General features: G+C 41.6%; 39 protein-coding genes and 2 pseudogenes. 18 read left to right on the forward strand and 23 right to left on the reverse strand.

The window, feature by feature from the left end; genetic code table 11:
• The 4 genes from L650_RS0118725 to queG form a co-directional block, all read left to right on the forward strand.
• Positions 1-167 (forward strand): EamA family transporter (locus tag L650_RS0118725; RefSeq protein ID WP_029774047.1); only part of this gene is annotated, 167 nt, incomplete at its 5' end.
• Positions 164-865 (forward strand): glycerophosphodiester phosphodiesterase, encoded by a 702-nt coding sequence (locus L650_RS0118730; protein WP_029774048.1) that lies wholly within the window; start codon positions 164-166, stop codon positions 863-865. The genes L650_RS0118725 and L650_RS0118730, both read left to right, overlap by 4 nt.
• A gap of 360 nt (positions 866-1,225) precedes the next feature.
• Entirely contained in the window at positions 1,226-2,443 is a 1,218-nt protein-coding gene (locus L650_RS0118735) for a methyl-accepting chemotaxis protein (RefSeq protein ID WP_029774049.1), read from the forward strand.
• A 117-nt stretch (positions 2,444-2,560) separates the two neighbouring features.
• Entirely contained in the window at positions 2,561-3,694 is a 1,134-nt protein-coding gene (queG, locus tag L650_RS0118745; protein WP_029774050.1) for a tRNA epoxyqueuosine(34) reductase QueG, read from the forward strand.
• Between the two features lie 30 nt (positions 3,695-3,724).
• Here queG and L650_RS0118750 read toward each other — a convergent pair whose 3' ends face one another.
• The 3 genes from L650_RS0118750 to L650_RS0118760 form a co-directional block, all read right to left on the reverse strand.
• A complete protein-coding gene (locus L650_RS0118750; protein ID WP_024033288.1) occupies positions 3,725-4,852 on the reverse strand; it encodes a PleD family two-component system response regulator in 1,128 nt (375 codons plus the stop codon).
• A gap of 49 nt (positions 4,853-4,901) precedes the next feature.
• Positions 4,902-6,893 carry an ATP-binding protein gene (locus tag L650_RS0118755; RefSeq protein ID WP_029774051.1) on the reverse strand — a complete coding sequence of 664 codons (1,992 nt, stop codon included), beginning with the start codon at positions 6,891-6,893 and terminating at the stop codon, positions 4,902-4,904.
• A 110-nt stretch (positions 6,894-7,003) separates the two neighbouring features.
• Complete coding sequence (locus L650_RS0118760; protein ID WP_029774052.1) at positions 7,004-7,495, reverse strand: GNAT family N-acetyltransferase; 492 nt, start codon at positions 7,493-7,495, stop codon at positions 7,004-7,006.
• A gap of 82 nt (positions 7,496-7,577) precedes the next feature.
• On the opposite strand from L650_RS0118760, the gene L650_RS0118765 reads away from it, so the two are divergent.
• The 6 genes and pseudogenes from L650_RS0118765 (at position 7,578) to L650_RS0118790 (ending at position 13,067) form a co-directional block, all read left to right on the forward strand.
• Complete coding sequence (locus L650_RS0118765; protein ID WP_029774053.1) at positions 7,578-8,153, forward strand: glutathione peroxidase; 576 nt, start codon at positions 7,578-7,580, stop codon at positions 8,151-8,153.
• 79 nt (positions 8,154-8,232) lie between these two features.
• Positions 8,233-8,514 carry a peptidylprolyl isomerase gene (locus L650_RS0118770; protein ID WP_004589432.1) on the forward strand — a complete coding sequence of 94 codons (282 nt, stop codon included), beginning with the start codon at positions 8,233-8,235 and terminating at the stop codon, positions 8,512-8,514.
• Between the two features lie 55 nt (positions 8,515-8,569).
• Complete coding sequence (locus tag L650_RS0118775) at positions 8,570-9,148, forward strand: glutathione S-transferase family protein (protein ID WP_029774054.1); 579 nt, start codon at positions 8,570-8,572, stop codon at positions 9,146-9,148.
• 17 nt (positions 9,149-9,165) lie between these two features.
• Complete coding sequence (locus L650_RS0118780; RefSeq protein ID WP_004589430.1) at positions 9,166-9,516, forward strand: DUF2750 domain-containing protein; 351 nt, start codon at positions 9,166-9,168, stop codon at positions 9,514-9,516.
• A gap of 153 nt (positions 9,517-9,669) precedes the next feature.
• On the forward strand, positions 9,670-10,350 hold the full coding sequence (locus L650_RS0118785) for a hypothetical protein (RefSeq protein ID WP_029774055.1): 681 nt from the start codon (positions 9,670-9,672) through the stop codon (positions 10,348-10,350).
• Between the two features lie 148 nt (positions 10,351-10,498).
• Positions 10,499-13,067, forward strand: a pseudogene (locus tag L650_RS0118790) (M1 family metallopeptidase).
• Between the two features lie 65 nt (positions 13,068-13,132).
• Here L650_RS0118790 and L650_RS0118795 read toward each other — a convergent pair.
• Together L650_RS0118795 and L650_RS0118800 are read right to left on the reverse strand one after the other, a co-directional pair.
• Positions 13,133-13,498, reverse strand: coding sequence for a hypothetical protein (locus L650_RS0118795; RefSeq protein ID WP_004589427.1), 366 nt, complete (start codon positions 13,496-13,498; stop codon positions 13,133-13,135).
• A 63-nt stretch (positions 13,499-13,561) separates the two neighbouring features.
• Positions 13,562-14,434, reverse strand: a complete 873-nt coding sequence (locus tag L650_RS0118800) for a hypothetical protein (protein ID WP_029774056.1) — start codon at positions 14,432-14,434, stop codon at positions 13,562-13,564.
• Positions 14,435-14,550: 116 nt separating this feature from the next.
• Here L650_RS0118800 and L650_RS0118805 point away from each other — a divergent pair, with 116 nt between their 5' ends.
• The 3 genes from L650_RS0118805 to yjjG all read left to right on the forward strand — a co-directional run bounded on the left by L650_RS0118805 (position 14,551) and on the right by yjjG (position 16,730).
• The gene (locus tag L650_RS0118805) at positions 14,551-15,450 is read left to right on the forward strand and encodes a phosphoribulokinase (protein WP_004589425.1); all 900 of its coding nucleotides are present in this window, start codon (positions 14,551-14,553) and stop codon (positions 15,448-15,450) included.
• A gap of 63 nt (positions 15,451-15,513) precedes the next feature.
• On the forward strand, positions 15,514-16,056 hold the full coding sequence (yjjX, locus tag L650_RS0118810) for an inosine/xanthosine triphosphatase (protein ID WP_029774057.1): 543 nt from the start codon (positions 15,514-15,516) through the stop codon (positions 16,054-16,056).
• A complete protein-coding gene (gene yjjG, locus L650_RS0118815) occupies positions 16,056-16,730 on the forward strand; it encodes a pyrimidine 5'-nucleotidase (protein WP_004589423.1) in 675 nt (224 codons plus the stop codon). Before yjjX ends, yjjG begins: the two co-directional genes overlap by 1 nt.
• Before the next feature lie 129 nt (positions 16,731-16,859).
• Here yjjG and lpxC read toward each other — a convergent pair whose 3' ends face one another.
• The 16 genes and pseudogenes from lpxC to mraZ all read right to left on the reverse strand — a co-directional run bounded on the left by lpxC (position 16,860) and on the right by mraZ (position 34,591).
• Entirely contained in the window at positions 16,860-17,771 is a 912-nt protein-coding gene (lpxC, locus tag L650_RS0118820) for a UDP-3-O-acyl-N-acetylglucosamine deacetylase (protein ID WP_004589422.1), read from the reverse strand.
• Between the two features lie 106 nt (positions 17,772-17,877).
• A pseudogene (gene ftsZ, locus L650_RS0118825) lies at positions 17,878-19,108 on the reverse strand (cell division protein FtsZ).
• Positions 19,109-19,131: 23 nt separating this feature from the next.
• Positions 19,132-20,364 (reverse strand): cell division protein FtsA, encoded by a 1,233-nt coding sequence (gene ftsA, locus L650_RS0118830; RefSeq protein ID WP_004589420.1) that lies wholly within the window; start codon positions 20,362-20,364, stop codon positions 19,132-19,134.
• Positions 20,361-21,146 carry a cell division protein FtsQ/DivIB gene (locus tag L650_RS0118835; protein ID WP_004589419.1) on the reverse strand — a complete coding sequence of 262 codons (786 nt, stop codon included), beginning with the start codon at positions 21,144-21,146 and terminating at the stop codon, positions 20,361-20,363. Before L650_RS0118835 ends, ftsA begins: the two co-directional genes overlap by 4 nt.
• 1 nt (position 21,147) lies before the next feature.
• Entirely contained in the window at positions 21,148-22,068 is a 921-nt protein-coding gene (locus L650_RS0118840) for a D-alanine--D-alanine ligase (protein ID WP_024033298.1), read from the reverse strand.
• Positions 22,065-23,474, reverse strand: a complete 1,410-nt coding sequence (murC, locus tag L650_RS0118845; protein WP_411157029.1) for a UDP-N-acetylmuramate--L-alanine ligase — start codon at positions 23,472-23,474, stop codon at positions 22,065-22,067. Before murC ends, L650_RS0118840 begins: the two co-directional genes overlap by 4 nt.
• Positions 23,475-23,516: 42 nt before the next feature.
• The gene (murG, locus tag L650_RS0118850; protein WP_029774059.1) at positions 23,517-24,593 is read right to left on the reverse strand and encodes an undecaprenyldiphospho-muramoylpentapeptide beta-N-acetylglucosaminyltransferase; all 1,077 of its coding nucleotides are present in this window, start codon (positions 24,591-24,593) and stop codon (positions 23,517-23,519) included.
• Complete coding sequence (gene ftsW, locus L650_RS0118855; RefSeq protein ID WP_029774060.1) at positions 24,590-25,765, reverse strand: cell division protein FtsW; 1,176 nt, start codon at positions 25,763-25,765, stop codon at positions 24,590-24,592. The genes murG and ftsW overlap by 4 nt, the downstream gene beginning before the upstream one ends.
• Entirely contained in the window at positions 25,762-27,096 is a 1,335-nt protein-coding gene (gene murD / locus L650_RS0118860; protein ID WP_029774061.1) for a UDP-N-acetylmuramoyl-L-alanine--D-glutamate ligase, read from the reverse strand. Before murD ends, ftsW begins: the two co-directional genes overlap by 4 nt.
• Positions 27,097-28,179 carry a phospho-N-acetylmuramoyl-pentapeptide-transferase gene (gene mraY, locus L650_RS0118865; protein WP_004589413.1) on the reverse strand — a complete coding sequence of 361 codons (1,083 nt, stop codon included), beginning with the start codon at positions 28,177-28,179 and terminating at the stop codon, positions 27,097-27,099.
• Positions 28,179-29,561, reverse strand: coding sequence for a UDP-N-acetylmuramoyl-tripeptide--D-alanyl-D-alanine ligase (locus tag L650_RS0118870; RefSeq protein WP_029774062.1), 1,383 nt, complete (start codon positions 29,559-29,561; stop codon positions 28,179-28,181). The genes mraY and L650_RS0118870 overlap by 1 nt, the downstream gene beginning before the upstream one ends.
• The gene (gene murE / locus L650_RS0118875) at positions 29,558-31,036 is read right to left on the reverse strand and encodes a UDP-N-acetylmuramoyl-L-alanyl-D-glutamate--2,6-diaminopimelate ligase (RefSeq protein WP_029774063.1); all 1,479 of its coding nucleotides are present in this window, start codon (positions 31,034-31,036) and stop codon (positions 29,558-29,560) included. The genes L650_RS0118870 and murE overlap by 4 nt, the downstream gene beginning before the upstream one ends.
• A complete protein-coding gene (locus tag L650_RS0118880; RefSeq protein WP_029774064.1) occupies positions 31,029-32,846 on the reverse strand; it encodes a penicillin-binding transpeptidase domain-containing protein in 1,818 nt (605 codons plus the stop codon). The genes murE and L650_RS0118880 overlap by 8 nt, the downstream gene beginning before the upstream one ends.
• Complete coding sequence (gene ftsL / locus L650_RS0118885) at positions 32,843-33,169, reverse strand: cell division protein FtsL (RefSeq protein ID WP_029774065.1); 327 nt, start codon at positions 33,167-33,169, stop codon at positions 32,843-32,845. Before ftsL ends, L650_RS0118880 begins: the two co-directional genes overlap by 4 nt.
• Positions 33,166-34,104 carry a 16S rRNA (cytosine(1402)-N(4))-methyltransferase RsmH gene (gene rsmH / locus L650_RS0118890; protein ID WP_004589408.1) on the reverse strand — a complete coding sequence of 313 codons (939 nt, stop codon included), beginning with the start codon at positions 34,102-34,104 and terminating at the stop codon, positions 33,166-33,168. Before rsmH ends, ftsL begins: the two co-directional genes overlap by 4 nt.
• Before the next feature lie 28 nt (positions 34,105-34,132).
• Entirely contained in the window at positions 34,133-34,591 is a 459-nt protein-coding gene (mraZ, locus tag L650_RS0118895) for a division/cell wall cluster transcriptional repressor MraZ (RefSeq protein WP_004589407.1), read from the reverse strand.
• Positions 34,592-35,360: 769 nt separating this feature from the next.
• Between mraZ and L650_RS0118900 the strand changes: the two genes are divergently transcribed.
• From L650_RS0118900 to L650_RS0118910, 3 genes are read left to right on the forward strand one after another with little or no spacing between them, the layout of a single operon-like run.
• On the forward strand, positions 35,361-35,699 hold the full coding sequence (locus tag L650_RS0118900) for a hypothetical protein (RefSeq protein WP_004589131.1): 339 nt from the start codon (positions 35,361-35,363) through the stop codon (positions 35,697-35,699).
• A gap of 6 nt (positions 35,700-35,705) precedes the next feature.
• The gene (locus L650_RS0118905) at positions 35,706-36,152 is read left to right on the forward strand and encodes a hypothetical protein (protein WP_004589130.1); all 447 of its coding nucleotides are present in this window, start codon (positions 35,706-35,708) and stop codon (positions 36,150-36,152) included.
• Between the two features lie 10 nt (positions 36,153-36,162).
• Positions 36,163-36,405, forward strand: a complete 243-nt coding sequence (locus L650_RS0118910; RefSeq protein ID WP_004589129.1) for a hypothetical protein — start codon at positions 36,163-36,165, stop codon at positions 36,403-36,405.
• A gap of 70 nt (positions 36,406-36,475) precedes the next feature.
• Here L650_RS0118910 and L650_RS0118915 read toward each other — a convergent pair whose 3' ends face one another.
• Together L650_RS0118915 and L650_RS0118920 are read right to left on the reverse strand one after the other, a co-directional pair.
• A complete protein-coding gene (locus L650_RS0118915) occupies positions 36,476-37,456 on the reverse strand; it encodes a glutathione S-transferase family protein (RefSeq protein WP_029774066.1) in 981 nt (326 codons plus the stop codon).
• 21 nt (positions 37,457-37,477) lie between these two features.
• Positions 37,478-38,320, reverse strand: coding sequence for a pirin family protein (locus tag L650_RS0118920; protein ID WP_029774067.1), 843 nt, complete (start codon positions 38,318-38,320; stop codon positions 37,478-37,480).
• 345 nt (positions 38,321-38,665) lie between these two features.
• Here L650_RS0118920 and L650_RS0118925 point away from each other — a divergent pair, with 345 nt between their 5' ends.
• Positions 38,666-41,686: an EAL domain-containing protein gene (locus L650_RS0118925; RefSeq protein WP_085065532.1), complete on the forward strand. Its 3,021-nt coding sequence runs from the start codon at positions 38,666-38,668 to the stop codon at positions 41,684-41,686.
• Between the two features lie 73 nt (positions 41,687-41,759).
• Positions 41,760-42,372: LysR family transcriptional regulator (locus tag L650_RS0118930; protein WP_029774069.1), on the forward strand; the 613-nt coding region annotated here is incomplete at its 3' end.

Below are 42,372 nucleotides of genomic sequence, written 5' to 3' on the forward strand. Positions count from 1 at the left end.
CAGCTACTGCGGGGTTAATTTCGTGCTTGCAGCCGCTTTACGGCACTTTGTTGGCTATTGTTATTATTCATGAGCGGCCAACGCTACTAACACTTATTGGCGGTGCACTCATAGTCAGTGCAGCCTGTTTTGAAACATGGTCTATTACTCAAAAGGCTAGAAAATGAAAATATTTGCGCACCGAGGGGCAAGCGGCAATTACCCTGAAAACACTAAACGCGCTATTTTAGAAGCGTTAAATGTAGGGGTAGATGGCATTGAAGTTGATATTCAAAGTGCGCTTGATGACTATATGCTCATACACGACTCGTGGCTAGATAGAACCACCAGCGGGCACGGTAAAGTAAGCGACTTTACGGCGCAGCAACTTAGTCTGTTGGATGCCGGTAACGGCGAGCAAATCCCCACTCTACAGCAATTACTTGATTGGAATAACAATAAAACATTACTCAATATAGAGCTTAAACATACCTTTGCGCTTGAAAAGTTTGCCACTATTTTAAACAACAATATTGCTAAAAGCGTTATTACTAAAGGTAATATTTTAGTGTCGTCGTTTGATCACCATCAAATTCACTGGCTTAAAAATAGGTTACCGTGGTTACACATTGGCGCGTTAACCTCATCAATTCCGTTAAATTATGCACAGTTTGCTCAACAGTTAAATGCGTATAGTGTTCATGTAGACAAAAGCTTTGTAAATAAAGCTTTTGTAGATGATGCCATAGCACGAGGCCTGCAAGTTTATGCCTACACCGTAGATAGGCCAGAAGACATGGATTTTATGATAAAAATTGGGGTGCATGGTATTTTTACTAATTACCCCGCTCGTTCTAAAAAATATTTAGCAAACATTATTACTTGAGTTAACGGTAACTTAGTCGATAATCTAGCTAGGGCGTGATGATCTTTGCGGATTGAAATTTGTTCAATCTAGGGGCGATTAAATCGCGGCGCGAGGCTTGTAACCTAGTGGGCTAAGTAAAAACCGAGCAAAGCTTCCGCGTCCTGCTCACGCCCCTTACCTACATCCATGTAGGCAACAAAGAGTTTATCGCCCTTAGGCAGAACCCAAAGGGCAGCGCATGTTTGGCATTTATGCAGCGTTATCGCCTATTTATGGGGAATAACCACACTTCATAGGCTCTGCCTTGCCTAAAAGCCAAACATACTGCTGCAAATTCAACCATCAAAGGTCAACACGCCCTAGATGGGTAAGCAAAAAATGAGTGGTGTAATGCAATTTTATAATTATATTGAGCAAACATTTTTTTATACGCTTACGCGTAAAATAGTGGGCAACTTAAGCTTTGTTTTTTTGTTTCAGGCCATTACCTTATTTTGGTTATATCAAAGCTTAAGCGAGCAGCACAGTACTAGCGCATTTTGGTTGTTAACCTTGGTTATTGTAGCGGGCTTTGCCTTTACTATTTTTTATATGCGCTATTTAATAGTGCGCCCTGTAAAAGCTATGTGCGACACTTTAGTAAACATAAACCAGCAAGAGGCTAATTTAGCCGCCAACTTACCGCAATTTTCTTTTGACGAATTTAAAGAACTAAGTACGCAATATAACTTATTTACTAACCACTTAAGTGATTTACTAAGTACAACTCACGCCAGCGCTAAAGCCAGTGAGCAAAGTAATGTTGATGTAAATACCGCTATGCAAAATACGCAGCAGTTAAGTGAGCAGCAAACTCAGCTAAGCCACAATATTATTAATGCGAGTAACCAAATAGTGCAAAGCTTAGAGGGCATAGTGAGCAATACCGACAGCGTGCATAGCGTTAACAGCGAGCACTTAGACTTTGTTAAGCTTTCGTCGCAAGAGCTTGCAAGCTTAGTCGATAAAGTGTCGCTTATTGGTACCTTGCTGCAAAGATTTTCTAAAACGGTGTCTGGCCTTAAAGAAAACAGCGAAAACATTCGCAGCATTTTAAAAATGGTTGAGGAGTTTTCGGATCAAACTAATTTACTGGCACTAAACGCTGCCATTGAAGCGGCACGCGCTGGTGAAGCTGGCAGAGGGTTTGCAGTTGTTGCTGATGAAGTACGTACCTTATCGGTAAAAGTAAGTGGCGCAACCCGACAAATAAGCGACTTTATTAACCAAATGAATGAACTGGTTAACGAAACCAACCAAGAAAGTGAGCAGTTAATTAGCCACTCAAGTACCGCACAAAGCGCCATTAGTAATACCTCTGAAGGGTTTAAAACAATGCTAGGTGAGTTTGAACAAAACCAACAACAGCTACAGCAAATAGCGGATGCGGTGCATACGCTAAAGCAAGCGCAGCAGCACACTCACCAATCCGTAGAGCAAATTGTTACCTTAGGCGAGCAAGCTAAAAGCGCTATTGATCATGCACTAAGTAATAGCCAGCAATCACATGCACTTAGCCAACAAACGCAACAGCAATTAAAGCGCTTTGTGCAATAAGCAATTACAAAACAAAAGCCGAGCGCTATATTGCCTTAATATTTTAACTGGCAACATTCAACAGCGCTTTATAAATATGGTAAATTACGCAGCTAATTATTTAAGTGTGTAATGTGTGTGAGTAACTCAACCCCCAACTATCAACAGCTAGCAAAAAATATTAAAGCCTGGGGCCAAGAACTCGGCTTTAGTGAGGTGGGTATTACCGATATAGACCTATCTAAACACGAAGCACAATTACAGCGCTGGTTAGATGCGGGCTACCATGGCTCTATGGATTATATGGCAGCCCACGGCATGAAACGCGCACGCCCTGCTGAACTAGTCCCTGGCACCCAGCGGGTTATTTCGGTAAAAATGAACTACCTGCCCCCTGATGCTAGTTTTGCCAAAACACTAAAAAACACCGAAAAAGCCTATATTAGCCGCTACGCATTAGGGCGTGACTATCACAAATTAATGCGCAACCGACTAAAAAAGCTGGGCCAAAAAATAGAGCAAGAAATTGGCGATTACGGTTTTAGGCCATTTGTAGACTCTGCGCCTGTGCTTGAGCGCCAACTGGCTGAAAAAGCGGGATTGGGCTGGCGAGGTAAACACTCTTTATTAATAAACCAAGAAGCTGGGTCGTGGTTTTTTTTAGGTGAGCTTTTTGTTGATTTACCCCTGCCAATAGATAATGAAAACACGTTTGAAGGCTGCGGAAAATGCGTTGCTTGCATTACGCTTTGCCCAACAGGCGCAATTGTTGAGCCGTATGTGGTAGATGCACGTAAATGTATTTCGTACTTAACCATTGAGCACCAAGGGCCTATACCTGAGCAATACCGTGCATTATTGGGGAACCGAGTTTATGGCTGCGACGATTGCCAATTGGTTTGCCCATGGAACCGTTATGGTCAAATTACCGATGAGCAAGACTTTCATCCCCGTACGCAATTAAAAAACAAAGACTTACTTGAGCTATTTACCTGGGACGAACCTACATTTTTAAAAAATACCGAAGGCAGCCCAATTCGCCGTATTGGACACGAACGTTGGTTGCGTAATTTAGCGGTGGGTTTAGGCAATGCCGATTTTAGCCCTAGCATTATTAACGCTTTAGAAAGCAAACATGAGTCTAGCTCGCAGCTAGTAAAAGAGCATATAGAGTGGGCGCTTGAGCAACAAAATAATAAACAACGAGAACAACTTCGTAAAACACAGCGCCTAATTAGAATTGTCGAAAAAGGCTTACCTCGTGATGCGTAAATCACTCAGGTGAGCCTTATTGTGAAAGGTTTATTTTTTAAGTAACAAAGATAAATCTTGTTCAATTTCAGCAAAGGCGGCTTTAACTTGTTTAACCGACTCTTCTCTGGCAATTGAATTTTGAATAGTTTCGTCCACTTTTTTATAAATAAATACCTCTTGGTCTTCATCTAATCCCATTGTGGGTATGCGCACTTCAAGGTCTTCTTGTAATTGCTTGAATACTTTTTCGTTACTTTCGCGGTTTTCGTTTAGTAACCCAATCAAGCCATGAAACTTACTATGCACTGTGCTGGCTACATCATTTAGCTTTTGCTGCTGCGACTCAAGCATTTGCTTGGTCATAATTGCACGTAACTGCTGTTCAGTCACACTGACAATAAAACAAACGTGGTCACGAATACGCCCGTGTTTATCTGGGTCGTGATCTGGCATGTTCAGAATTAACAAGCTAATCATCTCGTAGTTAACTAATATTCGGTGAGAAAACTCATGTAAGCGACCTTTGTTTTTAAGCATATCAAACAGCTCAATTACAATAGGTGAACACACTCCATTAAGGGCAAAGTGCTCTATTGTATCGCCATGTCTAAATTCAACATTACTTTGTAGGTCAAACGTTTGTAAGCAGTCTATTAAGGCTTTACCTAAATCTTGCGGATTATTAATAAAACCAATGTTTTCAATGTAGTTAACTATTTGCCCCATTTCGCTACTGTTTGCCATAGCGTTAAATGCCGTAGATGTTGCATCTTCTACTTGTTTTTCAAGGCTTTGCTTTTCTATTAATACTTGGTTTAAGTTTTTAAGTTTTGATTTAAGCTCATCATGCCCAAACGGTTTTACAATGTAATCCTCAGCACCTACTGAGTAACCTTCCATACGCTCTTCAACCGTTCCTCTAGCGGAAACAAACATAACAATTATATGCGCGGTATTCGGATTCGCCTTTAATGCTTTACACACTTCGTAGCCATTCATTTGCGGCATACTTACATCAAGTAAAATAACTTGGGGCATATAGCCTTCAACCATGGCTAAACACTCAGGGCCGCTTGTGGCAACTTGTAATTCGAAATCAAGATCTTCTAAAATTTCTTCAATAATTTCAAGGTTGAAAGGTTCATCATCTACAGCAAGAATTTTAGTTAAGGCCATATTTTCATCATCCAATTAAATATTATTTAAACATTAATTACACATATAATTAGCTATCTTGCACTGCTAGCTTATCATCGGCTAAATGCTCATCTAAATCTATTTCTAGGGGTACCTGAATCCTAATTGTTGCACCACCATCGCTATTATTACTTGCCGTAATTTCGCCTTGATGAAGCGCTACAAACTCTCTACAAAGCGCAAGCCCTAAACCAGTACCACCAGCACCACTGTTCGTTTTGCTGCTTTGTACAAATTTAGTAAACACGTGCTCTAATTCATCCTCAGGTATACCTATTCCATTGTCTACTACATCAATAATGGCGCTATCTTGATCAGCCATTAAGTTCACTTCAATACGACTTTTAGGTTCGCTAAATTTAAGTGCGTTACCTAAAACATTGCGCAATAGCTGATTAATTTGCTCTTCATCACACTGCACAACCACTGGCCCGGGTTTTGAAAAAACAATTTCAATTTCTTTTTCCATAGCCGTACCAGAGACATCATCAATACTGGTTTTTATAATGCTTTCTATATTGTATGGACGTGGGTTAAATGGAAATTTCCCTACATCCAATTTAGATAAATCAAGTAAGTTGTTTAATAACGACAGTAAACGCTCGCCGCTGCTTTCAATACGGGATAAATATTTTAAGAGTTTATCTTTAGCAAAATCGCCCGCTTCTAACTTACTCAAACCAAATCGAGAAAAGCTTAATATAGAGTGCATAGGGGTGCGTAACTCGTGCGACATGTTAGCCAAAAATTCTGATTTGCTTAAATTGGCAGCTTCGGCCACATTTTTAGCATGCTCTAGCTGCGAAGTACGAGCTCGCACTTGCTCCTCAAGTAGGTCTTTGGCTTCAAGGAGTAATTCTTCTTTTTGTTTTAAGTGAGTTACATTTTTAAATATAACCGCTAACGCAATTTCGCCATGGTGGTCTATTTCGTTAAACGAGCCAACCAGCGGAATATACCCGCCGTCTGTTTTTTGCAAACGTAGGTCGCTACTAAATTGGCGGTTACGATTGAGTGTGCTGATTTTATTTTTTATTTCAGCACTTGATTCCTCATCTAAAAATTCAAATACCGAAAAACCCGCGAGTTTGTCAAAGGGTAGCTTAAACAGCCTTAAGCAGGCATCGTTTGCTTCTATTACTTTGCCGCTGCGCTCAAATAACATAATGGCGTCAGGCGTATTTTTATAAATAACTTGTAGTAGGCTGTCTTTTTCGATTAATGCATCAACGGTATCTTGTAAACGCTCAACTAGCTCAGCGTTACGGCGTTTTAAAAGCTCTGTTTGCCACAATTTATGTACCGATTGCAGCAGTACGCTATCGGTTAGAGGCTTTATTAAAACATCTTCGACCCCTTTACGAATTGCCTCAATCATTGAAACTTGCTCAGGGCGTGCGGTAAACAATAAGCATCGGCAATCTGGCTGAGACATTTTAATAGCAGAAAAAATATTTAAACCGGTGCCATCTTCAAAGCTAAAATCGCTAATTAAAATATCTATACTGTTTTCATTAGCCACTGCCACCGCTTCGGTTGCGCTGGTTGCGGTTAGCGTTTTGATATGCGCCCCGACTAAATTACTTTTCATTTTTTCAAGGCGCTCAGGCATATGATCAACAAGTAAAATAGTGGGGAGTTTTAAAACGTGGCTAGAGCCAAGCTCTAAGAGGTTTTCGAGTAATGAGGTAATTTCTTTATTTGAAAAAAACGGATAAATAACCGTTGCATCTGGGACTAGCTTATTAAGCTCGCTAAATGCGCTAAGTTGCTCACCGCTTTCGGCTTTAGGGGCAAGTAATACACAGCGGTCTTGTGAGATTTTTTGAGCTAACGACTTTATTACTTCACACGGCACTCCGTAAGCACCAATTACCAAGTCATACTGGCTGGTGTTAGAGTATAAATCAATCATAGAGTAATGAACGAGCTCAGCCTCACAACCTATCAATTCTAGTAAAACTTTCACTCTCATTGCGATAACACTGCTGCTATCTACAATTAAAATTTTTCGACTCATTAAGCCACACTATCGTAAACACTTTATATGTTAATAGCGTAGCCTATAATTTCTTAGTTGGTATAGGTTGTTAGACTTAATTTTGATTTTTTTACCGATAAGCTCCACAACTATTTTGGTAGATGCTTACCGAATATTGTTAAACTGTAGCGCGTGTTATCCATTACCGCGATATGAGGCAACTCACCCCATACGCTAAAACCAAAGTGCTTGAATAACTTAATACTTGGTAAGTTGTGGCTAAATATAAAACCAAGCAATACATCAATTCCTAGCTGTTTAGCCTCTATTTGGGCAAACTCCATCAGCTTTTTGCCAAGTCCTTTACCTTGCGCCGCTTTGGTAATATAAATGCTCATTTCGACGGTGCCATCGTATGCGGGGCGCCCATAAAACGATTTATAACTTAGCCAGGCAAGTACTTGGTCATTTTCGCAATAAACATAAATAGGCCGTTTACCGGTGTGGCTATTAAACCACTCACGTTTGCTCTGTACCGATACTTCTTCGGTATCGGCGGTCACCATACGCGAGGCGACTGTTTCGTTGTATATTGCGACAATGGCAGGTAAATCTTCTATAGTGGCTAAACGTGTAGTCATAACAGCTTAATATTGTTGATCACTTTTGTGCATATTAGCGTAAGATAGACTAGTCAAACAATTATAAATTTAGGCGTTGAGTATGTTAAAAAAAACGATACTAGGGCTCAGTATTTTTATTACGAGCTTAGCTGCCCAAGCAAATGACACGTTACCCAGCAAACAACAGCAGCAACAACAATGTGAAGACTTTACAAATGTAGAGATACGTAAGCTGCGCTCAAAAGAATCCTTAAACTTATGCCAATTTAAAAACCGCCCTTTGCTCATTGTAAATACGGCTAGCAACTGTGGTTTTACATCTCAATTTGAAGGCCTTGAAAAAGTACACCAACAATACAAAGACAAAGGTTTAGTGGTATTGGGTTTTCCATCTGATGATTTTTTTCAAGAAGAAAACGATGAAAAAGACATAGCAAAAGTGTGTTTTATTAATTACGGCGTTACTTTTACTATGTTTACTACCAGCGAAGTTCGCGGCAGTGATGCAAATCCAATATTTAAACACTTAAACGCACAAACCAGCTCACCTAACTGGAACTTTTATAAATATTTAGTTTCAGCTGATCGCAAAACAATTAAACGCTTTAACAGTAAAGTAGCTCCTAATTCAAAAGAATTAATTGATGCAATTGAAAATACGCTACTCATCAATTAAGTTTATACTGGTACTGCGAGTTAAAACTAACTAGACTGGCTTTAATGGTTAAATACACCAACTTTAAACAGGAGATTTTATGGCAGTGGCAAGTGCAAGGCACATTTTAGTAGACAGCGAAGCAGAGTGCTTAGATTTAAAAGCTAAGATTGAACAAGGCGAAGACTTTGCAGAGCTTGCAAAAACATATTCAAACTGTCCTTCTGGTCAAGACGGCGGAGCACTTGGCGAGTTTGGCCCAGGTATGATGGTACCTGAGTTTGATAAAGTTGTATTTTCAGCGCCAATTAATCAAGTACAAGGCCCTGTACAAACACAGTTTGGCTATCACTTACTAGAAGTGACAAGCCGTTCAGAATAACGTTGACTTATCGCAACACAAAAAGCCGCTTATGCGGCTTTTTTTAGGAGCAATTATGAAACTTATAGGATCTAACCCTTCTCCATTTGCGCGCAGAGTAAGAATGTGGGCAGCACAAAACAATGTTGACTTAGCGCTAGTAAACCTAGATATTTTTTCTGAGCAAGACCGCCCTACCTTAGCCAGTAACAACCCAGGAAGAAAAATACCGGTTTTAATTGATGGTGATTTAACGCTAAGCGATTCAACCATTATTTTACGTTACCTTATCGCCAAGGCTGGTAAAACACCACTAAGCTGGTCGCAAGAGCACCTACTAAATATTATTAACGCCTGTAACGACTCGTTAGTAGAATTAGCACTTAGCAGACGCTCAGGGTTTGATACTAGCGACGATAAATTATTTTTTAATCTGCAAAACGAACGAATTGCACAAACATTAAGCTATTTAAATAGTCATTTAAACGATGATGAATTTAAAGGCTGTGAATGCCTTAACATCAGTTTATACTGCCTACTTGATTGGATTTGCTTTCGTGAATTAACAGACTTTAGCCAACACGCTGCTTTAGTCAGTTTTTATAACGACTATGGCACGCGTCAAGCTGCAGTAAGCACCGATCCCAGACTCTAAACAAATAAGGTAAACACATGAGCGATATTGAAATTGAATCACAACTAGTTAGCTTTGTAGAAAAAGTACGTTTAAGCGAGCAAGTGTGGGCGTTAGGTGGCGACGACGGCGGCTTTGTAGTGTGCGAATCTAACCAGTTTGCCGAAACGGATGTACTGCTTTTATGGGAAAGCGAAGACGCAGCAAAAGCCCAGTGTAAAGAAGAGTGGCAAGAATTTACGCCTGTAGAAATTAATTTAGATGAATTTTTAGATGAGTGGGTAGAAGATTTAAACGAAGACAGCGCATTAGTTGGTTTAAATTGGAATGACGACCAAGTGTGTGTAGAAATAGAGCCTGTTGGCTTAGCACGCGCACTTAGCGAATAACTGCCACTATAAATTAAATAGTGAATACAACACCTGCTTTTTAAGTGGGTGTTTTTGTTTTGTAGCTAAAAACATAAATACTAAAATCGATACTCGCATGTTTATCTGTTTTAAGTATAAAATATAACATGTCATTAATTTCAAGGGATTACGTTGAAAACCCATCTTGGCCGCCGCCCTTTTTCAGCAATGGAACTGCATACGCTTTATAACGGCTATATTTATGGCGACTTTAAAGTAGCAAGAGAGCAAGCAAAGCATTGGCATTTTTGGTTGCCTTTAATTGCCTATTACAGTGGCGCATATAGCGATGAAATTGGCTGCTTAACGCTTGACGATCTTGAGCTTAAAAATGGCATTTTATGTTTTAATTTTCATACTAATGGAAAAATAAAAGCACGCTTGGTTCCGGTGCATCAAGCCTTAGTTGATGCAGGGCTTAACGACTTTATTGCCTTTGTTAAAGCACATAATCACACACGTTTGTTGTTTGATTTACCGGCTAAGTCTGGCCGTTACAGCGAAAAAGTACGCATTTGGTTTACTGGTGAAGGTGAGCGTGCGGGTTATTTGCAAAAATGTGCCATTCCCACTGTTGATCAACTTGGTATGAAAACCGCCATAAGTAGCCTACGACTTAATTTTGAGCAACAAGTGCGTATTTACGCATTACAGGCTAATTCAAAAGACGCCTTTAATTATTTAATGGGGTTTAACGAATACCCCAATGATAAATTTGACGATACCGCCTTACTAAACAACGTAATACAGCAAATTCGCACCATTAACCCACAGCTGCATTGGCAGCGCTTTAAGCTGCGCCAGAGCCACTGACACTATTTGTTACTATTTTAAATCCAAGCAGCCACTTTATTAAATTACTCTCATAAAAAAAACTGCTAGGATATCTAAATCTCAATTTTTAAGGGCATAGAAATGCCTGTTTGAGTCAGTTTCTAACAACAACAATCTAGGGATCACTATGTTTTTAAAAAGCCTATTAACAGTAAGTGTTGCTTTAGCAATGACTACTGCCAACGCTAACGAGTTCGTTATCGAAAAGCTTGCTAAACCAAGTTCACAAAAGGTGTCGTTAACACTCGACCCAAGCCAAGACACCTTTACAGGGATGACAGAAATAGCCCTAGAAGTGTTAAAACCCACTCATTACATTGAACTTAACGGCGTGGCTTACGCTGTTAAAATGGCGCAGTTACTAGGCGATAAAAACTGCGACTTAAATAACGAAATGCTAAAAACAGAAAAAGTAAAATTTAGCTGTGATGAGCAAATTCAACCGGGTAAGTACACCCTAAAAATAGATTTTTCGGCGCCGTATAATCGCCAAAGTGTGGGCTTATACAAAACAATTGATCAGGGTACACCTTATTTATTTACTCAGTTTGAAATGAATGATGCACGCCGTGCATTTCCGGTATTTGATGAACCAAGTTATAAAATACCGTTTCAGTTGACGATTACAGCGCCAACGTCTCAAAAGGTTTATGCCAATACGCCAGAGCTTAAAACCACAGTTAACGGCGAGATGACAACGCATTACTTTGATAAAACGCCACCTATTCCTTCTTATTTAGTGGCTATGGCCGTGGGCCCTTTTGAAGAGCTTGAAATAAAAGACATGCCAATTCCAGGGCGTGTTATTACCCCGCAGGGTAAAATTCATTTAGCTGATTACGCAAAAGAGAACATGCCAAAAGTACTTGCTGCACTTGAGGCGTATTTTGGTATTCCTTATATTTATAAAAAGCTCGACTCGGTAGCAGTACCCGAGTTTCCTTTTGGCGCAATGGAAAACTCAGGCCTAGTAACCTACCGCGAAGATATATTACTGGTTGATTTAGCAGCTGCTACACGCAGTAAAAAACAGCGTAATGTGTCGATTATTGCTCACGAGCTTGCCCATCAATGGTACGGTAACTTAGTTACCATGAAGTGGTGGAACGACTTATGGTTAAACGAAGCATTTGCCAGCTGGATGGCGGCAAAGATTACTAAGCAGCTTAATCCAGAATTTGAATCTCACCTTGATTTACCACAAAACAACGTAATGGCATTAGATGCTCGCTTAAGCACTAAGCCGATTCGTAAACCGATTAAAACCGAAGCCGATATTATGGATGGNGCTTGCCTACAGTAAAGGCAGCGCTGTACTGGCTATGGTTGAAAACTGGATTGGTGAAGACGCATTCCAAAAAGGGATTCAAAGTTACTTAAAAAAATTCTCGTATAAAAACGCCGAAGCAGCCGATTTATGGGAAGCGCTAGGTAAAGCTTCTAATAAAGATGTTGCGAGTGTTTTAAAATCATTTATTGAACAGTCTTCCTTTCCGCTTGTAGATGTAAAACAAGACGGTAAAAAAATTACTATATCGCAAAGTCGCTTTGCTAATGCTGGTGTAGATGCACCCGCACAGCTTTGGAATGTCCCCGTTGGGATAAAATATGGCGCTGGCGATAAAGTAAAAACAGCCAGTATTTTACTCAATAAGCAAAGCCAAACCCTAACACTTGATTTTGAGCCACAGTGGATTTATCCCGATGAAGGGGCGCTAGGTTATTACCGTTGGGTAATGGACGATGCGCAGTTTGATTCACTAATAAAACATGCTCCGCAAGCACTTAATGATCGTGAGCGTTTAGCGCTGCTCTCTGCCACTGATGCACTACTTGATGCGGGTGTAATATCGGCGGCTAAGTTAATGCAAACCTTAGAAGTATTTGTGAGCGATGATCACCCTCGTGTTGCAAATACAGCGCTGGGCTACTTGGTATCGCAAAAAAATACCTTTAAAGATGAAAGCAACGAAGCGTTATGGCCTGAGTTTATTCGCAGTGCAGTAATGCCTGCAGCTAAAAAATACTCACTTGAAGCACAAGCTGGCGAAGACGGTGCAGTATCTCAACTACGTGCGGGTGTTGTGTCCTTACTAGGTTTTGATGGCGAAGATCAACGTGTGATCAGCAAAGCAAAAGAGCAAACGCAAGTGTACTTAAACGATCCGCAAAAAGTGGATCCGTATTTAGCAGCTACCTACTTAAAACTTGCCGCCTATAATGGGGATAAAGCCTTACTTGATCAATTTATGGCAACCTTTAAAACCACTAAAGATCCACAAGTACGCACAAACATGCTGGCTGCAATGGGCTTTATGGGTAAAGCGCAGTTACAAAAGCAAGTATTAGCGTACACCCTAACCGACGAAGTAACCGCATCTGATATGCGCACTATTTTAGCAGGTCAAAGTTATAGCGAGCCACGCCAAGCACTATTTATTGAGTGGATATACAACAATTACGACAAGGTAACACAAAGCTTACCGCCGTTTTTTGTGCCTAACTTACCGTACTTTACAACCGCGCGTTGTGATGAACAAAGTTTAGCAACCACGCAAGCATTCTTTAAAGATAAAATTGAAGAAACACCGGGCTACGCGCGTACGCTAAGCAAGCTCGAAGAAAGTACCCATGACTGTATTGCGCTTAAAGAGCGTGAACTGGCATCAGTTAATGACTTTTTAAAAAGCAAGTAAGCTTAATTAAAAGTAAATATGCATAATTAAAAAAGCCGCTGAGTTACTCACTCAGCGGCTTTTATTTACCCGTTAATAATCTGTGTTAGCTTGGCAATAAAGTCTTTTGCTGCTTGCTCTGAGTTAATTTTAAAGGCCACACCATAGTGAATCGGCTGCGCACTTTTGTGAATACGTGTAGGAAAGCGTGTCATCTCACTACTATGAAAATAACCTTGTACTCGTGTTACCTCATCAATTGTTGCAAAATCATCGCTAAACACCTCAAAGGCTGGGCGAATAATTATTTTGCCTTTACCCGCTTCGCTGTGGGTATAAATTGCTTCTTTAGAATTTGCTAACATGTACTCAGCAATGTTTTTAATTTTAAAGTTGCTTCTGCACTTTAACTGAATGAGCTGCTCTGTTAACTCATCTGCACTATAAGCCACGTGGTGATCCCTTTAATGTTTAATTGTGCATTACATTAGCCTATACGCGCTGCAAAGTCCGAATTATTTTACATCGCATACAAAGGCAAGTTTGTCGTTTTTATAACTCATTCGCGTTATGTTTGTCTCGCAATATGGGCTCAAGTTAAGCCATTGAGAAACCTCATCGCTGCCGCTTAAATTACGCATATATACACGGTTTTTAACCGCATAAGCCACTGTATTAGCATCTTTTAAAATAAAGTCTTGTACTTGCTCTGGCAATCTAAGTAAATCTTCTACCTGTTTAGATTGCGGGTTAAAGCTTGCTAAAATATGCTGATCATTTTTTGTGTAACTAAATAAAAATGTTGCGGTTTTACTGTTATAAATAAGCGTACGCCCTATGTTACTTGCTACCACCTCGCCTTTTGCCGCAGCAACCGAAGTATATTGCAATGTATGTGGCTCACCTAAAATAAACATCACTAAGTCGTTTTGAGCGCCCCATGCGTGGTAGCCAACAGGTTCAATCCAATCAAAAATACGGCTTGGTGCTTGCTCATTATCGAGTGGGTATTGCCACAACTTTTGTTTGCTATCTTGCTCTACCACAATGGCCGATAAACTTTGTTTTGAGGGCATAACAGTGGGCGAATATTCGCTCACTGGCGTATTAGTTAAGTTGCTTACTTGCTTGGTTGCTAAATCATAATAGGCAATATCGGTTTGACTTTGCTCGCTTGAAATAACTTCATGGGTGAAATAAATACCCTGGTTTGTTAAATAAGGTTGGTTGTTATAGCTGTTTTTGTCGCTCACTATACTCACTTGCATACCGTAGGGTGTATTTAAATCAGCAAGTAATATTTGGCTTTTAGGCATGCTAGCCTGCGCTGTAGCAAGGCTTAGCGCCGCTAAAGAGACTAGCCCAAGCCATGGTTTAATAAGTTTCATGCTTTCTCTCGTTTTATTTTTAAGCACCTCATGATAACGTTATTTGCCGATGGCGTCACTTGACCTAAGTCAGTCAACTCTTTATAACTAACTTGGTCCTAAAAAAGAGAAAATACATGTCAGCTAAACATCCTATCATTGCTATTACAGGTTCGTCGGGTGCGGGAACTACCACTACCACCAATGCAATTAAACATATTTTTCGTAGCCTCAACATTGATGCGGCTTTTATCGAAGGAGATAGCTTTCATCGTTACACGCGCCCAGAAATGGATAAAAAAGTACGCGAAGCACAACAAGAAGGTAAACACATAAGTTACTTTGGCCGTGAAGCCAATGACTTTGGCGCATTAGAAACCTTATTTGGTACCTACGGCGAAACAGGCCAAGGCAAATTGCGCCGATACTTACATACCTTTGACGAAGCAGTGCCATACAATCAATTACCGGGGACCTTTACACCTTGGCAAGATCTTGAAACAAACACTGATTTAATGTTTTACGAAGGCTTGCACGGTGGCGTGGTTGATCAAGATCATGATGTAGCTAAGCACGTGGATCTGCTTATAGGCATGGTGCCTATTATTAACCTTGAATGGATCCAAAAATTGATCCGCGATACGCAAGACCGCGGCCACTCTCGCGAAAAAGTAATGGACTCAATTGTACGCAGTATGGATGACTACATTAACCACATCACACCGCAGTTTTCGCGCACCCATATTAACTTTCAACGTGTGCCAACGGTTGATACGTCAAACCCATTTAGCGCAAAAGATATTCCTTCGCTAGATGAAAGCTTTGTGGTTATTCGCTTTAGAGGAATTGATGACGTTGATTTTCCGTATTATTTACAGATGATTGAAGGCAGCTTTATGTCGCGTATAAATACCCTTGTGGTGCCAGGCGGTAAAATGGGTTTAGCAATGGAGCTGGTGCTTACTCCGCTAATTAAAGACATTATTGTTAAAAAGCGTGCTCTTGAAAACCTAGCCCCTTTAGATATACCCATTTAGCCCCTCTTTTATGATTTACACTTCTGACGTACACTGCTGCTTTTGCTAACAGTGAGGGAAAACGTGTCGCACTCATTAAAAATTATTGTGGGCTCTAAAAACCCAGTAAAAATTAACGCTGCAAAACATATTTTTGCAATGTACTTTCCTAGTTATGAAATTGATTGCCAAGGCGTTGATGCTCCCTCAAATGTTCCCGATCAACCAATTGGCGAGGAACAAACCCGTATAGGCGCACAAAACCGAGTTACTTACTGTAAAAGCATGTACCAAGCAGATTACTACTGTGCAATGGAGGGCGGTGCAGAGCAATTTAGCTATGGAGCTGCAACCTTTGCCTATGTTGTTATTAATAATGGCTCTGAGCAAGCGATAGGACGCAGCAGTAACCTGCCGTTACCGCAAGTGTTATATAACGCGCTGCTAAGCGGAGAAGAGCTTGGCGATGTGATGGATAAAGCATTTAACACCCATAATGTTAAGCAAAAAGTCGGCGCGATAGGGCTTCTCACAAACAACCATGCCACTCGCCAAAGCACCTACACCCAAGCGCTTACCTTAGCTATGGCTCCTTTTTTACACCCTAGCCTTTATCAGGAAAATTAATGAAATACAGTTATGTACTGTTTGATGCAGACGAAACACTATTCAGGTTTGATATTTTAGCGGGAATGACCCGCATGTTTAAAGCGTACAACATTGAGTTTACCCAAGCCGATTACATCCATTACCAAAAAACTAATAAGCAGCTGTGGATAGATTATCAAGATGGAAAAATTAGTGCCGATTACTTACAAGTAACCCGCTTTAACGAGTGGGCTGTAAAATTAGGGGTACCCGCTAAGGAGCTAAACGATGCATTTTTAGATGCTATGGCACAAATTTGTGAACCACTCCCCGGCGCAATCGATTTACTAAATGCCTTAAAACCGCATGCACGATTGGGTATTATTACTAATGGCTTTGCACGTTTGCAAGCCCTGCGCCTAGCGCATACCGGCCTTGAAAATATGTTTGATTGGCTGGTTATATCAGAGCTGGTAGGCATTGCTAAGCCTAACAAGGCTATTTTTGAGCACACATTTGAGCTTATGGGTAACCCAGACAAAAGCAAAATATTAATGGTGGGCGACACTGCCTCTAGCGACATTTTAGGAGGCAATAATGCCGGTATTGATACCTGTTGGCTACAGCACCCAGGCGAGCAGTTACCAGCAGGCATAAGCCCAACCTACACCATAACTGAACTGGCACAGTTACCAACAATTTTAGCGCTTTAAGCTGCGCGTTAATTATTAAAAATTAATAGTAATTAGCTGCAACTCGCTAATTTAAGGCAAAAAAAATGACGCTATTAAGCGTCATTTTTTATAACTGTTTGTGAGCGTGTATTTTTAAAAAATACTAAATTAGGCCGTCGCTAATTCAAGGCCGGGTGCAGGCATCGTAACAGGCGTTTCAAATGTTGCCCACTCCCATGCTGACTCTGTTGCCATAATTTTGCGAAGTAACTTATTATTTAAATCGTGACCCGATTTATAAGCCGTTACTTTACCTAGTAGGTTATGACCTGTCATAAACATGTCGCCCACACAGTCTAATATTTTGTGTTTTACAAATTCATCGCTGTAGCGCAAACCATTTGGGTTTAGTACTTTAAAGTCATCAAGTACTACTGCGCTGTCCATGCTGCCACCAAGTGCTAGGTTATTAGCATGCATGTATTCAATGTCTTTCATAAAACCAAATGTACGTGCACGGCTAATTTCTTCAGTAAAGCTTTGCGCAGTAATATCTAAACCAATGCGCTGGCGGCTTTCATTAATGGCCGGGTGATCAAAGGCAATTTCAAAGTCGATGTGAAAACCATCATATGGTTCTACTTCGGCCCATTTATCACCTTCTTCAATACGTACTTTTTCTTTTATACGAATAAAGCGTTTCGCAACATTTTGCTCTTCAATGCCGCCTTTTTGTAACAAATAAATGAACGGTAATGCACTACCATCCATAATCGGCACTTCTGAGCTGTCTAATTCAACAATTAAATTATCGATACCCATTGCAGCAACCGCGGCAATTAGGTGCTCAGTCGTTGATAAGCGAACGCCATCTTTGTTAATTAAACAGGTACACAGCTGCGTATCACCAACGGCTTCAGGTGTTGTTTCAAAATCAACAACCGGATCAAGGTCGACGCGACGAAATACAATCCCGGTATTTGCGCTCGCAGGTCGGAGAGTTATTGTGACCTTCTCACCTTTATGAAGTCCAATTCCTATGGCTTTGACTACTTGTGCAATCGTACGCTGTTTAATCATAGGTTCGCTCACTTTTAAATCAGTTACAGTTAGACGGCGGAGTTTAACATAAATCCTTTTGCCTTTCAATATTTGTACATATTTCAAACAAAAGCATTAGTAAATGTTAATCAGCCTGCTTACGTAAAAAAGCCGGAATATCAAAATAATCTCCGCCTTCTGATTTATCCGCTTTTTTACTGTTTTGCGCTGATGAACTTGCCGTGTTGCTTGAGCTTGTAGATGGCGCTTGTTCTTTGCTTTCTACTTGCGTGCTTGGCGTCGTTTCTTCAGTGCTTGTGCCTTGGCTTGCAAAGCTTGGTACGTACATGCTGCTAGATTGGTTTGATGAACTTGCTACATCAGAACCTGATGCCTTTTTAAAGCCGTTATCAACAATACCAAACTGCGGACGACGATCGCCGCCTAACCCCGTAGCAACAACAGTTACACGTAACTCGTCGCTCATTTCTGGGTCAATAACTGCACCCACAACTACGGTTGCATTTTCAGACGCTAGCGCTTTAACGTGGTTACCCACAATTTCAAATTCTTCAATCGCAATGTCCATACCCGCGGTAATATTAACCAAAATACCTTTAGCACCGGTTAAATCAACGTCTTCTAGTAATGGGCTTGAGATAGCCGCTTCTGCAGCTTCTTGAGCACGATCTGGGCCTGATGCAGAGGCTGTGCCCATCATGGCAGTACCCATTGCTGACATTACGGTACGTACGTCGGCGAAATCCACGTTAATTAAACCAGAACGTGTAATTAACTCAGCAATACCTTGAACCGCACCAAAAAGTACGTCGTTTGCTTTAGCGAAGGCATCTAACAGTGTAGTCCCTTTACCTAAAACTTTAAGCAATTTATTGTTCGGAATTGTAATAAGTGAGTCTACAATTTCTGACAATTCGTTAATGCCTTGTTCAGCAGCTGCTGCGCGCTTTTTGCCTTCAAAGTCAAAAGGACGCGTTACTACAGCAACCGTTAAAATACCTAATTCTTTGGCAATTTTAGCAACCACTGGTGCAGCACCAGTACCTGTACCACCACCCATGCCGGCAGCAATAAATACCATATCTGCGCCTTCAAGGCTGGCACGAATTGTTTCTGCATCTTCTTCAGCCGATTCGCGGCCTACTTCTGGGTTTGCACCTGCACCTAACCCTGAGGTTATTTGCGTGCCTAGTTGTACGGTAATATCGGCAGCGGNCATCCGTATTTGCGGCTATAAAGCGCACGCCTTCTATTTGTTGTTTTACCATGTGCTCAACAGCGTTACCGCCGCCACCGCCCACGCCAATTACCTTAATTACAGCTTCTTCGCTGTGTTGTTCCATCATATCAAACATGTTTACTCTCCGACTTGAGTACTTTAAAACTCGCCTTGGAACCATTTAGTAATGCGGTTCCACCAATTATTATTATCCTCTGCTTTCGACTTTTGTGCATTCATCGATTGCATAGTGCGCCCGTATTGTAACAAACCTACAGCGGTTGCGTACGAAGGATCGTCTACGTAGTCTGTCAAACCAACTATCCCGATTGGTTTGCCTATTCTCACTGGCATTTGGAAAATGTCTTCAGCCACTTCCATTGCGCCAGTCATTTTAGCAGTCCCGCCTGTAATAACGAGGCCTGCCGCAATTTGGTCTTCTAAACCTGAGCGACGAATTTCTTCCATCGCTAATTCAAATAATTCTCTAAAACGAGGCTCTACCACTTCAGATAAAGTATGGCGCGACATTAATCGTGCTGGTCGCCCGCCTACACTTGGTACTTCTATGGTGTCTTCGTTACTGGCCATTTGGCTACTTGCACATGCATATTGTACTTTGAGTGACTCAGCATGTGATATAGGTGTACGAAATATTTTTGCAATATCACCGGTTACTTGATTACCCGCCACTGGGATAACCGAAGAATGACGTAATGCCCCGTTAATATAAATAGTGATATCCATTGTACCACCACCAATATCAAGTACCGCTACGCCAAGCTCTTTTTCATCATCGGTTAAAACCGAGTAACACGATGCAAGTGCGGTAAATATAAGCTGATCAACCTCTAAACCACAGCGCTCAACACATTTTTCAATGTTTTTAGCCATGTCGTTTGAGCAAGTAATAATGTGTGCACGTGCTTCCATACGTACACCGCTCATACCAAGGGGGTTTTTAATGCCCTCTTGCATATCAATGCTGTATTCTTGCGGTAATGCATGCAGCATTTTACGCTCGGCCGAAATGGGCACAGAGCGCGCTATATGAATTACATTTTCAATGTCTTCATCGGTTACTTCTGTATTATTGATAGCAACCACGCCGCTTTCGTTTTGACATTGTATGTGCTTGCCAGAAATCCCTAAGTACACTGAGCTAATACGACAATCAGCCATTAACTCGGCTTCATCTATTGCTCGGCGAATCGACTCAGACACTAAGTTTAAATCGTTAACGCCGCCTTTATCCATACCATGAGATACTTGGCTGCCCACACCAACAATGCTGAGCTTGTTATCTGCGGTGATTTCACCTACCGTGGCCACCACTTTTGAGGTACCAACGTCTAATCCAATCACTAGGTTTCTTTCTGCTGACTTAGTCATGCCTTACTCTTATTTTGTAATTGCTGTTCTTGCACAGGCTTATAGCTAACTGCAAGGCCGGTATCATAGCGTAAATCTATTGCATCTATTTGTGCATCTGCACGCTTTTCCATGCGCGGGTACACATCTATAAACCGCTGTACTCGCTTTGCTTTATCTTTGCGCCCTAAATTTAAGCGCACACCATTATCTAACCATAACTGCCACGAAAAACGCTCCGAAAGGGCTAAGCTTTTTAACGTTAATGCATTTACCTTTAGCATTTCGTCAAACTGCTTAAAGGCAATCCACGCTTCTTTTTCGCTGCCTTCTGGGCCGTAAAGTTGCGGTAAATCATTGGCGAGTTTATCGCTACTTGCTTCAAAGGCATCGCCACTTTGGTTTAGCAGTAAATCGCTATTCCAATGGGCTACGGCTTCGTGTTCAACTACGTACACTTGTATTGTATCGGGCCATTGCTTGCGTACCGATACGGTTGCAACCCAAGGTAAATCTTTTACCAGTTGCTGTACGCGTTTTACATCTAGCTCAAAAAAACTGCTTAAATCGGCCTTTTTTATTGCTTTTATTATGGCCTTTTCGTCAGTGTATTTGGGCTTTCCTAGCACTGTTAAGTGCTTTATTTGTGCATCTTTGTTCTCTACTAGCCAATCAGATACACCGGTAGTTATTTGCACGAGCCCAATCACTACCACCAGAAAAAAGCTCACACCAAAAATTAGCGACCAATTAAAGTTAAGTTGCTGTTTTAATTGTTGAGCTTTTTCTAAAAGGGGATGCATATTAAAGCGTTTGCCCCAAAATGCGAACAACTAATTGCTCAAATGTTGCCCCATTTGCTTTTGCCGCCATGGGTACCAGCGATTTTTCGGTCATGCCAGGGACTGTATTTACCTCTAATAAATAAAAATTCCCCTGCTCATCTTGCATGGCATCTACACGGCCCCAGCCGCTTGCACCCACTAAATCAAACGCCTCTAACGAGATAGCCTGTAAGTGCTGTGTATCTTGCGCCGATAAATCTGCAGGGCAATGATACTGTGTTGTATTTGATTGATACTTAGCTTGGTAATCGTAAAAACCATTTGGAGTCGTCATTTCAATCACAGGCTGTACTTCATCGCCTAATACCGTCACGGTAAATTCGCGCCCAGTTATCCACTGCTCTACTAATACTTGGCTATCAAACTTAAAAGCGTGTGTAAGGGCATCTTCAAGCTCTTGAGCGGTACTTGCTTGCGCCATACCTATGCTTGAGCCTTCGTGCGATGGCTTAACCATTACTTTTTTAAACTCATCCATAATGGCTTTTGCATCAAAGCCTTTTTTAGCATCAACAACTGCATAAGGCGCTGTGCTTAGCCCTGCAGATTTAAATAAATGCTTACAACGGACTTTATCCATTGCCAAGGCTGAGCCTAATACAGTGCTGCCCGTGTATGGCAAATTCATAAATTCAAGCGCGCCTTGCACTGTACCATCTTCGCCACCACGGCCATGCAAAGCAATAAAAACACGATCGACCTGTAATTCTTTTAGCTCCCACAAAGAGCGATTTTGCGGGTCAAAAGCAATGGCATCAACGCCGGCATTTTGTAGTGCATTAAGCACCGCTTGCCCTGAACGTAGTGACACTTCGCGCTCTGCTGAGTTACCCCCAAGCAGTACAGCTACTTTACCAAATTGCGCGTTTTCTTGCGTCATACTTCACCTTGCTTTAATTTTTCCACCGACATACCTGTTGCCGCTAATGTTTTAACCAATTGTCCTATATTACCAGCGCCTTGCGTTAAAACTAAGTCGTTATTTTGTAAGTTATCGGCCAGCACACCAGCAAGCTCTGCGCTCGTTGCTACATGTAGAGGCTCTTTTCCGCGCTGACGTAAGCTGCGGCACAGGCTTTTACTGTCTGCGCCAACAATAGGCTCTTCGCCGGCACTGTACACATCTAGTAATAAAAGTTGATCTACATCTGCTAATACTTTTACAAAGTCTTCGTATAAATCGCGTGTACGGGTAAACCTGTGTGGTTGATAAACCATAACTAAACGCTTTTCTGGCCAGCCTTCGCGTACCGCTGCAATGGTGGCAGCAACTTCTGATGGGTGATGTCCGTAATCATCCACCAGCATGACATTGCCGCGCTCATTTTCAAAATTGCCATAATGCTGGAAGCGTCGTCCTATGCCTTCAAATTTTTGCAGCGCCTCTAAAATTGCGTGGTTAGCAATGTTTTGATCTTTAGCCACTGCAATTGCCGCCGTGGCATTAAGTGCGTTGTGCTTACCTGGCATATTAAGCGTTGCACTTAAGCTTTCACCGCTTTTATGTGTCACTGTAAAAGTACAAGTACTTGCTGATTGGCTAAAATCGCTCATGCGGTAGTCGGCATCTTTTGACTCGCCATACGTGATCACAGGGCGACCAAAACGCGGGATCAGCTCACTTGCTACTTGCGAGTCTATGCACACTACGGCTAAGCCATAAAATGGCAGGTTATGAATAAAGTCCACATAAGTGTCTTTCATTTTCTCAAGGCTGCCGCTATAGGTTTCCATGTGATCTTCTTCAATATTGGTGATCACCGATACCATAGGCTGTAAATGCAAAAACGATGCATCGCTTTCATCTGCCTCAGCAATTAAAAAGTCGCTCTTGCCCACTTTTGCGTTACTGCCCGCGCTATTTAATAAGCCACCAATAATAAAAGTAGGATCAAGCCCTGCCTGAGCATAAATGCTGGCAATTAAACTGGTTGTTGTGGTTTTACCATGTGTGCCCGCAATGGCAATGCCATGGCGAAAACGCATTAATTCGGCAAGCATTTCTGCACGGCGAACTACCGGTATACGCGCTGCTTTTGCAGCAATAATCTCAGGGTTTGTTTCGTCAATAGCACTTGAAACAACAACTACATTGGCATCTTTTACGTTGTTTTCGTGATGGCCTATAAATACTTCTGCACCGGCTTTAATTAAGCGTTCGGTCATTGCGCTGTGCGCTATATCTGAGCCTGTAATGCGGTAGCCTTCAAAAGCCAGTACTTCAGCAATGCCGCCCATACCCGCACCACCAATACCAATAAAATGGATGGTTTCTATTCGACGCATAGCAGGTCGAGTTTGTTGTTCTTGTATTGACTTATCTTTCACTTATTTTCTCTTATTTGTTACTTGCTCACAGTGCGAAGCAACGCTTGCTGTGGCATCTAAAATGGCTTGCTGCTTAGCATTGCTGGCCATTTGTTTAATTAATATAGGCTTTGCCAAATACGGGTTTAATAGCTCAACTATTGAATCTTTATTAAACTGCGGCTGAGGCATTAAAAGCGCGCCATTTGCGGTTACTAAATATTTTGCGTTGGCGGTTTGATGATCATCTACCGCATGTGGAAACGGCACAAACACAGCCATTTTACCCGCGGCGGCAATTTCACTAACAGTCAGTGCACCAGCACGGCAAATAACAATATCGGCCCACGCGTAGGCGGCGTCCATATCATCTATAAATTCAGCAACTTTTAGGTCTTCATCTGCAATGTTGCTTTTCGCATACTCACTTTTCACGCCCTCAATATGGCCTTTACCTGTTTGGTGCCACATTTTAATTGGCGCTGTTTTAGCAAGTAAATTAAACGCCTCTGGCAGTGTTTGGTTAAGCACTTGTGCGCCTAGCGAGCCTCCCACCACTAAAATATTAATAGGGCTTGAAACATCACGTTTAGCTACATTAGCAACGCTTGCACGTACTGGGTTACCGACTAATTCGGCTTGCCCTGGTGCAAAGGCGCTTGGAAACGCAGCAAGTACTCTGTTAGCAAATTTTGCCAACCACTTGTTGCTCATTCCTGCCACTGCATTTTGCTCATGAATCACCAGTGGAATGCCTAAACTTTTAGCGGCAATGCCGGTTGGCCCGGTTACATAGCCACCCATAGCAAGCACTACATCTGGTTGCTGATATTTCAATACCTTACGCGCCTGCAATATTGCATTAAGTACCATGAATGGGGCTTTAATAAGACGCTTTAAGCCATTGCCGCGTACGCCTTTTACATTAATAAAATCAATCTCAATGTTATGCTTTGGTACAACATCCGCTTCCATTCTATCTGGCGTGCCTATCCAGCTTACTTGCCAGCCTTGCTCTTTTAAATAATCGGCTACAGCAATACCTGGGAATATATGCCCACCTGTACCACCGGCCACAACTACTAATTTTTTACTCATCGCTTACCTCCGCGTGAGGTGGCTTGTTTGGTTGCCATTTTAGTTTCAAAATCAACACGCAATAAAATACCGGTGGCAATCGTCATTATTAATAAACTTGAACCACCATACGAAATAAACGGCAAGGTTAACCCTTTAGTCGGTAATAACCCTGCACTGGCGCCTACATTAACCATGGTTTGAAACGCAAACCAAATGCCAATAGCAAACGCAAAATAGCCTTCGTATTCTTTGCCACATTTTAAAGCTTGTTGGCCTATTAAAAGCGCCCTAAATACAAACACAGCCAACACACATAAAATACTTGCTACACCTACAAGGCCTAGCTCTTCACCTATAACGGCAAAAATAAAATCGTTATGCGCCTCGGGTAAATACTGTAACTTTTGCACGCTGTTACCTAACCCTTGGCCAAACCAGCCACCTTGGCTGTAGGCCATAAGCGACTGCACTAACTGATACCCTTTACCAAATGGGTCTTCCCAAGGGTCTAAAAAGCCCACCACTCGCGCCATTCTGTATGGCTCTACAATAATCAGTAATACAACAAGCCCTACGCCCGTTAAAATAAGTACAAAAAATTGCCATAACTTTGCGCCGGCCAAAAATAACAACCCCACAGTTGTTACAAACATAACCACCACGGTTCCTAAATCGGGCTGCAGTAAAATAAGTAAGGCATATACCGCGAATACAGCGATAGGCTTAGCAAAGCCTTTAATATTTTCTTGTACTTCTTCGCGCTTTCTTACCAAGTAGCCTGCTATATAACTGAAAAAGTATAATTTAGCGGCCTCGGCCACCTGAAAACCAACAGGCCCAATGGGTATCCAACGCTTAGCGCCGTTGACTTCGCGGCCTATTATTAACACAGCAATAAGTAGCACCATACCAAGCAGCAACAAATACGGGTTTGAGCGTTTCCACCAATCCATAGGCACGCTGGCTGCAATCCAAAATAAAACAAATGCCATCGCTAAAAACATGCTGTGGCGAATGGTAATATGGTATGAGTTATCAAACAGCCTTTCGGCTGTGGGCATTGAGGCGCTGGTCACCATTATAAAGCCCACCCCTATAAGCATTAACATGCAATAAAGCAGTGGCACATCGTAAAGCTGTGCTGAGGGTTTTGGGATGAGTGTTTCTTTTAAATCGGCAAAGGCAATCATAATTGCCCTTCCATTACACATTGCACAAAGTCATCACCGCGTTGCATGTAGTTGTTATACATATCAATGCTGGCACAGGCAGGCGCAAGTAATACAATGTCACTGCGCTTGCTAAGTACTTTAGCGAGCGATACCGCCTCTTGCATTGTGTTTACCAAGTGCGATTTACTCGTTAAAGCAGCAAGCTCTGCTGCATCTTTACCAAAGCATACAAGCGCTTTTACATGACTTTTAATATATGGCTTTAACGCACTTAAATCAGCGCCTTTAGCATCACCACCGGCTATAACAATCAGGTTTTCGTGATCTGAGGCCAAACTATCTATTGCCGCTATAGTGGCGCCAACATTGGTGGCTTTAGAGTCGTTAAAGTATTGAACACCATGTTGCTCAACAACAAACTGGCAACGGTGCGCTAAACCATTGAATTGAGAAAGCGCCGCTGCGTACTGCTCTTTACTAATATCAAACGGGCTTAATAACGCCATAACCGCAAGTGTATTTAAGTAATTGTGCTTACCAACGACCGTAAGCGTGCTAACAGGTAAGTACGCCTCGCCTTTTACTATAAAGTGCAGCTCATTATTGCGCTCAGCTAAGTGGTAATCACCATGGTCGGTGCCAAAGCTCATTTGCGGCGCTAAAGCGCGACTAATAGGCTTAGTTTGAATATCATCTGCGTTGGTTACTAAAAGCTCAGCATTGTTATAAATACTTAATTTAGAGTCGATATAGGCTTGGTAGCTGTCGTAACGATCTAAATGATCTTCAGATATATTTAATACCGCTGCGCTTATTGGTTTTAAGCTTGAGCAGGTATCCAGCTGAAAACTCGAAAGCTCCAGCACATACACATCAAAATCATCGCTTAGTAAATCCAATACCGCAGTGCCAATATTGCCACCTAATGCCACCTTATAACCTGCTGCTTTTAATACCTCGTAGGCCAAGGTAACAACGGTTGATTTACCATTAGAGCCTGTAACAGCAACAACCGGTTTTGTATTTATACGAGCAAACAGCTCTACATCACCAATTACTTCAATGCCTGACTCTATTGCTTGAACAATTGCGGGAATTTTTAAGCTAAGCCCGGGGCTTATGATGATCATGTCGGTTTTACAAAGCGCGGCGCTAGCTAAATCACCAAAATGCGTATTAAGCTCAGGAGCATGCTCGCTTAGCCAATCCATACCTGGTGGCGCAACCCGGCTATCAACGACCTTGGGTGCAAAACCATGAGATAATAAAAAACGCACAATGCCCAAACCGGTTACACCGAGTCCGAGCACTGTTATATGTTTGTTTTTTATCTCGTTTAAATACTGCATTTATCGAATCTTTAATGTCGCAAGGCCAGCAAGTACTAGCACAATTGAAATTATCCAAAAGCGCACAATAACACGTGGCTCTGGCCAACCTTTTAGCTCGTAATGATGATGAATCGGCGCCATTCTAAAAATGCGCTGTCCGCGTAATTTGTATGAGCCCACTTGTAAAATTACCGATAAAGCTTCCATTACAAACACACCACCCATAATAATAAGCAGTAGCTCTTGGCGTACTAAAATAGCAATAATGCCCAGCGCGCCGCCAAGTGCGAGCGACCCTACATCACCCATAAACACTTGTGCTGGGTATGTGTTAAACCATAAAAAGCCTAACCCAGCGCCAACAATAGCGGTACACACAACCACCAGCTCACTAGCAAGCGGTAAATGCGGGATATGTAAGTAAGCCGAAAAGTTAATATTACCGGTTAAATAAGCAATTATGGCAAGTGCTGCCGCCACTAAAATAGTCGGCACAATCGCCAGGCCATCTAAGCCATCAGTCAGGTTTACCGCGTTTGAAGTGCCTACTAATGCAAAGTAAGTAATTACAATGTAAAACAAGCCTAATTGTGGCAATACATCTTTAAAAAATGGCACAACAAGTGAGGTTTCTGACGCTTGTGTACTCGTTGCATACAGTGCAGTTGCCACCACTAGAGCAATAACCGATTGCCAAAAATACTTCCATTTAGCAATTAACCCTTTAGGGTCTTTGCGTATTACTTTGCGGTAGTCGTCTATAAAGCCCACTAAACCTAATGAGCCAATTACAAATAAGGTTGCCCATACGTATTTGTTTGATAAGTCAGCCCATAATAAGGTGCTGGTAAATATGGCGCCTAAAATAAGTAAGCCCCCCATAGTAGGAGTGCCTTTTTTAGATAAGTGAGATTCTGGGCCATCATCACGCACTACTTGGCCAATTTGCATTTTTTGTAACGAACGAATGAGCTTAGGGCCAAAATAAAGCGACATCATTAACGCTGTTAATATGCCTAAAATGGCACGTAGGGTTAAATACGAAAAAACATTAAAGCCACTGTAATATTGGGTTAAATACTCTGCCAGCCAAACTAACATTATGATACTCCATTGATGGCTTGTTGCTGGCCATTTACTAAATCGGTTACTAATAATTCCATGCGAGAACTGCGCGATCCTTTCACCACAAGCGTGGTTTTATTGTTTGTGTTATTAAGACTGGTTTGAATTTGCTTGAGCATCTCTTCGCGGTTAGAAAAATGACGGTTTGGCTTATCAAATACATCGCTTGCGTATTTACTTAACACACCCAGCGTATACAGCTCATCAATGCCTTGTTGTTTTGCGTATTCGCCTACTTCTTGATGATAAGTTCTGGCTTGTTCACCAAGCTCTCCCATATCGCCCAGTGCTAAAATACGGTGCCCTTGAATATCACTTAATAAATCAATGGCAGCTTTTACCGACTTAACATTTGCATTGTAGGTATCATCAATAACGGTCAGTGAATCACTTACTTTTATTAAGTTTACACGCCCCTTAACATCGCCCATGGTGGCAAGTGCGGTGGCTATCTCTTCAAGTGATACATCAAACTCGCTGGTTAAAGCCGCGGCAATAAGCGCATTGCTCACGTTGTGCTTACCAGGAAGAGCAAGCGTTACTGGTACTTTTCGATCTTGTGTACACAATAAAAAGCTTGCGCGAGCGTTTTCGTCTAGGCTGATATTTTCAGCCCAAATATCAAGTTTTTCAGTACTTGAAAAACACTTAACAGTGCGCCCTTTTAATTTATCAAGCCAGTATTGGCTAAATTCGCTATCGCAGTTAACAATGGCAACGCCATCGTCTTTTAGGCCATCAAAAATCTCACCTTTTGCCTTAGCAACTCCCATTAGACTACCAAAGCCTTCTAAATGCGCAGCGGCCACATTACACACCACAGCTACATCGGGTTTTGCCATGGCGGTAGTGTAAGCAATTTCGCCTAAATGATTAGCGCCAAGCTCTATAACAGCAAAACGGTGCTGCGGCTCTAAACGTAATAGCGTAAGTGGTACGCCAATATCGTTATTAAAATTACCTTTTGTAGCAAGCACATCTCCGTGCACCGATAAAATAGCGGCGCACATTTCTTTTACCGTTGTTTTACCCACGCTGCCCGTAATGGCAATGGTTTTAGGGTTAACCTGCGCCATAACCGCCGCACCTATATTACCTAATGCAATACGGGTATCGCTAACAACAAACTGCACAATATCTACATCTACTTTATGCTGAACAATAACGCCAATAGCGCCTTTTTGTTTAGCGTCAGCAATAAACTTATGGCCATCAAAATTAGGGCCTTTTAAAGCTAAAAACACCTCACCATCGCAAATGCTGCGGGTATCGGTATTAATATTTACTACATTGAGATTATCACCTTGATAATCGGTTGCTAGCACATTTGCCAGCCAATCAAAGTCCATTGGGATCATTGAGTTATCCCTCTTACTGCTTTTTTTAGTTGTTCTTTTACATAACTGCGATCGCAAAAGTCGATACGTTGATCGCCAATAATTTGGTAATCCTCGTGGCCTTTGCCGGCAATTAAAATAACGTCATCCGCATTTGCATTTTCTATTGCATAGCGAATGGCTTTTGCTCTGTCAGCCTCTAAATGGGCTTTTTCAGGCTGCGATAAACCCGCTGCCACATCTGCCAAAATAGCATCTGGGTTTTCTGAACGCGGATTGTCGCTGGTAACAATAACCTTATCTGCATTTTGCTCTGCTGCTTGCGCCATTAAGGCACGCTTACCTTTATCTCTATCGCCGCCACAACCGAAAACACAACTAACCCCACCAGGCACATGCTTTTGCAATGCTTGTAAAGCCAGAGCAAGCGCATCAGGCGTATGGGCGTAATCAACAACGCACGTGGGTAAATTAACTTCGCTAAACGCTTGCATACGCCCAGCAACGGGGTGCAAATGCGCGCATCCGGCGGCTAACTGCTCAAGCGGATAACCTAGCCCCAACAATGTTGCCAGTGCCGCAGTTAAATTATATAAGTTAAACTCACCAAATAGAGGCGATGTTACGCTAATATCACCCCAACTTGTGCTCAATTGCGCCGAAATACCATTTTTAGAATACTCAACATCAGAAAAATACACATACTGTGCATTTTTAGGTGCTAAATTTTTACGACCATAACAAATGAGATTATTAAAACTGTATTTTTCAAGCCATTGCTCTGCTTGCCCATCGTCTTGATTTAGCACCACTAACTGTGGGTCAAAATCGCGAAACAGCATAAGCTTGGCGTCGCCATAACTTGCCATATCGCCATGGTAATCAAGGTGATCGCGCGATAAATTAGTAAATACCGCCGCTTTAAATTGGCATTGTGCCACACGCTGTTGCACTAACCCGTGCGATGAAACCTCCATCGCCACAAGCTTTTTATGCTGCTGTTTTAAGTGATGCAATATGTGCTGCAAGTCAACAGCCGAAGGCGTGGTATTAATAAGTGGCGTAAGTGTATCGGGGTGGCCATAACCTAATGTGCCTATAATGGCCGAAGGGGTACTACAAAACTGCGCTAAATGCGCCATCATAGCCGTTGTTGTAGATTTTCCATTAGTGCCCGTTACACCAATTAAATCGAGAGATTGGCTTGGGTTTTGATAAAATTGACTCGCCAGTTCTGGGAGTTTTTTATCAAGCTCAGTTACTAAATACAGTGGCTCAAAAGTGACATCAAATTCGCACAGTCTATCGGCAATAATGGCTGTAGCGCCGTTTTCAATTGCTTTGGCAATAAACTGTCCGCCATCAAGCGCATGGCCTTTTATAGCCACAAATACATCGCCAGGGGTTACATCCCGGCTATCAAGGCGTAAATCTTTAACTAGCTGCGAAGGTGCATCTATGTCGATGTATTTTAAAATAGCCTTTAAATCACGCATCGTTATCTTTACCTTTTACGTAAGCCACTTCTTCTTTATCAGGGGCTACGTTTAATATTCTTAATGCGTTAGAGACGATTTCTGCAAATGCAGGGCCTGCGGTGGCACCTCCATAGTACACATCGCCACCGGGCTCATTTATCATCACTACCACAGCCAAGCGTGGATTACTTGCCGGTGCTACACCTGCAAAATAACCTACGTATTCATCACCGTAACCACCAGCAACCGCCTTTTTAGAAGTACCGGTTTTGCCTGCCGCGCGGTAGCCATCTACTTTTATGTTTCGGGCTGTACCGTCTTTTTCAAACACGCTTTCCATCATGTGAACAACGGCTTCTACGTCTTTTTGTTTAAAAATACGCTCGCCTTCTGGCACACCGTCTTGCTTTAAAATCGTTAACGGACGATTAATCCCACCGGCGCCTAACATGGTGTAAAAACGGGCCATTTGCGCCGTACTTACCGAAATAGCATAACCAAACGATAACGTGGCAATTTCAAAGTCAGACCAGCGGCGGTTTGGATAAAATAAACCACTACTTTCGCCAACCATGCCTGTGCCGGTATCGCTACCAAAGCCCACTTTTTGATATAAGCCAACTAAGTAATCTTTAGGTACTTGCTGCGTTACCTTCGCCACGCCCATGTTTGATGAATACTTTAAAATTTCGCGAAGCGTCATTTCACCGTGGTTACGGGTATCTTTTACTAAACTGCCGCCTAAACGCATCCAACCTGGGTAGGTATCAATGGTGTCGTCGGCTTTAATTGCGCCGTAGTCTAGCCCAGCTAAAATGGCTAGTGGCTTAACGGTTGAGCCTGGTTCAAACAAATCGGTAATTGCGCGGTTACGGCGTTTATGTGGTTGTGCATCGTTCAAATTATTTGGATTAAATGATGGGCTATTTACCATGGCCAAAACTTCACCGGTTTTAACATCAACCACCATGGCCGACCCCGATGTCGCTTTATATGTGAGTACAGCAGATTTTACTGCTTTATAAGCAATTGCTTGGATACGTTGATCAATACTCAGCTGAATATTTTCAGGCTCTACACGCTCACGCTCATCTAATACTTCAACTTCGCGGCCTTGGGCATCTTTACGAATAGTGCGGCGGCCTTCTTCCCCTGTTAAGGCATTTTCGTAGAGTTTTTCAATGCCTTCTATGCCTTTTCCATCAATGTTTGTAAAACCAATAATGTGGGCCGTTACCTCTCCTGCAGGGTAATAACGTTTAGACTCATCTAACAAATGAATACCAGGTAAGCGTAATTGGCTAATGTAGTTGGCAACCGCCGGTGTAACTTGGCGCTTTAAATACACAAAACGACGGGTGGGATCATTTAATAAACGCGAATTTATTTTTTTAGGCTCGATACGTAATACATCTGCCAGCTCACGCCAACGCAGATCATTTTCATAATAAACAGAAGTACGCTTATCAAGCTCAGCGGCATTTTCTGCAAGCGTTTTATGATCTTCACCGTTTTTACGTGCTTGTTTTATAACTTTAGCAACAAGTGACTTATGCAATGCTTTAGGATCGGCATACACACTGACTACAGGCACACTTACAGCAAGCTCTTTGCCTTGACGATCGAAGATCATACCGCGTTGTACATGTAGTTTTTCTACACGAACGGTGCGTTTATCGCTTTCTGAACGGGCTTTATCTGGCTCAATAACTTGTAAATAGGCAGCACGCGACACCAGTGTTACAAACACTAAAAACACCACAGTGCACACCAACATAAAGCGCCATGTGATTAAGTTATTGACCTGTTTTTTGCCGCGATTTCTCATTGTATTATTATTACCTGTTCATCCTGACTGGTAGGGCGCTTCATTTGAAGCTGCGTGGTAGCAACTTCTTCAATGCGCGCATGCTGCGAATAAAACTCTTCTTCTACAAGTAAATAACGCCATTCAAGGTCGAGCTCATCTCGCTCTTGTAGCAGCGTATCTTGCTTAATTAGCTGCGCGCGAGCCGAGTGCGTAACCTGTACTACTGCAAAGCTTGAAGCGAATATCACAACCAACAAGGCCGAGGTTAGCTTGTTAGCTCCTAGGCCTTTTAATATTTCTAAAAATAAATTGGGTTGGCGATGATTCGCTTTATTGTTCATCCAAGCCTCTGTGCAATCCTAAGTACTGAGCTGCGAGAGCGTGGATTACGCTCAATTTCTTCAGCACTTGGTTTAATAGCTTTACCCACTGCTTTTAACGTCAGGTTTTTATTTATTTGTGCGTCGGTTAAAGGCAGACCTCTGGGTATCGCTTCTCCCTTACTCTGTTTTCTAATAAATTGCTTCACTATTCTGTCTTCAAGTGAATGAAACGAAATAACCACTAAACGTCCACCTGGCTTTAATACTTTTACAGCGGCTTGCAGTGCGGTTTGAATTTCTTCCAGTTCACTGTTTATGTAAATTCTGATTGCCTGAAATGTACGTGTGGCTGGGTGTTTAAATTTATCTTTAACGGGCACCGCTTCATCGACTAAATCGGCAAGTTGCTTAGTTGTGGTAATTGGCGTGTGCTCTCTTACCTCAAGTACTTTGTGGGCAATACGCTTACCAAATTTTTCTTCACCGTAGGTTTTAATTACATGGGTAATGTCTTCAAGCTCAGCTTCGGCTAGCCACTGCGCTGCACTGCGCCCACTTGTTGGGTCCATGCGCATATCAAGAGGGCCGTCCTTCATAAAGCTAAAGCCACGCTCTGCGTCATCAAGTTGGGGGGAGGACACGCCAATATCTAATAAAATGCCATCAACTTTACCTAACAGATCGTTTTGCTCTGCAACATCGTATAAGTTAGAAAAGCGGGTGTGAGCTATAGCAAAGCGTGCGTCATCGGCAAATTTTTCAGCCGACTTTATTGCTTGTGGGTCTTGATCAATGGCCTGTAAACGCCCTTGCTCACCAAGTCGAGCAAGTATTTGACCTGAGTGTCCGCCACGTCCAAAAGTACCATCCATGTATATGCCGTCTGGCTTAATTGCAAGAGCATCGATGGTTTCGTCCATTAATACGGATACGTGTTCAAATTGCGCAGTCATTAGCTTGTGTTTGCCTTTTTTAGTGCCGTTAGAGTGTGAAATTATCTAAATCTTGGTTTGCTTCAAAATCGCCGAGCCTTTCCAGCTCAGTGTCTTGGCGCATTTGTTCGTGCCAACGCGCTTCATCCCAAATTTCAAATTTATTCATTAAACCAACTAGCATGATCTTTTTGCCAAGTTCTGCGTGGCTACGCAATGAAGGCGCCAGCAAAATTCGACCATTTTTATCAAGTTGATACTCTGTGGCATTACCTAACAACATACGTTGCATTCGGCGAGCGCGTGGATTCATATTAGAGATTTTAGATAAGCGGCTTTCTATTTCTTGCCACTGTGCAAGAGGATACAACCATAAACACGGCTCGTTTAGCGCAATGGTACATATTACCGTTCCTTGATCTTCAGACAGCAAAGCGTCTCGGTACTTAGTCGGTACCGCAAAACGTCCTTTATCATCCAAGCTCAGTGAACTAGCGCCACGAAACATAAAAAGCCTACTTTTAAATTGTGTAATCGAGTTTCGATTAATTTGATCCAGTTAGATCCACTAAAAACCACTTTTTACCACAGTGCTCCAGTTTAGGGCTTGACAAGCCTTTTTGTCAAGTAAGCTGACCAGCTTTAACGTCTCGCTAAGCTAGAAAAAATAAGGCTTTACGCAAAGCGATTGAATTACGTGGGAAAAAGTGGAGGTAGTAGATAAAATTTTTTTAAAGCGTTGCTAATAACGTTTGGTTTACATAATTTGCTTACTGAATAATCAATGAATAATTACAAAAAAATGAATCTAGGGCCTGTTGACCTTTAAGGATTATAATTTGTTCAATCTAGGGGGTATTTAATCGCGGCGTGAGGTTTGTAACCTAGTGGGCTAAGTAAAAACCGAGTAACAAAGAGTAAATGCCCCCTAGGCAGAACCCTTCGGGCAGCGCCTGTTTGACATTTATACGTCGTTATCGCCTATTTATGGGGAATAACCACACTACATAGGCTCTACCTTGCCTAAATCCCAAACAGACTGCTGCAAATTAAATCTCGAAAGGTAAACAGGCCCTAGGTTTATAGGCATGTAAAATTTACTTAGCACAGCAGCAATACTTACTTCATGCTGCTTTTTATTTAATCTAACGCACCCTACCTTAAATATATAAAAACAATAAAATCAAGTGGTTAAATTATTTTTAATGGTTGGTTTAATCGTTGCATCTGCTATAGCACCAGTTAAATTTTTTTATTTTATTTATTAAGGATTGATTATGGCTACTGCAACAAATACAAAACCGAATACTGAAACAAACATGAAACCTGATCTTAAACAAAAAGAGAGTGAGGCACCGTTGACTGAAAAAGCAACGTCTGTAGCACACGATGCAGTAGATGCACTTTCAAGCAAGGCATCAGTTGCTGAGTCAAGCGTACGTAAAGGCGCTTCAAGCTCTGCAGAAGCACTAAGCGAAAAACAACTTATTGCTCGTGAAAAACTAACTGAGTGCAGCGCAAAAACGCGTGCTTTTGCCTCAGAAAATCCGCTAGCAACAGCGGGTATTGCTTTTGCGGCGGGTATGCTTGTAACGTCACTATTTCGTCGTAAGTAATAAATAATGAGTAGCTCACAAACAACAGCAACCACGGACGGTAATGCTCAAAATCAAACAACAGATGACCCTAGCCAAAAGGATGATTGGCAGGATCATATAGCAAAGATCATTGAATACTCTGACCAGCTCAAGGAGGATTATAAAACGCAAGGAAAGCTTACCCACCAACTTGCAAAGGCTGAGTGGAAGCTGTCGTTACGATCAATGGCGTTGATCACTATATTTTTAGGATGTTTTGCCAGTGGTTTGATTTTGTTGTGGGCCGGCTTATTAGGTGCAATTGGCTACGGTGTATATGATTTATTTGGCTCGGTTTGGCTTAGCTTTGCTACTGCTGCACTCGCGCAAATAATTTGTTTAATTTGGCTTTGGCGAAATACCGTATACCTAAGCAATAAAATTGGCTTTAGTAAAACGATTAAAAGTTTAAAGCAACTTTTAAATCTATAAGGAAATAACCATGCTCGTTAATTTTCTAATTAAAGAACCCAATGAGAACGTTGACACGTTAAATAAGCAAATGGATTTACAGCATGCATTAAAACGCCAGCACCATGCAGCAATAAAGTATCGCTTTAAGCGCTTTGCAGCCACCAAGGTAGGACTGGCATCAGCCTTTTTAGCCGGAGCAACGGTTCAAGCTGGCAAAAGCGAAACCAGCTTTGTGCGAAAATACGGCTGGCTGGTAAAGTTATTTGCATAGCAGCAATTGCATTTATAAAAGCTTTTTTAAAAGTGCAATTGCCGCTTACTTTAATGCCTTCTAATACCTCTTAGTCCAACTCATCTCTATTATGGTTTTGGCTAAAGTTCAACGCCGGCCCTTTTGGTATAATTTGCGTTGGGTTGATCATTGTGTGGCTAAAATAGTAATGCCGCTTAATATGCTCAAGGTTAACCGTACTGGCTACTCCCTCTAATTGGTATAACTCACGTACATAGTTACTCAGCGCTGGGTAGCTTTCAATGGTGCGTAAATTACACTTAAAATGCCCTACATACACGCTATCGAACCGAATGAGTGTGGTAAATAAACGCCAATCCGCTTCAGTTAATGTGCTCCCCATCAGGTAACGATTTTTACTTAGTATGTCTTCTACTTTATCAAGTGCTTTAAATAACGCAGTAAATGCATCTTCGTATGCTGTTTGTGTGGTTGCAAAACCCGCTTTATATACCCCATTATTAATATTGGTATAAACAAGGTCGTTAATTTCATCAATATCAGCTTGTAGTGATTTTGGGTAATAGTCATCCGTATTATTCGTAATTTCATTAAATGCGGTATTGAACATACGAATAATATCTGCAGATTCATTACTAACAATTTTATTTTGATGCTTATCCCAAAGCACAGGCACAGTTACTCGCCCACTGTAATTTTTATCGTGCTTGGTATAAATTTGATGTAAGTATTCACTATTAAATAAATCATCGCCGCTACTGAGGTTATCTTTATCAAAGCTCCACCCCTTATCTAACATATCTGGGCTGACTACCGATACGCTAATAATATCGCTTAGGCCTTTTAGCTGTCTGAATATAAGTGTGCGATGCGCCCACGGGCACGCTAAGGCAACATATAAGTGGTAGCGATTAGCTTGCGCTTTAAACCCACCACTTCCTGTAGGTCCAGGGCTGCCATCTTCTGTGATCCAATTACGAAGCTGCGCTGCTTCGCGTTTAAATTTACCATTATTCGAGTCGGTGTCGTACCATTTGTCTTGCCATTGACCATCAACTAATAAACCCATAATAACCTCCTCAATTAACTATTAAATGTTGCCAAATTCACCGTTTTGATAATCACGCACCGCTTGTTTAATTTCCTCTTGCGTGGTCATTACAAATGGGCCCATATGTGCAATAGGTTGCTCAAGTGGGTTACCCGCTAAAATAAGTATCCCCGCCCCCTTTTGTGAAGATATATCAATGTCACTGTTTTCACTTAATATAAGCAACTTGCCAGCATTAAATGTTTGCTCGTCACCTGTAATAAGCTCACCTGTATGAACATAAATCATCACTTTACGTTGTTTAAGCCCTGCTAACTGCATGCGTGTATTAACGGGGAGAGTAACATTGGCCAGTGCAGCATTGGCCGCTAAGCTTTGCAAACTCGACGTTAACGTACAATCTTCAAACTGCCAATTACCCGCAAGAGCTTTAAAGCTCACGCCGTGCTTGTTAGTGACTTCAGGCGCTGGATTTTGTGTAGTATCTTGATAACGTGGCGCACGCATTTTTTCGCCACTGGGCATATTGATCCAAATTTGAAAGCCATGCAGCCCCTCTTTTGCATCTGTCAGTGGCATTTCACTGTGCATTACGCCTCTACCTGTACTCATCCATTGTACATCACCAGATCGGATCGCTTTTTTGTTACCCATTTGATCTTGGTGTTCAAAGCCACCTTTAATAATGTACGTAAAGGTTTCAATGCCGCGATGAGGGTGCGGTGGAAAGCCACCAATATAGTCACTTTCATTGTTAGACTTTAGCTCATCAATCATTAAAAAAGGGTCGAGATATTTGCCATCAAAACCAGGTATTCGACTTATGTTTACACCATCACCATCTTGGGTGGCGTAAGCAGTTAACACTTTTGCTATGTTCATATTTAAAATACTGTAGTAGATTAATTAATGAGCTTATTAAAGCATTCATAAAACAATACGACTATGTCTTTAAATCGAGCAAAACATTCTATTTTTTAGAAAGTTTAGTGCTTATTTTGATAATTCGTTTATTTGGCATAATAAGCTTCATGATTAAAAACACAGACTTAAGCTGATTTCTAATAACTTTTTAGTGCAACCCTATATTTTGTATGGTTATTTTTGGCTTTTATGTCTACAATCACTTTTTAGGGACGCAGAGCTTAAGGAAAACTTATTTTTACTTCATCGCTTAAAAGTCAGCTGTATAGGCTACTCATCCTACTTAGTATTCCCGGCGCCGCTGTGACGGTATTTACGCTATGGTATGAGCGTGATGCTGCCATAGAAAAAAGTGAAGAAAGAATAGTAAACATCGCTAAGCACTTGACACAACATCAAAAAATCATGGTTGATGATGTTAAACGTATTACTATTTATTTAGCCGATAAAACTGCAAAAAATGAAACACTCCCCACAACTTGCCCTAACTATTTTTATGAAATAAAAGCCCTTCACCAGAATATTGCAAATATAGGTATTGTTGATAAAAACGGCGACCTACAGTGCGTGACAAATGGTCGTAGTAAAAATATTAATATTAGCGATCGTACTTATTTTCAAAATGCCATTAGTAATAAAAGTTTTTCGGTAGGGTATTTTCAATACGACCGAAGTATTCAAGCGCAAAGTGTCAATTTTGCCTACCCAATTATAGATAGTAATAACCAACTAAAAGGCACACTGGTTACCGTTATTGCATTGAATTGGTGGAATATCGCCTTAAGCGAAGCTAAATTACCTAACAATGCCAAGGCCGTTATTGCCGACTCTAACGGCTTAATACTGGCCAACTACCCTAATCAACCACGTAATTTAGGCCAAAAAATTACCGACATAGATTTACTTCACAATAAAAGCTCGTTAACCGTGTTTAAAAATGCAGAAGGCGAAAATCAGGTTTTTCACCGCTCAGTTATATACGAAGACGGCCATGATAATAATTTAGATATTTATATAGCCGTTTCGGTTGAAGACTTTATTAATAAAGTGAATGAAAGCTTTGCTAAAACCATTTTTGCGTTTTTATCGGCTATTGCCCTGTTGGTGCTGCTAGCTAGGCGCTTAATTAAACAAAGTATATTTAAGCCTATCGCTAATTTAACCAAAGCCACAGATGAACTGGCAAATGGCACTATGCCCAAACATATTAAAAAGCCTAACAGCCCAGAGCTGCGCGCGCTTTATGACCGTTTTGCTGTGATGGCACAAACCCGGTTATCTGCAGAGGCTAAATTAAAAAATAAGCACAACGAGTTAATGAGCTTATTAAATGCTTTACCCGATACCTACATACGTATAAATGCCCAAGGCAAAATCCTTTATATTGGCGGCTATATTAGCCCTGTGCTAAATGTTGAGACAGGCAAAGCTTTAAAATTAGTTGATGTACTCTCTGAGGCCAACGCAGAGTTACTGCTTTCTCATTTAGGTACTTTAGAGGGTTCACAAACCATTGAGTTTACATTGTTTAAAAAATCTAAAGAGCATTTTTTTGAGGCAAGAATCAATGCACTCACTAATAATGAATACATTATTGTTCTTAGAGATATAAGCCAGAAAAAGGTCAACGAAAAAGCACTTCATTTAGCGTCGCTTGTTTACAGTAATAGTAGTGAAGGGATGATGATTACAGACCCCGACGGCATTATTTATGACGTAAACCCTGCGTTTTGCGAAACAACCCAATACAGCAAAGAAGAAGCGATAGGTAAAACCAGCCGTATTTTAGCATCTGGCAAACATTCAAAAGCTTTTTATGAAAAAATGTGGGCAGAGCTCAGAGAAACTGGCCGTTGGCAGGGTGAGATAATTAATCGTAAAAAAAATGGCGACACCTATACCGAGTTTCTGATCATAGATACCGTTTACGATGATAAAAACATGCCTACTCGCCGGGTGGCCATTTTTACCGACCTAACAGAAAAAAAACAAGCCGATGAAACCATATGGCGAAAAACTCACTTCGACCACTTAACTGATTTACCAAATAGGCTTGAGCTTAAAGAGCGTTTAAATAAGCGTTTTGAAGAAGTAACAGGCGACAAATGCGAACTTGTTGTGATGCTGCTCGATATTGATCACTTTAAAGATATTAATGACACGTTAGGCCATCATTATGGCGATAATCTACTTAAGTTAGTTTCTCAACGGATAATTCAAGCTGCAATAAACGCCAGTTTTGTCGCGCGTATTGGCGGTGATGAGTTTGTGATTGTATACGACCATGTTAAAAGCAGTCGCCATATAAACCAAATTGCCAGCAATATATTGCAAAGCCTTTCATCAAGTATACAGCTTGAAAACGAGGAGCTATTTATTAGCGCTAGTATGGGCATTGCATGCGCACCTAGCGATGGCCAAAGTACAGAGCTGCTATTAAAAGCTGCTGACCAAGCCATGTATAAAGCTAAAAATAACGGCCGTAATGGGTTTGAGTTTTTTTCAAAAGATATGCGTATTCATGCGCAAGCGCGTATGCAGCTATTAAAAGATTTACGCTCCGCCATAGAGCTTGAACAATTTGAGCTATTTTATCAGCCTATTGTGGCATTAAACGATTTGCACATTCATAAAGCCGAAGGGCTTATTCGCTGGCACCACCCTAAAAAGGGGTTAGTCTCGCCGGCGACGTTTATACCGCTTGCTGAGGAAACTAGGCAAATAAATGCGCTGGGCCAATTTGTATTTACACAAGCAATACACACCCTAAAAGAAATAAACACCACCATGGGTGAGCAATTTCAAATTAGTATAAATGTCTCTCCTGTGCAGTTATCAACAATCGATAGCGGAATTGACGATTGGTGTGAGATTTTAAAAGCAGCCAAACTACCCGCCTCCTCTATTGTGGCCGAGATCACAGAAGGTCTTATGGTAAACCCAGAGCCACTAACTCAAAGTCGCTTAAAAACATTAGTCCAGTCAGGTGTACAATTAGCGCTAGATGACTTTGGCACCGGCTATTCATCGCTCGCGTACCTGCAAGAAATGGATACCGATTACCTAAAAATAGATAAACGCTTTATTGATAATATTAAAGCAGGGAGCCAAGAGCTTGCTTTATGTGAAGCCATTATTGTAATGGCCCACCAGCTTGGCTTAAAAGTGATTGCCGAAGGGATTGAAACGCAGCAACAAATGCAACTACTACTAAAAGCAGGATGCGACTACGGGCAAGGTTATTTGTTTTCAAAGCCAGTGCCTAAAAAAGAGTTTATGACGTTGCTGAGCAGCAAAAAAATGGTTATTGCCAATAATAAATAAGTAGTTACGCAATAAATAGAGTGTCTACACGGTCAGGTAGTTTAATCAATAGTAAGTAGTAACAAGGTTTAAAATGGCAAAGGCAACACTCGAGCAATGGAGAATGTTTAAAGCTGTTGTAGAGCATGGTGGGTTTGCCGGTGCTAGCAGCGCGGTATTTAAAAGCCAATCAACCGTGCACCATGCAGTGCAAAAGTTAGAGTCGGCACTGCAAGTAAAATTGCTTGAAGTAAAAGGCCGTAAAGCGTATTTAACCGAAAACGGTCAGCTTATATTGCGCCGCGCAGAATTTTTAATAGATGAAGCCAGCAAAATAGAATCGGTTGCTAATACGTTAAGCGAAGGTATTGAAAGCACATTAAAAATAGCAGTAGATGAAGTGTTTCCGCAGCATTTATTGTACCAAGCGCTAAGCCATATTAATGAGCAATACCCACTGGTAAAAATAGAACTGATAGAAAGCGTACTTAACGGCGCAAACGAATTACTTACCAATGCAGTGGTCGACTTAGCAATTACCTCTATTGCGCTTTATGGCATTAATTGCCATAGCTTGTGCGATATAGAATTTATTGCCGTTGCGCACCCTGATCACCCCCTGCACCAGCGCACTGAACCACTGACCTACAGAGAGCTTAAATTACACAGGCAAATAGTTGTTCGCGATTCGGCCACCCAAACCAGCC

The organism is Pseudoalteromonas sp. TB51, from assembly GCF_000498055.1.
GTDB lineage: Bacteria > Pseudomonadota > Gammaproteobacteria > Enterobacterales > Alteromonadaceae > Pseudoalteromonas > Pseudoalteromonas atlantica.

Bases quoted from the DNA above. Each gene is read 5' to 3' on its own strand.
- L650_RS0118730 (WP_029774048.1), top strand. From the start codon at position 164: ATGAAAATATTTGCGCACCGAGGGGCAAGCGGCAATTACCCTGAAAAC.
- L650_RS0118735 (WP_029774049.1), top strand. From the start codon at position 1,226: ATGAGTGGTGTAATGCAATTTTATAATTATATTGAGCAAACATTTTTT.
- L650_RS0118750 (WP_024033288.1), bottom strand. From the start codon at position 4,852: ATGGCCTTAACTAAAATTCTTGCTGTAGATGATGAACCTTTCAACCTT.
- L650_RS0118755 (WP_029774051.1), bottom strand. From the start codon at position 6,893: ATGAGTCGAAAAATTTTAATTGTAGATAGCAGCAGTGTTATCGCAATG.
- L650_RS0118760 (WP_029774052.1), bottom strand. From the start codon at position 7,495: ATGACTACACGTTTAGCCACTATAGAAGATTTACCTGCCATTGTCGCA.
- L650_RS0118765 (WP_029774053.1), top strand. From the start codon at position 7,578: ATGTTAAAAAAAACGATACTAGGGCTCAGTATTTTTATTACGAGCTTA.
- L650_RS0118770 (WP_004589432.1), top strand. From the start codon at position 8,233: ATGGCAGTGGCAAGTGCAAGGCACATTTTAGTAGACAGCGAAGCAGAG.
- L650_RS0118775 (WP_029774054.1), top strand. From the start codon at position 8,570: ATGAAACTTATAGGATCTAACCCTTCTCCATTTGCGCGCAGAGTAAGA.
- L650_RS0118780 (WP_004589430.1), top strand. From the start codon at position 9,166: ATGAGCGATATTGAAATTGAATCACAACTAGTTAGCTTTGTAGAAAAA.
- L650_RS0118800 (WP_029774056.1), bottom strand. From the start codon at position 14,434: ATGAAACTTATTAAACCATGGCTTGGGCTAGTCTCTTTAGCGGCGCTA.
- L650_RS0118805 (WP_004589425.1), top strand. From the start codon at position 14,551: ATGTCAGCTAAACATCCTATCATTGCTATTACAGGTTCGTCGGGTGCG.
- yjjG (WP_004589423.1), top strand. From the start codon at position 16,056: ATGAAATACAGTTATGTACTGTTTGATGCAGACGAAACACTATTCAGG.
- lpxC (WP_004589422.1), bottom strand. From the start codon at position 17,771: ATGATTAAACAGCGTACGATTGCACAAGTAGTCAAAGCCATAGGAATT.
- ftsA (WP_004589420.1), bottom strand. From the start codon at position 20,364: ATGACTAAGTCAGCAGAAAGAAACCTAGTGATTGGATTAGACGTTGGT.
- L650_RS0118835 (WP_004589419.1), bottom strand. From the start codon at position 21,146: ATGCATCCCCTTTTAGAAAAAGCTCAACAATTAAAACAGCAACTTAAC.
- L650_RS0118840 (WP_024033298.1), bottom strand. From the start codon at position 22,068: ATGACGCAAGAAAACGCGCAATTTGGTAAAGTAGCTGTACTGCTTGGG.
- murC (WP_411157029.1), bottom strand. From the start codon at position 23,474: ATGCGTCGAATAGAAACCATCCATTTTATTGGTATTGGTGGTGCGGGT.
- murG (WP_029774059.1), bottom strand. From the start codon at position 24,593: ATGAGTAAAAAATTAGTAGTTGTGGCCGGTGGTACAGGTGGGCATATA.
- ftsW (WP_029774060.1), bottom strand. From the start codon at position 25,765: ATGATTGCCTTTGCCGATTTAAAAGAAACACTCATCCCAAAACCCTCA.
- murD (WP_029774061.1), bottom strand. From the start codon at position 27,096: ATGCAGTATTTAAACGAGATAAAAAACAAACATATAACAGTGCTCGGA.
- mraY (WP_004589413.1), bottom strand. From the start codon at position 28,179: ATGTTAGTTTGGCTGGCAGAGTATTTAACCCAATATTACAGTGGCTTT.
- L650_RS0118870 (WP_029774062.1), bottom strand. From the start codon at position 29,561: ATGATCCCAATGGACTTTGATTGGCTGGCAAATGTGCTAGCAACCGAT.
- murE (WP_029774063.1), bottom strand. From the start codon at position 31,036: ATGCGTGATTTAAAGGCTATTTTAAAATACATCGACATAGATGCACCT.
- L650_RS0118880 (WP_029774064.1), bottom strand. From the start codon at position 32,846: ATGAGAAATCGCGGCAAAAAACAGGTCAATAACTTAATCACATGGCGC.
- ftsL (WP_029774065.1), bottom strand. From the start codon at position 33,169: ATGAACAATAAAGCGAATCATCGCCAACCCAATTTATTTTTAGAAATA.
- rsmH (WP_004589408.1), bottom strand. From the start codon at position 34,104: ATGACTGCGCAATTTGAACACGTATCCGTATTAATGGACGAAACCATC.
- mraZ (WP_004589407.1), bottom strand. From the start codon at position 34,591: ATGTTTCGTGGCGCTAGTTCACTGAGCTTGGATGATAAAGGACGTTTT.
- L650_RS0118900 (WP_004589131.1), top strand. From the start codon at position 35,361: ATGGCTACTGCAACAAATACAAAACCGAATACTGAAACAAACATGAAA.
- L650_RS0118905 (WP_004589130.1), top strand. From the start codon at position 35,706: ATGAGTAGCTCACAAACAACAGCAACCACGGACGGTAATGCTCAAAAT.
- L650_RS0118910 (WP_004589129.1), top strand. From the start codon at position 36,163: ATGCTCGTTAATTTTCTAATTAAAGAACCCAATGAGAACGTTGACACG.
- L650_RS0118915 (WP_029774066.1), bottom strand. From the start codon at position 37,456: ATGGGTTTATTAGTTGATGGTCAATGGCAAGACAAATGGTACGACACC.
- L650_RS0118920 (WP_029774067.1), bottom strand. From the start codon at position 38,320: ATGAACATAGCAAAAGTGTTAACTGCTTACGCCACCCAAGATGGTGAT.